This is a genomic window from Sphingobium cupriresistens (genome assembly GCF_004152865.1).
Taxonomy (GTDB): domain Bacteria; phylum Pseudomonadota; class Alphaproteobacteria; order Sphingomonadales; family Sphingomonadaceae; genus Sphingobium; species Sphingobium cupriresistens.
The window spans coordinates 1-56,632 of record NZ_SEOO01000020.1 but is presented as its reverse complement, the minus strand read 5'-3'; the positions used below and the strand labels follow the sequence as shown (position 1 = coordinate 56,632).

52 protein-coding genes and 1 riboswitch (1 of these 53 cut by a window edge) are annotated in these 56,632 nt (G+C 64.9%); of the genes, 29 read left to right on the top strand and 23 right to left on the bottom strand.

All coding sequences use genetic code 11. From position 1 onward, the window contains the following. Positions 1-576, bottom strand: partial view of a p-hydroxycinnamoyl CoA hydratase/lyase gene (locus EWH12_RS13080; protein ID WP_129926866.1) — the 5' portion only. 261 nt of this gene lie to the left of the window's left edge; the window shows 576 of its 837 coding nt (coding positions 1-576); it begins with the start codon at positions 574-576; its stop codon lies beyond the left edge, outside the window. A gap of 170 nt (positions 577-746) precedes the next feature. On the opposite strand from EWH12_RS13080, the gene EWH12_RS13075 reads away from it, so the two are divergent. From EWH12_RS13075 to EWH12_RS13065, 3 genes are read left to right on the top strand one after another with little or no spacing between them, the layout of a single operon-like run. Further along, positions 747-2,291, top strand: a complete 1,545-nt coding sequence (locus tag EWH12_RS13075; protein WP_242496051.1) for an FAD-binding oxidoreductase — start codon at positions 747-749, stop codon at positions 2,289-2,291. After that, entirely contained in the window at positions 2,291-2,686 is a 396-nt protein-coding gene (locus EWH12_RS13070; protein ID WP_242496050.1) for a c-type cytochrome, read from the top strand. The genes EWH12_RS13075 and EWH12_RS13070 overlap by 1 nt, the downstream gene beginning before the upstream one ends. Then, positions 2,683-3,192, top strand: coding sequence for a hypothetical protein (locus EWH12_RS13065; RefSeq protein ID WP_129926863.1), 510 nt, complete (start codon positions 2,683-2,685; stop codon positions 3,190-3,192). Before EWH12_RS13070 ends, EWH12_RS13065 begins: the two co-directional genes overlap by 4 nt. A 130-nt stretch (positions 3,193-3,322) precedes the next feature. On the opposite strand, the gene EWH12_RS13060 is transcribed toward EWH12_RS13065, so the two are convergent. Next, on the bottom strand, positions 3,323-3,820 hold the full coding sequence (locus tag EWH12_RS13060; protein ID WP_066609168.1) for a nuclear transport factor 2 family protein: 498 nt from the start codon (positions 3,818-3,820) through the stop codon (positions 3,323-3,325). Between the two features lie 110 nt (positions 3,821-3,930). Between EWH12_RS13060 and EWH12_RS13055 the strand changes: the two genes are divergently transcribed. The 17 genes from EWH12_RS13055 (at position 3,931) to EWH12_RS12975 (ending at position 24,082) form a co-directional block, all read left to right on the top strand. After that, entirely contained in the window at positions 3,931-4,845 is a 915-nt protein-coding gene (locus EWH12_RS13055) for an NAD(P)H-binding protein (protein WP_129926862.1), read from the top strand. Further along, positions 4,842-7,031 carry an outer membrane protein assembly factor BamB family protein gene (locus tag EWH12_RS13050; protein ID WP_242496049.1) on the top strand — a complete coding sequence of 730 codons (2,190 nt, stop codon included), beginning with the start codon at positions 4,842-4,844 and terminating at the stop codon, positions 7,029-7,031. The genes EWH12_RS13055 and EWH12_RS13050 overlap by 4 nt, the downstream gene beginning before the upstream one ends. 8 nt (positions 7,032-7,039) lie before the next feature. Next, a complete protein-coding gene (locus EWH12_RS13045) occupies positions 7,040-8,647 on the top strand; it encodes a GMC family oxidoreductase (RefSeq protein WP_129926861.1) in 1,608 nt (535 codons plus the stop codon). Positions 8,648-8,752: 105 nt separating this feature from the next. Continuing rightward, the gene (locus EWH12_RS13040) at positions 8,753-10,060 is read left to right on the top strand and encodes a cobyrinic acid a,c-diamide synthase CobB (protein WP_340640834.1); all 1,308 of its coding nucleotides are present in this window, start codon (positions 8,753-8,755) and stop codon (positions 10,058-10,060) included. Between the two features lie 12 nt (positions 10,061-10,072). Further along, a riboswitch (cobalamin riboswitch) is annotated at positions 10,073-10,263 on the top strand. A 148-nt stretch (positions 10,264-10,411) separates the two neighbouring features. Further along, positions 10,412-12,352, top strand: a complete 1,941-nt coding sequence (locus EWH12_RS13035) for a TonB-dependent receptor plug domain-containing protein (protein ID WP_129926859.1) — start codon at positions 10,412-10,414, stop codon at positions 12,350-12,352. Between the two features lie 26 nt (positions 12,353-12,378). Further along, entirely contained in the window at positions 12,379-12,915 is a 537-nt protein-coding gene (locus tag EWH12_RS13030; RefSeq protein WP_129926858.1) for a hypothetical protein, read from the top strand. After that, positions 12,915-13,322, top strand: a complete 408-nt coding sequence (locus tag EWH12_RS13025) for a DUF1636 domain-containing protein (RefSeq protein WP_129926857.1) — start codon at positions 12,915-12,917, stop codon at positions 13,320-13,322. Before EWH12_RS13030 ends, EWH12_RS13025 begins: the two co-directional genes overlap by 1 nt. Further along, positions 13,319-14,335 (top strand): nicotinate-nucleotide--dimethylbenzimidazole phosphoribosyltransferase, encoded by a 1,017-nt coding sequence (gene cobT / locus EWH12_RS13020; protein ID WP_129926856.1) that lies wholly within the window; start codon positions 13,319-13,321, stop codon positions 14,333-14,335. The genes EWH12_RS13025 and cobT overlap by 4 nt, the downstream gene beginning before the upstream one ends. Then, positions 14,332-14,901 carry a histidine phosphatase family protein gene (locus EWH12_RS13015; RefSeq protein WP_129926855.1) on the top strand — a complete coding sequence of 190 codons (570 nt, stop codon included), beginning with the start codon at positions 14,332-14,334 and terminating at the stop codon, positions 14,899-14,901. Before cobT ends, EWH12_RS13015 begins: the two co-directional genes overlap by 4 nt. Then, entirely contained in the window at positions 14,898-15,617 is a 720-nt protein-coding gene (locus EWH12_RS13010) for an adenosylcobinamide-GDP ribazoletransferase (protein ID WP_129926854.1), read from the top strand. The genes EWH12_RS13015 and EWH12_RS13010 overlap by 4 nt, the downstream gene beginning before the upstream one ends. Continuing rightward, positions 15,614-16,603: a threonine-phosphate decarboxylase gene (locus tag EWH12_RS13005; RefSeq protein ID WP_129926853.1), complete on the top strand. Its 990-nt coding sequence runs from the start codon at positions 15,614-15,616 to the stop codon at positions 16,601-16,603. Before EWH12_RS13010 ends, EWH12_RS13005 begins: the two co-directional genes overlap by 4 nt. Further along, positions 16,596-17,537: an adenosylcobinamide-phosphate synthase CbiB gene (cbiB, locus tag EWH12_RS13000; RefSeq protein WP_129926852.1), complete on the top strand. Its 942-nt coding sequence runs from the start codon at positions 16,596-16,598 to the stop codon at positions 17,535-17,537. The genes EWH12_RS13005 and cbiB overlap by 8 nt, the downstream gene beginning before the upstream one ends. Continuing rightward, positions 17,534-18,040, top strand: a complete 507-nt coding sequence (gene cobU / locus EWH12_RS12995; protein ID WP_066609177.1) for a bifunctional adenosylcobinamide kinase/adenosylcobinamide-phosphate guanylyltransferase — start codon at positions 17,534-17,536, stop codon at positions 18,038-18,040. The genes cbiB and cobU overlap by 4 nt, the downstream gene beginning before the upstream one ends. A gap of 79 nt (positions 18,041-18,119) precedes the next feature. Further along, on the top strand, positions 18,120-19,595 hold the full coding sequence (gene nov2, locus EWH12_RS12990; protein WP_129926851.1) for a lignostilbene-alpha,beta-dioxygenase NOV2: 1,476 nt from the start codon (positions 18,120-18,122) through the stop codon (positions 19,593-19,595). Between the two features lie 201 nt (positions 19,596-19,796). Beyond that, positions 19,797-22,184, top strand: coding sequence for a TonB-dependent receptor (locus tag EWH12_RS12985; protein ID WP_129926850.1), 2,388 nt, complete (start codon positions 19,797-19,799; stop codon positions 22,182-22,184). A 15-nt stretch (positions 22,185-22,199) separates the two neighbouring features. Beyond that, positions 22,200-23,669 (top strand): aldehyde dehydrogenase, encoded by a 1,470-nt coding sequence (locus EWH12_RS12980; RefSeq protein WP_129926849.1) that lies wholly within the window; start codon positions 22,200-22,202, stop codon positions 23,667-23,669. A 2-nt stretch (positions 23,670-23,671) separates the two neighbouring features. Continuing rightward, on the top strand, positions 23,672-24,082 hold the full coding sequence (locus EWH12_RS12975; protein ID WP_129926848.1) for a hypothetical protein: 411 nt from the start codon (positions 23,672-23,674) through the stop codon (positions 24,080-24,082). A gap of 9 nt (positions 24,083-24,091) precedes the next feature. Here the strand turns inward: EWH12_RS12975 and EWH12_RS12970 are convergent, their stop codons facing one another. Genes EWH12_RS12970 through EWH12_RS12955 form a run of 4 tightly spaced genes read right to left on the bottom strand, consistent with a single transcriptional unit; the run spans position 24,092 to position 28,027 of the window. Further along, positions 24,092-25,003, bottom strand: coding sequence for a CmcJ/NvfI family oxidoreductase (locus EWH12_RS12970; RefSeq protein WP_129926847.1), 912 nt, complete (start codon positions 25,001-25,003; stop codon positions 24,092-24,094). Beyond that, the gene (locus tag EWH12_RS12965) at positions 25,003-26,439 is read right to left on the bottom strand and encodes an aldehyde dehydrogenase family protein (protein ID WP_066609182.1); all 1,437 of its coding nucleotides are present in this window, start codon (positions 26,437-26,439) and stop codon (positions 25,003-25,005) included. The genes EWH12_RS12970 and EWH12_RS12965 overlap by 1 nt, the downstream gene beginning before the upstream one ends. A 10-nt stretch (positions 26,440-26,449) precedes the next feature. Continuing rightward, positions 26,450-27,271: a glutathione S-transferase family protein gene (locus EWH12_RS12960; protein ID WP_242496048.1), complete on the bottom strand. Its 822-nt coding sequence runs from the start codon at positions 27,269-27,271 to the stop codon at positions 26,450-26,452. Between the two features lie 3 nt (positions 27,272-27,274). Continuing rightward, complete coding sequence (locus EWH12_RS12955; protein ID WP_129926846.1) at positions 27,275-28,027, bottom strand: glutathione S-transferase family protein; 753 nt, start codon at positions 28,025-28,027, stop codon at positions 27,275-27,277. Positions 28,028-28,247: 220 nt separating this feature from the next. On the opposite strand from EWH12_RS12955, the gene EWH12_RS12950 reads away from it, so the two are divergent. The 4 genes from EWH12_RS12950 to EWH12_RS12935 all read left to right on the top strand — a co-directional run bounded on the left by EWH12_RS12950 (position 28,248) and on the right by EWH12_RS12935 (position 30,491). After that, positions 28,248-28,919, top strand: coding sequence for a glutathione S-transferase family protein (locus tag EWH12_RS12950; protein WP_242496047.1), 672 nt, complete (start codon positions 28,248-28,250; stop codon positions 28,917-28,919). After that, positions 28,916-29,335, top strand: a complete 420-nt coding sequence (locus EWH12_RS12945) for an acyl-CoA thioesterase (protein ID WP_129926845.1) — start codon at positions 28,916-28,918, stop codon at positions 29,333-29,335. Before EWH12_RS12950 ends, EWH12_RS12945 begins: the two co-directional genes overlap by 4 nt. Before the next feature lie 148 nt (positions 29,336-29,483). Beyond that, positions 29,484-30,155: a DUF4197 domain-containing protein gene (locus EWH12_RS12940; protein ID WP_129926844.1), complete on the top strand. Its 672-nt coding sequence runs from the start codon at positions 29,484-29,486 to the stop codon at positions 30,153-30,155. A gap of 72 nt (positions 30,156-30,227) precedes the next feature. Beyond that, positions 30,228-30,491 carry a sulfatase-modifying factor protein gene (locus tag EWH12_RS12935; RefSeq protein ID WP_066609186.1) on the top strand — a complete coding sequence of 88 codons (264 nt, stop codon included), beginning with the start codon at positions 30,228-30,230 and terminating at the stop codon, positions 30,489-30,491. 10 nt (positions 30,492-30,501) lie between these two features. Here EWH12_RS12935 and EWH12_RS12930 read toward each other — a convergent pair whose 3' ends face one another. Next, on the bottom strand, positions 30,502-31,335 hold the full coding sequence (locus EWH12_RS12930; RefSeq protein WP_066609187.1) for a helix-turn-helix transcriptional regulator: 834 nt from the start codon (positions 31,333-31,335) through the stop codon (positions 30,502-30,504). 137 nt (positions 31,336-31,472) lie between these two features. Here EWH12_RS12930 and EWH12_RS12925 point away from each other — a divergent pair, with 137 nt between their 5' ends. The 3 genes from EWH12_RS12925 to EWH12_RS12915 are packed head-to-tail and all read left to right on the top strand — an operon-like array spanning position 31,473 to position 34,170. Further along, a complete protein-coding gene (locus EWH12_RS12925; RefSeq protein WP_269076455.1) occupies positions 31,473-32,330 on the top strand; it encodes a beta-keto acid cleavage family enzyme in 858 nt (285 codons plus the stop codon). Between the two features lie 14 nt (positions 32,331-32,344). Then, complete coding sequence (locus EWH12_RS12920; protein ID WP_129926843.1) at positions 32,345-33,280, top strand: SDR family NAD(P)-dependent oxidoreductase; 936 nt, start codon at positions 32,345-32,347, stop codon at positions 33,278-33,280. After that, entirely contained in the window at positions 33,277-34,170 is an 894-nt protein-coding gene (locus EWH12_RS12915; protein WP_066609190.1) for an SDR family oxidoreductase, read from the top strand. Before EWH12_RS12920 ends, EWH12_RS12915 begins: the two co-directional genes overlap by 4 nt. 66 nt (positions 34,171-34,236) lie before the next feature. Here EWH12_RS12915 and EWH12_RS12910 read toward each other — a convergent pair whose 3' ends face one another. From EWH12_RS12910 to EWH12_RS12880, 7 genes are all read right to left on the bottom strand, one after another. Then, positions 34,237-35,109: an amidohydrolase family protein gene (locus EWH12_RS12910; protein ID WP_120252656.1), complete on the bottom strand. Its 873-nt coding sequence runs from the start codon at positions 35,107-35,109 to the stop codon at positions 34,237-34,239. Beyond that, complete coding sequence (locus EWH12_RS12905; RefSeq protein ID WP_129926842.1) at positions 35,099-37,228, bottom strand: PQQ-dependent dehydrogenase, methanol/ethanol family; 2,130 nt, start codon at positions 37,226-37,228, stop codon at positions 35,099-35,101. Before EWH12_RS12905 ends, EWH12_RS12910 begins: the two co-directional genes overlap by 11 nt. A gap of 43 nt (positions 37,229-37,271) precedes the next feature. Then, positions 37,272-38,834: an AMP-binding protein gene (locus tag EWH12_RS12900; protein ID WP_129926841.1), complete on the bottom strand. Its 1,563-nt coding sequence runs from the start codon at positions 38,832-38,834 to the stop codon at positions 37,272-37,274. Between the two features lie 4 nt (positions 38,835-38,838). Continuing rightward, positions 38,839-39,588: a glutathione S-transferase family protein gene (locus tag EWH12_RS12895; protein WP_129926840.1), complete on the bottom strand. Its 750-nt coding sequence runs from the start codon at positions 39,586-39,588 to the stop codon at positions 38,839-38,841. Then, positions 39,585-40,352, bottom strand: coding sequence for a glutathione S-transferase family protein (locus EWH12_RS12890; protein ID WP_129926839.1), 768 nt, complete (start codon positions 40,350-40,352; stop codon positions 39,585-39,587). The genes EWH12_RS12895 and EWH12_RS12890 overlap by 4 nt, the downstream gene beginning before the upstream one ends. A 65-nt stretch (positions 40,353-40,417) precedes the next feature. Further along, positions 40,418-42,922 (bottom strand): TonB-dependent receptor, encoded by a 2,505-nt coding sequence (locus EWH12_RS12885; protein WP_242496045.1) that lies wholly within the window; start codon positions 42,920-42,922, stop codon positions 40,418-40,420. Between the two features lie 273 nt (positions 42,923-43,195). After that, positions 43,196-43,651, bottom strand: coding sequence for a Saro_0803 family transcriptional regulator (locus EWH12_RS12880; RefSeq protein ID WP_242496044.1), 456 nt, complete (start codon positions 43,649-43,651; stop codon positions 43,196-43,198). A gap of 113 nt (positions 43,652-43,764) precedes the next feature. Between EWH12_RS12880 and EWH12_RS12875 the strand changes: the two genes are divergently transcribed. Beyond that, positions 43,765-45,234 carry a lignostilbene-alpha,beta-dioxygenase gene (locus EWH12_RS12875; protein WP_129926838.1) on the top strand — a complete coding sequence of 490 codons (1,470 nt, stop codon included), beginning with the start codon at positions 43,765-43,767 and terminating at the stop codon, positions 45,232-45,234. A gap of 3 nt (positions 45,235-45,237) precedes the next feature. Here the strand turns inward: EWH12_RS12875 and EWH12_RS12870 are convergent, their stop codons facing one another. From EWH12_RS12870 to EWH12_RS12850, 5 genes are read right to left on the bottom strand one after another with little or no spacing between them, the layout of a single operon-like run. Beyond that, the gene (locus EWH12_RS12870; protein ID WP_129926837.1) at positions 45,238-46,842 is read right to left on the bottom strand and encodes an MFS transporter; all 1,605 of its coding nucleotides are present in this window, start codon (positions 46,840-46,842) and stop codon (positions 45,238-45,240) included. Continuing rightward, entirely contained in the window at positions 46,839-47,894 is a 1,056-nt protein-coding gene (locus EWH12_RS12865; protein WP_129926836.1) for an amidohydrolase family protein, read from the bottom strand. The genes EWH12_RS12870 and EWH12_RS12865 overlap by 4 nt, the downstream gene beginning before the upstream one ends. 3 nt (positions 47,895-47,897) lie before the next feature. Then, on the bottom strand, positions 47,898-49,325 hold the full coding sequence (locus EWH12_RS12860; RefSeq protein ID WP_129926835.1) for an NAD-dependent succinate-semialdehyde dehydrogenase: 1,428 nt from the start codon (positions 49,323-49,325) through the stop codon (positions 47,898-47,900). A 4-nt stretch (positions 49,326-49,329) separates the two neighbouring features. Continuing rightward, positions 49,330-50,088, bottom strand: a complete 759-nt coding sequence (locus EWH12_RS12855) for a nuclear transport factor 2 family protein (RefSeq protein ID WP_066609201.1) — start codon at positions 50,086-50,088, stop codon at positions 49,330-49,332. Positions 50,089-50,125: 37 nt separating this feature from the next. Then, positions 50,126-51,550, bottom strand: a complete 1,425-nt coding sequence (locus EWH12_RS12850; protein WP_129926834.1) for an MFS transporter — start codon at positions 51,548-51,550, stop codon at positions 50,126-50,128. 133 nt (positions 51,551-51,683) lie between these two features. Here EWH12_RS12850 and EWH12_RS12845 point away from each other — a divergent pair, with 133 nt between their 5' ends. Next, entirely contained in the window at positions 51,684-52,586 is a 903-nt protein-coding gene (locus EWH12_RS12845) for an SDR family NAD(P)-dependent oxidoreductase (protein ID WP_129926833.1), read from the top strand. Positions 52,587-52,589: 3 nt separating this feature from the next. Here the strand turns inward: EWH12_RS12845 and EWH12_RS12840 are convergent, their stop codons facing one another. The 4 genes from EWH12_RS12840 to EWH12_RS12825 form a co-directional block, all read right to left on the bottom strand. Beyond that, complete coding sequence (locus EWH12_RS12840) at positions 52,590-53,165, bottom strand: hypothetical protein (protein WP_066609204.1); 576 nt, start codon at positions 53,163-53,165, stop codon at positions 52,590-52,592. A gap of 161 nt (positions 53,166-53,326) precedes the next feature. After that, complete coding sequence (locus EWH12_RS12835; protein WP_066609205.1) at positions 53,327-54,694, bottom strand: sensor histidine kinase; 1,368 nt, start codon at positions 54,692-54,694, stop codon at positions 53,327-53,329. A gap of 2 nt (positions 54,695-54,696) precedes the next feature. Continuing rightward, positions 54,697-55,383 carry a response regulator transcription factor gene (locus EWH12_RS12830; RefSeq protein WP_129926832.1) on the bottom strand — a complete coding sequence of 229 codons (687 nt, stop codon included), beginning with the start codon at positions 55,381-55,383 and terminating at the stop codon, positions 54,697-54,699. A 13-nt stretch (positions 55,384-55,396) separates the two neighbouring features. Further along, on the bottom strand, positions 55,397-56,248 hold the full coding sequence (locus EWH12_RS12825; RefSeq protein WP_129926831.1) for an AcvB/VirJ family lysyl-phosphatidylglycerol hydrolase: 852 nt from the start codon (positions 56,246-56,248) through the stop codon (positions 55,397-55,399). Between the last annotated feature and the right edge of the window lie 384 nt (positions 56,249-56,632).

Here is a 56,632-nt window from a genome sequence, read left to right as displayed (position 1 = left end):
GAGCTGCTCCAGCGGGACGCTCTCATTGACCAGCCGCATGGTGGACGCGGCCTTGCCGTCGATCAGGTCGCCGGTCAGCGTCAGCCACATGGCGTCGCGCATCGGCAGCAGGTCGACCACCACCTTGGTCACGCCGCCGCCGGGCAGGATGCCCCAGTTGATCTCCGACAGGCCGAACTGCGCCTCATCCGCGCAGATGGCGAGGTCGCAGGCGAAGAGCGGGCCGAAGCCGCCGCCAAAACACCAGCCATTGACCATGGCGATGGTCGGCTTGTGAAACCAGCGCAGGCGGCGGAACCAGCCATAGCTTTCCGCCTGCGACTTGCGCACGCCACGCAGGCCCTTGGCTTCGGTTTCGCGGAAATATTCCTTCAGGTCCATGCCCGCCGACCAGGCGGCGCCTTCGCCGCCCAGCACCAGCACGCCGACATCGTCGCGATATTCCAGTTCGTCCAGCACCTCCATCATGCGCCGGTTGAGCGTCGGGCTCATCGCGTTGCGCTTGGCCGGCCGCGCGAAATTCACCCAGGCGATCCGGTTTTCGACATGTACGGAAACGACGTCCTGCTCTTCCATCTTCCTGCTCCTGCGCAATATGTATCATAGGCATACAATCTGAGGATCAGGATAGGCAAGCGCTTTTTGCACATGGCTCTGGCAGTCCGCTTGACTCGTCTGGCATATCTTTTAACGATAACGATCGTTATTAATAAGCTGGCATGACTGGCGAGTGAGGTGAGATGGATGTGAAGGGCAAGACAGCGGCGGCGATAGCGCCCGCCATCATCGCCGCCTTTGGGGCGATCGTCGGCAAGGATCATGTCTTTTTCGATGAGGTCGATCAGGCCAGCTATCAGGACAAGTTCGCGATCGACGACGCGCGCCACCACCCCGCCGGTGCGGTCGCTCCGGCCACGGTCGAGGAAATCCAGGCGATCGTTCGCATCGCCGCTGACCGCGGCATCGCGCTCTGGCCGATCAGCCGGGGCAAAAATCTGGGCTATGGCGGTTCCGCGCCGTTGTCGGCGGGATCTGTGGTGCTGGACCTCAGCCGGATGAAAAAGATCGACTATGACGAGGCGAACGGCACGGTGCTGCTGGAGCCGGGCGTTGGCTTCTACGACCTCTACGATTTCCTGAAGTCGAGGGGCATGAAACATTGGCTTTCGGTGCCCGGCAACAGCTGGGGATCGGTGGTCGGCAATGCGCTGGACCGGGGCATGGGCTATACCCCCTATGGCGAACATGCGACGCGCATCTGCGGCGTGGAAGCCGTGATGGCCGATGGCCTGGTCGTGCGCACCGGCATGGGCGCACTGGACGGCGCGCCGACCTGGCAACTCTATCGCTTCGGCTTCGGCCCCGGCTGGGACCAGATGTTCGTCCAGTCCAATTTCGGCATCGTCACCAAAATGGGTCTGTGGCTGATGCCCGCGCCGGAATCGCTGATGGGCATGGATCTGGAATTCGACCGGCCGGAGGATTTGGGGCCGTTGATCGACGCGATCGCGCCGCTGCGCCGCGAAGGACTGTTGCAGCAGTCGCCCACCATCGGCAACTGGTTGCGCGCCGCCGCCGTGGTGACGACCCGCGACCAGTGGACCGACAAGCCCGGCGCGCTGCCCGACGATGTGATCGCGGCGATTCGCAAGAAATTCAACGTCGGCTGGTGGGGGGTGAGCCTGCGGCTTTACGGCCGGGAGTCGGTCAACAAGGCGGCCTATGCGATTCTTGAGCACGAACTGGGCAAGCTCAAACCCATGTCCCTACGCCCGACCGTGTGGAAGACGGGCGAACCGCTGGAGGCGACCGGATGGACCGGCACGCCGCTCACCATGCCGATGCAGAACGCCAACTGGCATGGCGGGCGCGGCGGGCATATCGGCTTCTCGCCGATCCTGCCGCAATCGGGCGCGGCGGCGCAGGCCCAGTTTCAGCGCACCTACGCCCGCTACAAGGAATATGGCATGGATTATCAGGCCAGCTTCGCCTTTGGCGAACGCCACCTCATCAATGTGAACGCGGTGCTCATCAACAAGGATGATGCGGACCTGATGGGCCGGGTCGATCCCTTTCTCAAACATCTGATCTCTGACGCCAAGCGCCAAGGCTATGGCGAATATCGGACCCATCTCGACTATATGGACGCGGTCGCAGGCACCTATGATTTCAACAAGAACGCGCTGGGGCAGCTCAACCGCAAGGTGAAGGATGCGCTCGATCCCAGGGGCGTGATCGCGCCGGGGAAGAGCGGCATCTGGCCCAGCAGCCAGTCGGGAGGACAGGGCTGATGCGCCGGGGGATGATCGCGCTGGTGGGCGCTGCATTGATGTTGGCGGGCGCGGCTTGCGGCCGGGCGAGCGAAACGCCGACGCAGGCGCCCAAGGGGCCGCCGCCTTTGCCCGCGCCCGAAACGCTCTCGTCGCGACCACAAGCCACGCCGGGCGAGCAACTCTATCTGACGAAATGCGCCATGTGCCATGCGCCGGGCGGCATGGGTACGGGCCTGCTGGCGCGACGCACCGACCAGCCCTTGCTGGAAAAGCGTACCGACCTGACCGCCGACTATGTCGTGCAGGCCGCCCGCATGGGGATCGGGAACATGCCCGCCATCCCGCGGGGCGAGGCGAGCGACGCCGAGTTGCGGCAGATCGCCGAGCATCTGTCCAAGGGGGCGAAGCCATGAACGGCGTATCACGAAGGGTCTTTCTCGCAAGCGCGGCCGTGGCGTCGGCGGCGCTGGCTGGCGGACGGGCGGAGGCGGCTACGCTGCCGCTCCTGCTGCACGATGCCCAATTGGCGGCCGGGCGCCGCTTCGCTGCGCGGGCGCGACTGCTGGGCGGAAAGGCGGTGGCGCTGGAGGGCGACCGGGTGCGCCAGATGCGCGATTTGCTGGCGGCCGCCCCGGCGGCGATCTTCGCCGTGACGCGGCGGAGTGACGAACTGCTGGTCGGCGAGATCGCGGCCGAAGCGGGCTATCTCCGCGTGGCGCTGGTGCGGCATGGCAGGGGTGGGCTTATAACTGCGAACTGCGCACCGGACGGCGTCACTATCGGCGCGCTGGCGCAATTCTCCGATGCGGCATGGCCCGAAGCCTTTGCCGAACTGGCGCTGGACAAGATCGGCCAGTGCGCCGTCGCGCCCGCTAGCCCGGCTCTGCCCGCGCTCAGTTGGATGATGACCCGCCGTTGACCTAAGTTCGTTCGGGCTGCGCGAAATCGAAGCCGGTCATTGAGCGCAGCGAAATGTCTTCGCTCCGCTCTGACGAGCCCTCCGCCTTCGCTCAGGGCGAACGGTTCTCATGTGAAGTGTGGTACGTCAATTACCGCCGGATAATCAGCGAATCCGGCCGCTTGCGGGGCGCCCACTTCCCCCGACCGGGGAAATTCTTCAACACTTCGCCATCCCACAATCGCACGGTGCGGCGTAGGAAGCGCCACTGGCCGTCCGCGCCCTTCACCGCATGATCGTCATACCAGCCGGCAAAGCGCAGCAGATAGGGCGGCTCGCCCTCGCATTCGGTGACGAAGGCGAAGCCGCGCATCTTGCAACTGCCGTCCGCCTGAGCCGTATATTGAACCTGCGTCACATGATGCTGGCGACCCGGAAAGCCCGGCGCATTGCGATAATGTTCGGCGATGCCGCGAATTCCCTCATGCCCTTCCCAGATGTCGGGATCGTCGAACACCTCCTCCACCATGCGCGCATCGTGCGTGAAGCAGGCGACCAGCCCGTCGACATCGCCGGTATCGAGCGCCCAGCTATAGGCGGCGATCAGGTCTTGCAGCGCAATCCTGTCCTCGATCGGAAGGGAAGGCATGATAGTCACTCTCCTTGGTTCTTCGGCCTTGGTTCTTCGGCTTGACGTAATGATAACATTCGTTACGATTATCTGCAACAAGACGACAGATCATGCAAGCGAGAGGACGCATGGGGAAGATCATCATTTCAGGCGCTTCGGGCGCCTTCGGCCACGCGGCGGCGCAATGGCTGCTGGAAAAAATCACGCCGCAGGACGCGATATTGCTGACCCGCACACCGGCGAAGCTGGCCGATCTGGCCGCCCGCGGCGCGGACGTGCGCTTCGCCGATTTCGACGATCCCGCGAGCCTGCCCGCCGCGATGGCGGGGGGCGAGAAGATGCTGCTCATCAGCACCGCGCGCGTTGGCACCCGCGTCGGCCAGCACCGCCATGCGGTGGAGGCCGCGGTCGCGGCGGGCGTGCGGCATATCGTCTATACCTCCATCATTGCCGCCGATCAGCCCGGCAATCCCGCGATCGTCAAGAACGACCATCGCGCGACCGAGGAGATCATCGAAGCCTCCGGCGCCGCCTGGACCCATTTGCGCGACAGCCAATATGCCGAGGCGATCGCCGGGCCGATGACCATTCCCGCGCTGATGATGGGCGGCAAGCCCGACAATTGCGGTGACGGCCCGGTGGCCTTCGTCAGCCGCGACGATTGCGTGGCGACCGCGGTCGGCGTGCTGACCCAGCCGGGTCATGAAAATCAGGCCTATGTGCTGACCGGCCCCGACCTCATCACCATTCCGCAGGCGATGGCGATGGCCAGCGAAATCGCCGGCAAGCCGATCGTGGTCGATCCGGTCGATGACGACGCGATGTTCGCCTATTTCGATGCGCTGGGCGCGCCGCGCCATGCCTCCGATATCGCGCCCAACGGGCCGATCCCCTGGTCGAGCGACGACATGGTGACATTCGGCCAGTCGATCCGCGAGGGCTATTTTGCGGAAAAGACCGACTGGGTCGAGAAGATCACCGGCCGCAAGCCCAAAAGCCTGCGCGATGTGATGCTGGCGCACAAGGAAGGCTGGCCGCTGTGAAGAAATCGTTATTGGCGATTGCAGGCCTGCTGGCGCTGGCGAGTTGTGCGGGTAGCGGGCCGGGTGGCGACAGCGGCGCGGGCGACGACTGGCCCTATACCGGCGGCGACGTCTGGGGCAGCCATCATTCGCGCCTGACCGACATCGACAAGGGCAATGCCGGACGGCTGGGCCTCGCCTGGTCCTATGACCTCAATACCAACCGCGTGCAGGAAGCGACGCCCGTGGTGGTCGACGGCGTCATGTATAGCAGCGGCAATCTTGGCCGCGTCTATGCGCTCGACGCCGCGAGCGGCCAGCCGCTCTGGACCTTCGAGCCGGAGGTGGACATGCAGGCGAACCGCTCCACCTGCTGCGACCAGGCCAATCGCGGCGTCGCGCTCGCGAATGGCAAGGTCATGGTCGGCGCGCTTGACGGGATGCTCTACGCGCTCGACGCGAAGACCGGCAAGATCCTCTGGAAGACTGACACGGTCGTCGATCACAGCCGGGGCTATACCAGCACCGGCGCGCCCGAAGTGGCAGGCGATCTGGTCATCATCGGCAATGCCGGCGCGGAATATGACGTGCGCGGCTATGTGACCGCCTATCGTATCGCCGACGGCACGCAGGCCTGGTGCTTCTTCACCGTGCCCCATGATCCGGCCAAGGGGCCGCAGGAGGACAAGGCGCTCGATGTCGCGCTCAAGACCTGGGACGCCAATAGCCGCTGGGATATTGGCGGTGGCGGCACCGTGTGGGACGCGATCAACTATGATCCCAAGTTCGGCACCGTCTATATCGGCGTCGGCAATGGCGGCCCCTATTCGATCGCGACCCGATCGCCCAAGGGCGGCGCGAACCTCTATCTCTCCTCGATCGTCGCGCTGGATGCCAAGAGCGGGGCGGTGAAATGGCATTATCAGGAAACGCCCGGCGACAGCTGGGACTTTACCGCCACCCAGCCGATGGTGCTGACCGACATGGAGGTGGACGGCAAGGTCCGCCCGGTCATCCTCCATTCGCCCAAAAACGGCTATCTGTTCGTGCTGGATCGCGAAACCGGCAAGCCGCTGCGCGTCAATCCGCTGGTGCGCACCAACTGGACCAAGGGATTCGACAAGGATGGCGTGCCGCAGATGACGCCGGACCGCACCGATTTCTGGAACGGTCCGCGCATCATCTTCCCGTCCTCGGCGGGCGCGCGCAACTGGTATCCCGCTGCCTATGATGCGGAGCGCAAAAGCTATTATGCCTCTGTGCTGGACATGGGGAACCTGATGTTCACCGTGCCCCCCGGCACGCCGGCGGAAGCGCGACGGCCCAGGGCGCTCAATGTCCAGACGACGCTCATCTTCACCCCGCAATTGCAGGCCGTGCTGCCGACCCTGCCGCCTGCGATCCGTGAACAGGTGGAAAAGCTGCCCGAAATGCAGTGGGTGAAGAACAAGCCTTATTCGTCGGAATTGCGCGCGATCGACCCGCTGACCGGCAAGGCCCGTTGGGCGGTGCCGACCGAAGGGTGGCAGGACCGGATGGGTATGCTCTCCACCGCGTCCGGCCTCATCGTCCATGGCACGATCGGCGGCAAGTTGATGGTCCGCGACGCCGACAACGGCAAGCTCATCAAGGCCATCGACACCGGCGCTTCGATCATGGCCGCGCCCATGACCTATCGCGTGAAGGGCGTGCAATATATCGCGGTCGCGGCTGGCTTCGGCGGCGGCGGCTGGGGCTATGTACCGCGCTATTCCGCCGCCTATCGCAACGGCAACGCCAACCGCATCCTGGTTTTCAAGCTGGATGGCGGCCCGGTGCCGCAGCCGACGGCGTTGCCGCCACCGGAAGTCGCCTCTGCGCCGCCCGCGCAAAAGGCTGGCGTCACGCCTGCGATGATCGCCAAGGGGCAGGGACTGTTCTTCCAGAATTGCGCCATTTGCCACAGCAACCAGTTGCGCTCCACCGCGCCCGATTTGCGGCGGATGCAGCCTGGCACGCATGACATGTTCAACCAGATCGTCCGCGACGGCCTGCTGCTGCCGGGCGGGATGCCGCGCTGGGACGATTTGCTAAGCGTCGAGGATGCAGACGCCATCCACGCCTGGCTGATCGCCGAGCAGGGGCCGCTGCGGGAGCGGGAACTGAAATTGAAGGCGGCGGGCAAGCCGCTTGACGCGCCCAGCGCCGCCATCATGTCCAATTTCTAGGAACGACCATGGAAGACACCGACATCATCGTTGTGGGCGGCGGTTCGGCCGGGTCCGCGATGACCGGGCGGCTGGCCGAAGCGGGTTTTGCCGTCACCCTGGTCGAAGCGGGCAAGACCGATCGGCATATGCGATCGCGCGTCCCGGCGCTGACCAGCGCGATCGTGCAGAATCCGGCTTATGACTGGTGCCATCAGGTCGAGCCGGACCCGTCGCTGGGTGGCCGGGCCGACATCTGGCCGGCGGGCAAGATGCTGGGCGGCGGCAGCGCGCTCAATGGCATGATGTTCATCCGCGGCCATCGCTGGGACTATGACGAATGGGCACGGCAGGGTGCGGCGGGATGGGATTATGAGTCGGTCCTGCCCTATTTCCGGCGCATGGAGGATAATGAGCGCGGCGCCGACCAGTGGCGCGGCACCGGCGGTCCGATCGCGGTGTCCGAAGGGCGCGCGCGCTATCCGATCACCGACCAGTGGATTGCGGCGGCGCAGGCGGCGGGCATCCCCCGATCAGCGGACCTGAATGGCGAACATGCCGAGGGCGTCGATTATGTGCAGGTATCGCAGCGAGGCGGCACGCGCTGTTCGGCGGCGCGCGGCTATCTGCACGAGCGGCGCGGCGGCAAGGCGCCGACCATAATGTTGGACGCGCAATTGCTGCGCATCCTGATCCAGGCAGGAAGCGCAGTCGGTATCGTCTATTGGCAGGACGGCGTCGAAAAGACGCTGCGCGCCCGTCATGGCGTGGTGCTGAGCGCGGGCGCGATGAACACGCCGCGCCTGCTGATGCTGTCCGGTATCGGCCCGGCCGATCATCTGCGCGCCCATGGGATAGAATTGGTGTGCGATCGCCCCGGCGTTGGTGGCAATCTTCAGGATCATGTCGGCACCCATGTCGTCAACGAAGTCGATGCGCGAACGCTCAACAGCGACGCGCGGGGCTTGCGCGGGGCATGGCAGCTGCTGCGCTATGCGCTGTCGCGGCGTGGCGCGCTGACAACTGCGATCGGCCATGCGCAGGCTTTCGTGAAGAGCCGGCCGGAATTGCCCGCGCCCAATCTCCAGATCAGCTTCGCCGCCTTCGCATTCGATTTCGATGAACAGGGCCGGTTGATGCTGCGCAAGACGCCGTCCGTATCCACCCTGGTCGGGCTGATGCGGCCCAGCCATCGGGGGCGGATCAGTCTCCGCTCCGCCGATCCGTTCGCGTCGCCGAAGATCGAGCATCGGCAACTGGGCAGCGAGGATGATATCGACCAGATCGTCGAGGGCATCGGCATCGCCCGCGGCATCCTGCATGAGACACCGATTGCGACACATATAAGGGGGGAGCTACGCCCCGGCGCGGCACTGACCGATCCCGATCAGTTGCGGGACTATGTGCGGATGGCGTCGATCCCGCTCTATCATCCGGTCGGCACGGCCAGGATGGGCGAGCGCGACGATGCGTTGGCGGTGGTCGATGCCGATCTGGCCGTCATCGGCGTCGAGGGGCTGTGGGTCGCCGACGCCTCGGTCATGCCCAGCCTTCCCGCTGGCAATACCAACGCCACCGCGATCATGATCGGCGACAAGGGTGCGGATCATCTGCTGAGGCGCCTCCGCCGCCATTGAGGCGCTGGCGGCGCGGGGCCTGCTTTGCCACAAGGCGGACATGACACCGAATCGCGCCGCCCTCCTCGTGGATGCCATCGCCCCCTTGCCGGTATGGCGCACGTCGTGACGCCGCGACTGGGCGCGGGATTGGTGATCGGCGCCCCGGCGTCGGGCGCGGGCAAGACGATGGTGACGATCGGCCTGCAACGCGCCTTCACCGATCGCGGCCTGAGCGTGCAGGGCGCCAAATGCGGACCCGACTATATCGACCCGGCCTTTCACGAAGCCGCGACCGGCCGGCCCTCGGTCAATCTGGACGGCTTCGCCATGGCGCCGACCATGCTGCAGGGGCTGGCGGCGCACGTCGCTACAACTGTCCAACTCGTCGTCGCGGAAGGCGCGATGGGACTATATGATGGCGCACGGTCGCCGGGTCGTTCGGGCGCGTCGGCCGATGTGGCGCGGCTGTTGGGCTGGCCGATGCTGCTGGTCGTCGATGCCCGCGCAGCGGCGCAGACGGCGGCGGCGGTGGCGCATGGCTGCGCGACCTTTCCCGGCGCGCCGGCCATCGCCGGGGTGATCGCCAACAAGGTGGCCAGCACGCGCCATCTCCGCATGATAGAGGATGGGTTCGCGCGTATCGGCCTGCCGCTGCTGGGCGCCATCGCAACGGAGGAGGAGCTGGCCATGCCGTCCCGCCATCTGGGGCTGGTGCAGGCTGGCGAGACGGAGGAACTGGAACGGCGAATCGACGCGATCGCAGCGCGGGTGACGGCGCAATGCGATCTGGATGCGATCCAGGCGGCGGCCGGCGCTACGACAGACGTGCCGGCGCAACCGCCCGGCATCCGGCCGCCGGGGCAGCGGATCGCCGTCGCCAGGGACGCCGCCTTCAGCTTTTTCTATCCCCATATCGTACATTGGTGGCGGTCGGCCGGTGCGGAGCTGCGCTTCTTTTCTCCGCTGGCGGACGAGCCGCCGCCCGCCGACTGCGACGCCTGCTGGCTGCCCGGCGGCTATCCCGAACTCCATGCCGCGCGGATCGCGGCCAATGGCCAGTTCCTGAACGGCCTGCGCGCCTTTGCGCGGAGCCGGCCGGTGCATGGCGAATGTGGCGGCTATATGGTGCTGGGTCGCACGCTGGAGGATGACGACGGCGTCGTCCACCCGATGGCGGGCCTGTTGCCGATGGACACCAGCTTCGCGCGCCGGCGCAGGACATTGGGCTATCGCCGCGCGCGGCTGCGGCAGGGCGCCAGCTTCGCCTCTGTCGGCCAGCTATTGCTGGGCCATGAATTCCATTATGCCAGCATCACCGCCAGCGAAGGCGAACCGCTGGCCGACATGGCCGATGCGGAGGGGCAGGCGCTTTCCCCGGCCGGGCACCGCGCGGGTCATGTGACCGGCGGCTTCTTCCACTTGATCGCCTGATCCAACTCGATTAGGGCCGCATCTGCGTCAGGTTCCCCGCAAGGGGATCAAAAGGGAACGGGGTTCAAGACCCCGGCTGCCCCTGCAACTGTGAGCGGCGAGCCATCGAGGCACAGGCCATTGGAATCGATGATTCCGAGAAGGCGCTTCGAATACGGCATTGACCCGCAAGCCAGGAGACCTGCCTGTCGCGGTCGTTCTTCGTCCGGACAGGGTGTGCCGGTCGAACGAGGATATCCTCGCGCAACGACAAGCTGACCGTGCGGGTTCGCACGGTGGCGATGTCGTGCGCGTGCGCCCTGCATCGCCACCGCGTCGCGTCCGCCCGGTCCTGTCAACGACTGGGGGATTATGATGCATTGGATTTCAAAGAGCGGCCTTTTCATTCTAGCGGGCCTGTCCACGCCGGCCTGGGCCGATGATGCGGGCGATGTGATCGTGACCGCGCTGCGCCAGCCGCAGGCGATTGAACAGGTGGCGTCGAGCATCACCATCATCGACAAGCCGGCGATCGACGCGGGCCAGGCGCTGGCGGTGTCCGACCTGCTGATCCGCACGCCGGGCGTCAGCTTCACCCGCAATGGCGGCTATGGCACGGCGACCTCGATCCGCATTCGCGGCGCGGAGGCCGACCAGACCGTGCTGGTCATCGACGGCGTGAAGCTGGCCGATCCGTCCTCGACCGGCGGCGGCTATAATTTCGCGACGCTGATGACCGGCGCCATCGACCGGATCGAGATATTGCGCGGTCCACAGTCGATCCTCTGGGGCAGCCAGGCGATCGGTGGCGTGGTGAACATCGTCACCGCACGGGCCGAACGCCCGATCGAAGGCAGCTTCGATATCGAGGCGGGATCGCGCGATACCGTCAGCGCCCGCGCTGCGCTGGGCGGACGACAGGGCGCGATCGACTGGCAGGTCGCGGGCAGCCGCTTCACGACGGAGGGCATCTCGGCGATCAGCCCGCGCTTTGGCGCCAAGGAGAAGGACGGCTACACCAACGGCACGCTCAACGGGCGTCTGGGCGTCGCGCTGGCGCCGGGCGTGTCGATCGATATGCGCGGCTATTATGCCAAGGGGCGCACGGATATCGACAGCGCCGGCGCCATTCCCGACAGCCCCGAATATTCGGAAGTCGAGGAATGGATCGGCTACGCCGGCCTCAACGCCGGTCTGTTCGGCGGCGCGCTGCGCAATCGCCTGTCCTTCAGCCGCAGCGAGACGCTGCGCGATAACGTCAATCCCGCCCGCAAACTGCGCCAGACCAGTTTCACCGCCAGAGGCGAGACGAAGCGCTACGAATATCAGGGCGTGCTCACCATCGCGCAGGGCTGGACCGCGACCTTCGGCGCGGAGCGCGAGGAGCAGCGGATGCGCACGGCTTCGCCTTCCGATAGTTTGGCTGCCTACGCCACGACCCGCGGGTCTGCCGATATCGACAGCCTCTATGCCCAACTGAGCGTCGAGCCGCTGGCCGGCCTGACCGTCAATGGCGGAGTGCGCTACGATCATCATTCGACCTTTGGCGGCAACACGGTCTTCGGCGCGGGCGCGGCCTGGGCGCTGGTCAAGGACCGCACGATCCTGCGGGCGAGCTATGGCGAGGGCTTCAAGGCGCCGACGCTCTACCAGCTCTACAGCGATTATGGGAACACCGCCCTGGTCCCCGAAAAGGCCCATGGCTGGGACGCCGGCATCGAACAGCATCTGTTCGACCATGCGCTGATCCTGTCGGCGACCTGGTTCGATCGCAGCACCGACAATCTCATCACCTATAATGGCTGTCCGACGACCAACCGGCCGCCGCTCTGCTATGCGCCGGGCACGACGACGCCGCGCTTTGGCTATTATGCCAATGTCCAGCGCAGCGAGGCGCACGGGCTGGAACTGGCCGGCGTCGCCCATGTCGGTCGGCTGACGATCGACGGCAATTATAGCTGGGTGTCCGCGGAGGATCGGTCGCCGGGCCTGAACTATGGCAACCAACTGGCGCGGCGACCGCGCCATGCGGCCAATGCGACAGCGCGGTACGACTGGGCGTTCGGCCTGAGCACCACCGTGGCAATGCGCTGGTCGGGCAAGGCGCTCGACACCGCGCGCACCAGCGCCACGGTCGCGCCACTGGTCAACGCGGCCTACACGCTGGTGGATTTGCGTGCCGAAATGCCGGTCATGGGCAAGCTGACGCTATTCGGCCGGGTCGAAAATCTGTTCGACGAATATTATGAAACCGCGCGGCGCTACGGTCAATTGGGCCGCAGCATTCATGCTGGCCTGCGGGCGCGGTTCTGATCCCCCCTGACAAGGAGCGTATGACCATGGACAGCCTGCCCCCTGCCGCCGCCCGCCATCTCTGGATCGGATTGATGACGCTGGCCAGCACCATAACCACTCTGGCGCTGGCCTGCGCCACGCCTTTCCCCGCCCTGGCCGCCCTGGCCGCGTTGCATGTCCGCCGGCAGGACGGCATCATCCTGATGCTCGCGGCCTGGGCGGTGTCGCAGGGGGTGGGCTATTGCCTGCTGGGCTATGAAACGACTGTGGAGAATGGCGTCTGGGCCGGGACCATGGCGCTGGCGGCGATCGCGTCGCTGCTCGGCGCGGATGGTGCGGCGCGCCTGTTGCCGCACGCGCATCCGGCGGTGCGGCTGGTCGTGGCCTATGGGGCAGCGTTCGCTACGTTCAAGATGGCCGTCCTGGCGGGCGCGTGGGCGCTCGATTCCGGCTGGGCGGCCTTCGCGCCGGATGTAATGGCGCGGCAGTTCGGGCGCTACGCCATGATCCTGGCCGGCCTGCTGGCCTTGCAGCATCTGGCCGACCGCAGCGGCCGGCTGCGCCGTGCGGCGACCGCCTGATGTTGCGCGCGGTCGAGGATGGTCCGGCGGTGGTGGTGTGCAGCAGTTGCCGCCACTCGCCGGGGCAGCGGGAAGATGCCGATGGCGTGCGCGGCGGTGCGCGGCTGGCGGAGGCGCTGCGCCGGGTGAAGGCCGGGTCGGACCGCTATGACGGGGTGGCGGTGCAGGACATGCCCTGCCTCTTCGCCTGTTCCGACCATTGCGCCGTCCATCTGCGGGCGCCGGGGAAGATCGGTTATGTGCTGGGGCGCTTTACGCCTGACGAGGATACCGCGCGCGCGATCCTCGACTATGCGGCGCATCATGCCGCGAGCGCCCATGGCCAGGTGCCTTATGCCGACTGGCCGCAAGGGGTGAAGGGCCACTTCATCGTGCGTCTGCCGCCTGCCGGGTTCGTCGCCACATGAGCCTGTTTCCCACCGAGGCGGCGTTCGACGACGCGCTGGCGTCCCTGCCGCGGGCCGACCTGGCCTGCCGCGCCGCTGCCGCAGCGCGTCAGGGGCAATTGACAAAACCGGCCGGATCTTTGGGTCGGCTGGAGGAGATCGCCATCTTCCTGGCCGGCTGGCAACGGCGCGCGCGCCCGCATATCGATCGCGGCCGGGCAGCGGTCTTTGCGGGCAATCATGGCGTGACGCGGCATGGCGTCAGCGCCTTTCCGCCCATAGTGACGGCGCAGATGGTCGCGAATTTCGCCGCAGGGGGGGCCGCCATCAACGCGCTGGCGGGCGCAGCCGGGCTGGATCTGCATGTCGTGCCGATCGACCTCGACCGCCCGACCGAGGATTTCACCGTCGCTGCGGCGATGAGCCAGGCGGATTGTCTGGCGGCGCTCAATTGCGGCGCGGACATGGTCGATCCGGGCCTGGACCTGCTGCTGCTGGGCGAGATGGGCATCGGCAACAGCACCGCCGCTGCGGCTTTGTGCCAGCGCAGCTTTGGCGGCAGCGCGAGGGAATGGGTCGGCGCGGGGACCGGTGTCGATGCGCATGGCCTGGCGATGAAGCGACAGGTGGTCGAACTCGCCATGGCCTATCACGCAGACGCCCCGATGACGCCGTTCGAGACGTTGCGCCGGGTTGGCGGGCGGGAGATCGTCGCCATTGCCGGTGCCATGTTGGCGGCGCGGCATCGTCATGTGCCGGTGGTGCTCGACGGGTTCATCTGTGCGGCGGCGCTGGCGCCGCTGGCGGTGGCCATGCCTACGATCACCGATCATATTATTGCCGGACATCGATCCGCCGAGGCGGGTCACGGGCGGCTGCTCGACCGGCTGGGGCTGAGGCCATTGCTCGACCTCGACATGCGGTTGGGCGAGGGTAGCGGCGGCGCAGTGGCGGTGGCGGTGATCCGCACCGCGCTGGCGGCGCATGACCAGATGGCGACCTTCGCCGATGCGGGCGTGTCGGCGGGCGGATGAGCGGCACGCTGCTCCATCTGATGCGACATGGGGCGCCCGAATTGACCGGGCGATTGCTGGGACATGCCGACTGGCCCGCCACCGATGCAGGCATCGCTGCCTGCGTGGCGCGCGCCCATAGGCTGGAGGTGGAAGTCATATCATCGTCCGACCTGACGCGCGCGCGCCAGGCGGCGACCGCCATCGCTGCGCAGCGCGGCATCGCGCCGCGGACCGACCCGCGCTGGCGGGAACTGGACTTCGGCGCCTGGGACGGCGCCGATCCGGCGACGCTGGATCAGTCGTCGCTTGCGTGTTTCCACGCTGACCCCGACGCCTGTCCGCCCCCCGGAGGCGAGCGCTGGTCTGCGCTGGTAGCGCGGGTCGGTGAGGCGATCGCCGCTCTTCCGCGCCGACCGACGCTGGTCGTGACCCATGGCGGCGCGATGCGCGCGGCGCTGGCGGCATTGTGCGGCTTCGACCAGCGTCAGGTCTGGACAGTCGATCTGCCCTATGCCGCCTGCCTCACGCTGCGCCTCTGGCCGGGCGACCGGCCCTGGGCGCAGCTTGTGGGGTTGGTGACATGAAGGGCTTGATCCTTGCGCTGCAATTTCTGACGCGATTGCCCCTGCCGAGGGTGGAGGCGGACGGGACGGCGTTCGCCGCCGCGATGCGCTGGTTCCCGGCGGCGGGCCTGATGATCGGCGGGCTGGTGGCCGGCGCGGCATGGGCCGGCGCCCGGATCGACGCGTGGACCGGCGCGCTGCTCGCGCTGCTGGCGTGGGTCTGGGTGACCGGTGCGCTGCATCTGGATGGACTGGCCGACCTCGCCGACGCAAAGGGCGCCGCCCACCGGGATCGCGAACGCTTGCTGGCCGTGCTGGCCGATCCGCATGTCGGGGCCATGGGCGCAACGGCGGTGGCGCTGCAACTGATCGCAAAGCTGGTGCTGCTCCATGGCCTTGTGCAGGCCGCGGCATTTGGCCCGCTGTTGCTGATCCCGTTCGCCGCGCGGATCGGTCCGCTGATCTGGAGTCGCTGGCTGCCTCCCCTGCATGACGGCCTTGGCGCGCGGTTTGCCGTGATCATCCGCCCTGTCGATCTGGCGCTATGGGGTATCATGCTGCTCGCCGTCGCTTTCTGGGCGCCGGCGCTGCTGGCTATGGCGCCGCTGGCCGGATTATGGGGCTGGTGGATACTCACGCGCATCGGCGGCATTTCCGGCGACAGCCATGGCGCGGGTATCGAATTGCTGGAAAGCGGCCTTCTGCTCGCAGTTATCGTGTGGGCGCGAGCGTCATGACGCGCTGGACCCATCATGGCGGGAAGCTGGACGACGCGCGGCGGTGGTTCGGCGAGGGGCAGGCATCTTGGATCGACCTGTCGACCGGGATCAATCCCAATGGCTGGCCGGTCGAACAGGCGCCCGCGATCGACTGGCGCGCCTTGCCCGGTGACGCACAACTGGCCGCGCTGGAGCAGAACGCGGCGCGGCATTTCGGCGTCGATCCCGCTTATCTGTGCGCGCTGCCGGGAAGCGAGGCGGGCTTGCGCTCACTGAGCGGCATCATATCCGGCGCTATCGTGCACGGCGCAGCCTGTTACCGCACCCATCGCGACATCCATCCGGACAGTATCGCCTTCACCCCCGGCGTCGATGATTCCGCCTTGCCGGACGGCAAGATACTGCTGCTCGCCAATCCCAACAATCCCGACGGGCGCCTGCTGGACAGGGCGGCGCTAGACGGGCTGCTGGAGCGGCAGGGGGCAAGTGACGGCTGGCTGGTGCTGGACGAAGCCTTTGCCGACAGCCTGCCGGCTATCAGCATGGCGGATCGTGTCGCGGACGACCGGCGGCTCATCATCTTTCGTTCTTTCGGCAAATTTTTCGGCTTGGCGGGCGTGCGACTGGGCTTTGTAATCGGGCCGCGCGCGATCATCGCACGGTTTCGCGAACGGCTGGGCAGTTGGCCCCTATCAACCGCAGCGCTGGTCATCGGCGCGAGTGCCTATGCGGATCGCGACTGGATCACCACCACGCGGGCGCAGCTGATCGAACAGGGGGCGGCGCTGGACCAGCTCTTGCGCGCGCGCGGCCTGAGTCCGCAAGGCGCTTGTCCGCTGTTTCGCCTGATCGTTGCCGAGGATGCCGCGGCATTGTTCGATCATTTGGCCCGGTGCGCGATCCTGACCCGGCCGTTCGACGAAAATCCGCGCTGGCTGAGGATCGGGCTGCCCCGCGACGCCGCTGCGCTGGCGCGGCTGGATCGGGCGCTGACCGATGGCTGAACCTGTGGCTTTGCTGGCGTTGGCGATTGAGGGGGCGATCGGCTGGCCCGATGCGCTGAATCGGCGCATCGGCCATCCGGTGGGCATTTTCGCGGCGATCATCGTCTGGTGCGATCGGCGCTGGAACCGGCCGGAATTGGCCGATTGGACGCGATATGTGGCGGGTATCGGCTGCGTGCTTCTGTTGCTTGTCGTCGCGACCGTGGCGGGGCTTTTGCTGCAATGGGGCCTGCATCGCATTGCGGGACGCTGGGCCTGGATTTTCATCATGCTATGCGCCGTGCCGGGCATGGCGGCGGGCAGTCTCTACCGGCATGTCCGCGCGGTGGCGGCGCCCTTGCAGGCGGGCGATCTTGGTGCGGCGCGTATGGCCGTCGCCATGATCGTGGGCCGCGATACCGATCGGCTCGATAGCGCGGGCATCGCGCGCGCCGCGATCGAGAGCCTGGCCGAAAGCTTCTGCGATGGCGTGATGGCGCCGCTCTTCTGGCTGGCCATGGGTGGCTTGCCCGGCCTGTGGGCCTATAAGGCGATCAATACCGCCGACAGCTTGATCGGCCATCGCGAGGAACGATGGCGCGCCTTCGGTTGGGCGGCGGCGCGGCTCGACGATTTGCTCAATCTGATCCCCGCGCGTCTGTCCGGCTCGTTGCTGTGCCTGAGTGCCGGACGGGGCTTGCGCATCATGTTGCGCGACGCGCATCGCCACGCATCCCCCAATGCGGGTTGGCCGGAGGCGGCGATGGCGGGTGCGCTTGACGTTCGGCTGGCGGGGCCGATAGCCTATGATGGCGTGTCGCAGGACAAGCCGTGGATCGGATCGGGCCGATTACATCTCGCCGCCGCCGATCTCCATGCGGCCTTGCGCATCTATCTGCGCGCCTGTCTGCTCCTTGGGCTGGCGGCCGCCCCCTTCGCATGGTGTGACTTATGACGATTTTGTTGGTGCTAGGTGGCGCACGATCAGGCAAAAGCCGCTATGCGCTCGCCCGCGCCGAAGCCATGTCGGGCGATTGCCTGTTCGTCGCGACCGCTCAGGCGCTGGACAGCGAAATGGACAGCCGTATCACGCGCCACAGGGCGGAGCGCGGCGACCGCTGGCGCACGATCGAGGAACCGATCGCGCTTGCGGCGATCGTGCAGAGGGAATCACGCCCGGAGCGCATATTGCTGATCGACTGTCTCACCCTTTGGGCATCCAACCTGATGATGGCGGAGCGGGACATCGATGAAGCGGTGGCTGCTTTCGTTGCGGCGCTTCGACAGGCGCGGGGGCAGGTGATCCTGGTCGCGAACGAGGTGGGGTTGGGTATAGTGCCGGACAATGTGCTCGCGCGACGGTTCCGGGATGTCGCGGGCACCATCAACCAGGCGGTGGCGGCCTGTTCCGACGAAGCGATGTTCCTGGCCGCCGGCTTGCCGATGCGGCTGCGCTGACGGCGTCTTATACTCTCCGCTTGGCAACAACAGTAACGATTGTTACTATGAGTCGAGATATGAGAGGAACATCGAGGCCATGCCAGCCTATCCCCAGACCATTCATTTTGTCGGATTGAACACACCCGTCGGCATCGAATGGGCCGCCCGCAATCTGGACGTCATCGGCGCAATCCCCGCAGAGATAGACGGCGCCTTTTTCCGCGCTGTCCCGGACCCCGCCCATGCCCCGATGTTCGATGACGATATAGTGCTGTCGGGCGACGGCATGGTCGCGAAATTCACCATCCAGGGGGGCAAGGTGGATTATGCCATCCGCTATGTCGAAACCGAGCGCCACGCGCTGGAAAAGGACGCCCGGCGCGCTCTGTTCGGTCGCTATCGCAACCCCTTCACCGACGATCCCGCCGTGGCCGGCCGCGACCGCACCGTCGCGAACACCACGCCGGTCTGGCATGGCGGGCGACTGTTGATGACCAAGGAGGATGGCCTTGGCTATGAGGTCGATCCCGACACGCTGGAGACGATCGGCCGGTGGAATTATCATGGCGCCTTCACGTCGCAGACCTTCACCGCGCATCCGCGCGTCGACCCGCACACCGGGGAGATGTTCTTCTTCGGCTATGAAGCGGACGGGCTGTGTTCGACCAAGGTGGCCTATGGTGTGGCCGACCGGGACGGCAATCTGGTGTCGGAACACTGGTTTGATCAGCCCTATTGCTCGACCATCCATGATTTCGCAATCACGCAGCAATATGCCATCTTCCCGATTTTTCCGACCACGGCCGATCTCGACCGGTTGAAGTCGGGCGGCGCGCATTGGGCGCATCAGCAAGATCTGGACAGTTGGGTCGGCATCATGCCACGCGACGGCAAGGTGGCGGAGATGCGCTGGTTCCGCGGGCGGCCGGGCGTGTCTGCCTTTCACATTGTCAACGCCTTTGACGATGGCGATCTCGTTCATCTCGACCTCTGCCTGTCGGACACCAATGCGTTCGGTTTCATGCGCGAAGCGGGCGGCATCCAGCGCGACCAGCGCGAGATAAGCGGCGGCCTGACCCGCTGGACCTTTGATCTGTCGAAGGCGGGAGACGGGTTCGAGGAGCGGCTGATCGGCCCGCCGGGCGACATGCCGCGGCTGCGCGATGCGGACCAGGGGCGGCCCTATCGATCGGCCTGGTATCTGTCGATGAACCCGCAGGGCGGTCCGCCGCTGCCGGGCGGCCCGGTCGGTTTCGCCTTCAACGCGCTGTTGCAGATCGAACCGGGCAATGGCCGCATCGACATGATGGAGCTGGAATTCGGCATGGCGATCAGTGAGCCGGTCCATGTTCCATCGGCACAGGCGGGGCATGACGGCTGGCTGCTGATGGTGGTCGATCGCCAGGCGGGGGAGGCGGATTTTAAGTCCGAACTCTGGGTGGTGGACGCAAACGCCATCGCCGCCGGGCCGGTCGCGCGCGTGCCGATGCCCCTGCCGATGCGCGCGCAGGTCCATGGCGCCTGGGTGTCGGCGGCGCAATTGGCGAGCGCGAAGGCGCACCAAGCCGCTTGACAAAATACTAACGATCGTTACTTAACAACGGCGAGGCAAAGACCTCTCCGTCCTGAACGGAACAGACGCAAGGCCCTGGCCGGGCAAAGAGGATGGCAAGGCAGGCAGGCGCACAGCGCCGCCCCCACCGGAACCGGTAATGGCTGGTCCGGCGCTTCCTCCCCTGCGCCTGGCGGCCATCATATGAGGGAGGAAAAGATAATGGCGACAATCTGGAAGAGCCGGTTTCACGGGCGTGTAGCGGGTTTGGCGTTGGCGGCGGCGATGATCGCCGCGCCCGCACTGGCGCAGGAGGCGGCGACGCCCGACCAGCCCGCCGATCAGGCCGGCGCAGCCGACATCATCGTCACCGCCCAGTTCCGCGCGCAGAATTTGCAGGATACGCCGATCGCGATCACCGCGGTGTCGGCCGATACGCTGGCGGCGCGCAGCCAGACCAGCGTCACCGATCTGGGCCAGTTCGCGCCGAACGTCGCTCTGGCCCCCGCGACTAGCATCCAGGGCAATGCCGTGGCCGCCTTTATCCGCGGCGTGGGGCAGCTTGACGCCAGTTTCGCGCTGGAGCCGGGCGTCGGCATATATATCGACGATATCTATTATGGCACGACCTTCGGCGCGGTCATGGACCTGACCGACCTGGAGCGGGTCGAGGTGCTGCGCGGGCCGCAGGGCACGCTGGCCGGCAAGAACAGCGTCGGCGGCGCGGTGAAATTGTTCAGCAAGAAGCCGGATTCCACGGCCGGCGGTTTTGGCGAGGCGACCTATGGCCGGTTCGACCGGCTGGAACTGCGCGGCAGCGCGAATATTCCGCTGACCGACGACCTGTTCCTGCGCGTGTCGGGCGTGTCGAAGAATGTCGATGGCTATATGAAGCTGCTCGATTATGGCTGCGTCAACCCGACGTCGGGCATCCCGGCCAGCAGCGGCAACAAGAACTGCCAGATCGGCACCGAAGGCGGGATCGACGTGATGGCCTTGCGTGCCGCGCTGCGCTACGCGCCGGCCGGATCGCCGCTGGAAATCAACATCGTCGCCGACGTGTCGAAGGACAAGAGCGAGACGGTGGCGACCAAATTGCTCTACGCTGACAATCCGTCGGTGCGCAGCTATGTCGCGGGTGATCCGACCGCAGGCATCCCGTTCGACAGCCGTTTCATGACCGGGGCGAAGAGCTATAGTTCCTACGCGACCTATGCGACCGGCGGCAATTATACGACCGTATTCGGCATCCCGACCCAGATCGCGCCGGGCGGCTTCACCGCCAGCCCGACCAGCACGGTCAAGGCATGGGGCCTGTCGGGCACGATCGACTATGACCTGTCGGACAGTCTGAAGATGAAATCGATCACCGGCTATCGCAGCGCCGACGGCACCAGCGCGATCGACGTCGATGGATCGCCGCTCGCGATCCTGTTGCAGCAATTCACCTACGGTCATGAGCAGTTCACGCAGGAACTGCGCCTGAGCGCCAATTTCAACGATCTGGTCGACCTGACCGTCGGCGGCTTCTATTATAACGCCACCGACACGATTCAGGGCCGCAGCCAGATCCCGACCTTGTTGTTCGATTTCCTGTCGGACGACGTGATCAAGAATCGCAGCATATCGGCCTTCGCCCATGGCGAGTTTCATGTGACCGACGCTTTCAATATCATCGGCGGTCTGCGTTATACCGACGACAAGAAGACCTATCGCTATTCGCGCCGCAATGTGGACGGCAGCTTGCCGAGCGGTGCCTTCTTCACGCCCAATTTCCTGCTCGTCGGGCTGGATGGGCTGACCGGCACGTTCAAGGGCAACCGGGTCGATTACCGCATCGGCGTCAATTATCGCTGGTCGGACGAAATGATGACCTACGCCCAGCTATCGACCGGCTTCAAGGGCGGCGGCATCAATCCGCGTCCGTCCGCGCCCGACCAGGTCCAGACATTCGGCCCGGAAAAGCTGACCACCTATGAAGCTGGGTTCAAGGCCGATCTGCTTGGCCGCATGCTGCGCCTGAACGGCGCGGTGTTCCTCAACAAATATAACGACATGCAGCTCGTCCGCTACCAGTGCCCGGAAAGCATAGTCCTGTCCTGTTCGGTGCCGTCCAATGCGGGCGACGCCGAAGTGTTCGGATGGGAGCTGGAAGCGCAACTGCGCCCGGCGGACGGTCTGTCGTTCGATGCGTCGGTCGGCTATCTGGATTTCGACTATAAGACGATCACCAACCCGGCGACGCTGGTGACGAAGGACATGATCGCGCCGTTCATCAGCAAATGGCAGTTGTCGGCGGGCGTGCAATATGAAGCGGACCTGGGCGGCAACGGCACGCTGACGCCGCGGATCGACTGGTCCTGGCGCTCCGATTTCTATTATAATTCGGTCAACAACCCCTATAATCTGATCGACGCGCCCAGCCTGGTCAATGCGCGACTGACCTATCAGGCGGCGGACAAGGACTGGTCGCTCAGCGTGGGCGTGACCAATGTCTTCGACACATTCTACTATAATGGCGTGGCGGAAAATGTCGGCACCTTCGGCGTCGTCACCGGCACGGTTGGCCGTCCGCGCGAATGGACCGCGACGGTCAAGAAGAGCTTTTGAGAGGAAATGGACAGCATGACCCCCGACGCCATCCGCATCGCCCATCCCGATAAATTGTTCATCGGCGGCGAATGGATCGATTCCACCGGTGACGGCGTGATTGAGATCGTGTCGCCCAATAGCGAGGAAGTGGTCGCCCGCGTCGCCGACGGCACGGAAGCGGACATGGACCGCGCCGTCGCCGCCGCACGCAAGGCGTTCGATGAAGGGCCGTGGCCGACCATGGACCCGGCCGAGCGTGGGGCTTGTCTGCGGCGGATGGGCGTCGAACTGGAAAAGCGCGCGCCCGAACTGGCGGCCGCCTGGACCGCGCAGGTCGGCGGCCTCGCCAGTTTCGCGCCGGTCATGACCGGCGGCGCGACCGCGACACTGATGGCGATCGCCGGCTATGCCGACAGCTATCCCTTTGTGGAGCGGCGGCCGTCGCACATGGTCAACACCGCCATCGTGGTGCAGGAACCCGCAGGCGTGGTCGCGGCGATCGCGCCGTGGAACGCGCCCTATGGCATCATGTCGGCGAAGGTCGCCTATGCGCTGGTCGCGGGCTGCACCGTCATCATGAAACCCTCGCCCGAAACCCCGCTGGAGGCCTATATCATGGCCGAAGCGGCGGCGGCGGCGGGCGTGCCGGCGGGCGTCGTCAATCTGGTTGCGGCCGGGCGCGATGCATCCGACCATCTGGTGCGCAACCCCGGCATCGACAAGGTAACCTTCACCGGATCGACGCTGGCGGGCAAGCGGATCGGCGAAGTATGCGCCGGGCGCGTGGCGCGCTGCACATTGGAACTGGGCGGCAAGTCGGCGGCGATCGTGCGCGACGACTTCCCGATCGAGGCCGCCGCCGCGATCCTGGGCAACACCATCACCATCATGAGCGGCCAGGTGTGCGCCATGCTGAGCCGCGCGATCGTGCCCAAACATCGCCATGACGCACTGGCCGCCGCCATCGCCAAGGTGATGCAGGGCGTCCGCATCGGCCATAGCGACGCGCCCGACACCCAGCTTGGCCCGGTGGCGATGAAGCGCCAGCTTGATCGGGTGGAGGACTATATCGCCTTGGGTCGGACAAGCGCCGATCTGGTGACCGGCGGCAACCGTCCGGCGCATCTGAACAAAGGCTATTTCATCGAACCGACCCTGTTCGCCAATGTCGATAACGCCAGCCGCATCGCGCAGGAGGAGATTTTCGGCCCGGTCCTCTGCCTGATCCCTGCCGAGGATGAGGAGGATGCGATCCGCATCGCCAATGACAGCAGCTTCGGGTTGAACGGATCGGTGCTGACCAATGATGCCGACGCGGCCTATCGCATCGGCCGGCGCATCCGTGCGGGCGGCTTCGGGCAGAATGGCATGAAGCTGGAATTCGGCCTGCCCTTCGGCGGGTTCAAACAGTCCGGCATCGGCCGCGAAGGCGGGGTGGAAGGGCTACACCCCTATCTGGAAAGCAAGACGATCCTGCTCGACGGCGCGCCCGCGGGCTTCTGACGATGATCGCCCTTAATGCGCAGGGGCGCGGCACCGGCGGTGCCTTCACCGCCGCCCGGATCATCTTTGGCGGCTGGTTCCTGTTTTCGGGGGTGGAATATTTCACCCCCTTCGACCTCCAGCCGCTGGGCAATACGCCGTTGGCGCAGGAATTCACGCTGGCGCTGATCCATAGCGGCCTGTTCGCCTGGATCAAGCTGATGGAGGTGGTCGCCGCGCTGCTGATCCTGGCGAACCGGGCGGTGCTGCCCGCCGCGCTGGCCTGCGTGCCGCTCAATATCGTGATCGGCTATTGGAATTTCGTGCTCGATCCGGGCGTGGTCGAATATGCGTTCGGGATCGTGACGCTGATGCTGAACGCGATATTGCTATGGCCCTGGCGGCAGGAACTGATCGGGTTGCTGCGCTGGTAGCACGCTAACCTATTCGAAGAACGCCACCGCCCGGACTTCTATACTGGAGCGCGTTTTCGTGTCCGGCAGGCTGCTGTCGTGGAACGCGGTGTGGGGGCAGCGCCAGGTGACATCATGATCGCTGTCCTGAAATTTGAACAGCAACACATCGTCCGCCATCATGTTCGAAAAATACCACCAGCGATGCCGGTCCCGATGGCGGAAGATGGAGGCGGCGATCATCTGGTCCTCGCCCGCGACCGGGGCGGTCAGCGCGTCGCCGCCGGGAAATGCATCGACCACGAACAGGGTGTTGGACGTCGCCTCCTCGTCCGACACGGTGCGGCCGTCGCACACCGCCAGCGGCCAGTCCTGCGGGCCGGGCGTGAAGGTGCGCCAGAAACTGACGCAGACATAGCGTTTATAACCCGGACCATCGGGGAAGGCGGCGGCATAGGCGCGCTCGGCGGCGCGGCGGCCGGTGATTTCGTTATAATCGACATGGGCCTCGCCCGCAGGTGGCTGGATGCCGCCTTCATGGCGGTAATGCTCGACCTTTTCCTGGGCGCGGGCGGTGAGATCGGCGGAGGTGCGGATCATCCAGCCGCCCGCTGACACGCAGGTTGCGCCGGTCAGCGCGCGGATCGCCTCTTCACATTCGCGCAGATAGAGGCGATCGACCTCTGCCTTGTCGAAGAAATCGGCGATGCCGCTATGATGTTTGCCCAGCATGAAGCCATGGGTGTCGAACCGGAAATGGTCGCGGATCGGCATCCCGTCGCGCACCATCATGCGATGATCGCCATAGGTGCCGGTGTTGATCTCCACGCCACGCGACACATAGCGCCGCGTGACGAAGTCGCCTTCATCGAGATAGCGGATCAGCGCGGGCGCCTGCCGCGCGCTATCCTCGACATCGGCGGCGATCGGCAGGCTGGCCATCAGTCGACGTCCTCTGGCAGCGCGCCGATCACCGATTTCACCTCCAGAAATTCCTCCAGCCCGAACTTGCCGAATTCGCGGCCATTGCCCGATTGCTTGTAGCCGCCGAACGGCATGTCGAAGGCCAGGCCACCGGCATTGACGAACACGGCCCCCGCCCGGATGCGGCTGACGAACTTGCGCGCATGGGCGGGATCGCCCGCGACATAGGCGCCCAGCCCATAGGGCGTGTCGTTGGCGATGCGGATCGCGTCCTCATCATCCTCATAGGGCATGAGGACCAGGACGGGGCCGAAAATCTCCTCCTTGGCGATCGTCATGTCCGGCGTGACGTTGGCGAAGACGGTGGGACGAACATAGCTGCCCTGGCTCAACCCTTCGGGCCGACCGGTGCCGCCGGTGACAAGGGTCGCGCCTTCGTCGATGCCGGTCTGGATCAGGCCCTGGATGCGGTCCCACTGGCGCTGGCTGACGACCGGGCCGATATGATCGCCCTCGACCTGTGGATCGCCGACCTTCTTGGCGGCGAACAGCGCGCCGACCTTTTCCGCCGCTTCGTCATGCTGGGACTTGTGGACCAGCATCCGGGTGGGCGCGACGCAGCTCTGGCCGCTGTTGAGCAGCACACCGCCCACGCCGCCGGGCAGCGCCTTGTCGAGCGGCGTGCCTCGCAGAATGATGTTGGGCGACTTGCCGCCCAGTTCCTGTGCGACGCGCTTGACCGTATCGGCGGCATTCTTGGCCACCATGATCCCTGCGCGGGTGGAACCAGTGAAGCTCACCATGTCGATGTCGGGATGTTGGGCGAGCGCGGTGCCCACGCCCTCGCCATCGCCCTGCACCAGGTTGAAGACGCCCGGCGGCACGCCCGCGGCATCCAGAATTTCCGCGAAGATGGCGGCGCAGCTAGGGGCTTCTTCCGACGGTTTCAGGATCATCGTGCAGCCAGCCGCCAACGCCGGGCCGACCTTGGCGAGGATCTGGTTCATCGGCCAGTTCCAGGGCGTGATGAGCGCAACCACGCCGATCGGTTCGCGCACGACCCGATTGTCGCCGATCTTCTCGGAAAATTCGTAATTTTTGAGCGCGTTGAGCGCCTGCCCCAGATGGCCCAGGCCCGATCCCGCCTGCGCTGTTTGCGCCATGGAGATAGGGCAGCCCATTTCCGTGGCGATGGCGCGGGCGATGTCGGGGACACGCTTTTGATATTCGCCGACGATCCGTTCGAGCAGCGCGACGCGCTCCTCGCGGCTGGTCTGGGAATATGTCTCGAACGCCCGGCGAGCCGCGACCACGGCCGCGTCGACATCGGCGGCGGTGCCGAGGATCAGGTCGGCGGCGTTCTGGTCGGTGGCGGGGTTGATGACAGCGACGGTGCGGCCGCCCTGACTGTCGACCCATAGGCCATCGATATAATGTTGCAGCGTATTGGGCATGGGAAAATCCTTATGCGGGAAGAAGGCCGAGATCGGCGTCGGTGGCGCGCGCCCCCCATTTGTCGCGCGGCGGCAGCGGGCGGTTGTTCCAGGGCGGTTCGAGCGCGAAGCTGGAGACGGTGCGGCCTTCGGGCAAGCGACCATTGCCGCCACCCTGACTGTAGTCATAATAGAGCGTCATCAGTTCGCGATGGCCATGATGGCGCTGCGCTACCGGATGCGACAGGCACGCCTCGCGCCAGCGCAGCAGCCGGGTCAGGTGCTGCGGGATTTGATAGGCTTCATAATAGTCGAGGAACCAGAGCCGCTTGAACATCGGGGTGAAGGCGACCTCCGCCCAGCCGAACCGGTCGAACAGGAAATCGCCATCCGGCGCGTAATGGCGCAGATAGTCGTCCAGCCGCGCATATTGCGCGTCCACCTCCGCCTTATGCTCGTCCCGCTTCGCCGGGTCGCGATTGAGGATCATGCGATATCCCGCGCCGGTGAACTGGCCGTCGGTCGCACACAGCATCGCTTCGACCGCATGTTCGTAGGGGTCTTGCCGCGCCACCGGCGGATCGGGATAGCGATCCTCGACATAGCGCATGATGACCATGCTCTCCTTCAGGGTCGCGCCATTTTCCAGCTCCAGCGCGGGCAGCGCCGTGGTCCCGCGCGTCTTGGCGAGCAGCCAGTCGGGGCGGGGCTGCGCTATGTCGATCTGATGATCGGCCATGATGCCCTGCAATCCCTTCAGATCGAGCAGCAGCTCGATCCGTTCGGAAAAGGGGCAGCCGGGAATATGGTACATGCGCAGTCCTCCCGCGGCCGGTTCATCCTGCCAGCCCATGGATCAGGCCGCCGTCGCGGTGGGACGGGGCGGCATTTCGCTCTTGGATTTGGCGAACATGGCCTGCGCGGCGGGACGGGCATTGATGCGCTCGATCCAGGCGACCAGATGCGGCGTCGCCTCCCCGTTGACGATGTCGGCATAGCCAAACTGCATCCCGTTCGCGATCGCGAAGTTGCAGACATCGGCCAGCGTATAGTCGTCGCCCGCCAGCCAGTGGCTTTGCGACAGGCGCTGTTCCAGCCGGTCTATCGATACGCGGATCTTGCGCATTTCCTCGTCCAGCACCGCCTGGGGGAAGCCGGCGCGGGCGCTGCGCCACTTGGCTCGCTGTTCGGGGATGGGGATATGTTTCAGCTTCTCCTCGAACTCGGCGTCGGACAGCTTGCGCGCCATCGGGCCGATCATCCGTTCCCAGCCGATGGTGGACACGCACCAGCAGAAATATTCATCCACCCATTTGGTCCATACGCGCATCTCCGCGATCTGCACCGGATCGGTCGGGCGCAAGCGCGTAGCATTCGGAAAGGCATCCTCCAGATATTCGCAGATCACGGTCGATTCGGTGATGATATGGCCGTCATGGTCCAGCGCCGGCACCTGACCGCGCGGATTGATCGCCTTGAACCAATCCTCATGATGTTCGAACCGGGTCGGGTCTACGAAGCGGGGCGTGAAATCCAGCCCCTTTTCATACAGGGCCAGCAGGGGCTTCAGGCTGTTGGCAGCCGGACCGAAGCTGTAGAGCGTCAACATGCGCTGTTCATCCTCACCTTATGGTTATGGCGTCTGGTGCGCCTTCAGGCATGAAACTGGCCGTCGATCGGGCAGGCCGCAAGTCGTCTGTCGATACTATCAGCGCGACTACCCGGTAATCCGGGCCGTCCAACCTGTCAGTGGCAATGATAGCGCCGCCACTCGTCTTGCGGCGGGGCCAGGGCTTTGCTTTGGATGGTGACAAGAAAAGCCGGAGAGAATGATGCTGGAACTGCTGACGTCGGAGACGCCCAACGGGTGGAAAGTCTCGATCCTGCTGGAGGAACTGGGCGAGCCCTATAAGGTCACGCCGATTGCGCTGACCGATCGCGTCCAGAAACAGGACTGGTATGTCGCGCTCAACCCCAATGGCCGCATCCCGACGCTGGTCGATCATGACGCGGGGGATTTCGCCATCTTCGAATCCGGTGCGATTCTGCTGTATCTGGCGGAGAAATACGGCCGCTTCCTCCCCACCGACGCGCGGGACCGCAGCCGCGTCATCCAGTGGGTGATGTGGCAGATGTCCGGCCTCGGCCCGATGATGGGGCAGGCGACGGTCTTCAACCGTTATTTCGACGAGAAACTGCCATCGGTGATCGATCGTTATGTGCGTGAAAGCCAGCGCCTGTTCGGCGTGATGGACACGCACCTCGCGACCCGCGATTATCTGGTGGGCGACTATTCGATCGCCGACATCGCCTGCTTCCCCTGGGTGCGCGGCCATGAGTGGGCCGGGGTCGATATGGGCGGCTTCCCCCACCTTGAGCGCTGGTTCGACAGGATTTCAGCGCGGCCCGCGGTGCAGCGCGGACTGCTCATTCCCACGCCGCCGACTGACGCGGAAATGGCGGAAAAAACGACCAGGCAGGGAAAGACCATTCTCGCGTGAACGCTTTTTTCCAGCGGATCGTCCGCATCGAATGGGGCCATTGCGACCCCGCCGGTATCGTCCATGCGCCGCGTTATTTCGACATTTTCGGCGAAAGCACGATGTTGCTGTTCGAACAGGCTGGCCTGCCCAAGAAGCGGGACATGCTGGCGACCATGCCCTTCGCCGGATTCCCGATGGTCGATGTATCGGCGCGTTTCTTCGTGCCGACCGCTTATGGCGACGATGTGCTGGTGGAGGCGGACGCGCCCCTGTTCGGCAACAGCAGCTTCACCGTGACGCATCGATTGTCGCTAAACGGGCGGCTGTGCGTGGACTGTGTCGAAAAGCGGGTATGGACTGCGCCCGACGCCAGCCGACCGGGCGGATTGCGGGCGGAACGGGTGCCGGATTCTGTGCGGGCGCTCTTTACATAGTGTTGCCTGTTCCCGCGCAGGCGGGAACCCAGTCCTGCCGCCTGAACTGGACTCTCGCCTTCGCGGGAGCATGGCGTTCTTTATCCACGTTCAGCGCCCCGCAAGCCTGACCGGGCCATAGCGTCCGCCACGAAAAGGGAGATGCGGCATGGAGCAAATATTCGGACTTTCCGACAGGCGCAGCCTGATCGCGGCCTTGGCGCTGCTGCCACTGGCGGCCTGCGCCACGCCGATGGGGCGCTACACCGTCGAGGATGCGGTGCGGCGGCTGCTTCAACTGTCGAGCGAGCGCGCCTTTGCCCGGCTGACCGAACCGGGTGGCTTTTATGACGACCAGTTGACCCGGATCGTGCCGCCGGACCTGAGCGGCGGGAAGGGCGGCGCGGTGCTGTCCGCCTTGCTGCGCACGAACGCTGTGCGCAATCAGGTGGCCCGGTCGCTCAACGATGTCGCGGTCGATCTGGCCGACAATGCCACGCCGATCGTGATGGAAGCGGTGCAGCGCATGACGTTGGCCGATGCCGTGTCGGTGCTGCGTGGCGGCCCGACGGCGGCGACCGACCTGCTGGCGCGCGAAGCGCGCGGATCGGTGGTAGAGGCGGTGCTGCCCGGTGCGTCGCGCGCGCTGCGGTCCGACATGTTCGAAATGCTGTCCGCCGCGCTCTCCGTCAGCGGGGGGAGGGATTATGCGGCGCTGGCCGACAATGTGTCCGGCCAGATCGGCGATGCGATCTTTCGCGCGATCGGGCGGGAGGAGGCGGAAATTCGCCGCGATCCGGGCGCGACGCGCGACCCGATTCTGATGACGCTGCTGCACTGATTTTGGCCGTACGATGCCCAGGTCTATCGCTTATGTCTTGATTTCGGTGCCGGGGCGTGGTGTCCCGGCGCCATGGAACAGAAATATCCCGGCGTCGCCGCCATCCCCTGGGATCAGCCCGCGACCATGATCGACCTGGACGGCAAACCGCCGCTGATCGGCACGATACGCGACTGCGCCGTCCATTATGGACTCTATAAGCCCGAAGCCAAGGCGCAGGCGCGCGTGCTGCTGACCCAGCCCGTGCATCGCGAAGGGCGCAAGACACGTACCTGGCTGCTGGAGCCGGACGAGATCGCGGCGCTGGCCGAGCGGCTGAAGCGCGAGACGAACTAAGCGTCGCCGGTCAGGCGGCGACGCTCTCCGTCTCCGCCACCAGCTTAGCCAGCCGCGCGGCGCTGACATCGTCCAGCGGGGCGAACAGCAGCAGGCGTTGGCCCGGCGCTTCCTCGATCGCATAGCTGGTGTGGCGGAACATGATTTCGCCCACGCCGGGCATGTCGGCGATGTTCGTGTCCTCGAAATGGGCCATGATCTCCGATTCCTGCCAATAGCGCTGAAAGAAGTCGGACTGCTCCATCATGTCGGCGATGATCCCTTCGAACACCTCCGGCTGGGCCGTGCGGCTATAGTCCCATTTGAAGCGCGCGATCAGGCGGCGGCACATGTCCTGGAACTTGTCTGGATCGGCGCGGTAGCGTGGGTTCAGCATCAGGATGCGGAAGAGGTTGCGTTGCTCCCGCGGCAATGGGCTGTAATCGCGAAAGGCCCGGCCGACCAGCCGGTTCCAGCCGATCACGGTCCAGTCCTCCACGATCACCAGCGCGGGAATCGACAGCGCATCCATCAGATGCTGGGTGCCGACATGAATCGTTTCATCGGGGCGACCCGCCAGCGGCGGCGGCCGATGCTGGGCCAGGGCGAAGAGAAATTCCCGCTCATTGGGGCTGAGGCGCAGCGTCCGGCTCAATCGCTCCAGCATCGGCGCGGATAGCTGGACCTCCCGCCCCTGCTCGAACCAGGTGTACCAGGTGACGCTCATCCCCGCGAGCGTCGCCACCTCTTCGCGCCGAAGCCCGCGCGTGCGGCGGCGTTCGCCCGGCGGCAGGCCGACGTCCGACGGGGCCAGCTTCGCCCGCGCAGCTTTCAGGAACCGCGACAATTCTTCCCTCTGTGCCATGCCTTATCCAGTTACTCGCAATAATGGGACATCCACCGGCCTTCTTGCGGGCCGTCTCCTCTGCAAGACCCTGTGGTCTGCGATCGGCAGCATAGCCGAGACTGGACAGGAGAGTAAGATTGGCTGGCAAGCTATTTGTGACCTGCGCGGTGACCGGAAGTTCACCGATGCCGGCACATCCCAATTTCCCCTTTCGCCCCGATCATGTCGCGGCCGAAGCGCTGGCGGCGGCGGCGGCGGGCGCGGCGATCATCCATCTGCATGTGCGCGACCGCGAAACCGGCGATCCCTCGCAGGCGCTGGACGATTATCGCGAGGTCGTCGGCCTGATCCGCGCCAGGAACAACGACGTGATCCTGAACGTCACCACCGGGCCGGGCTGCACCTGGATGCAGGGGGATGAAGATCCGGCCGTCTGCGGCCCCGGCACCTTGATGTTCACCGCCGAACGGCGGCTGGAGCATATTCTCGATCTCAAGCCCGACATGTGCACACTCGACATCTGCACGATGCAGCTATGGGGCGGGGTGGCGATCAACCTTGATCCCATGATCACCAAGATGGGTCATATGATTCAGGACGCAGGCGTGCTGCCGGAAATCGAATGTTTCGAAGCGGGCGACTTCGTCTTCGCCGACGATCTGATGGCCAAGGGCGCGATTCCGAAAAATGCGCCCTTCACCTTCGTTCTGGGCACCAAATATGGCCTGCCCGCGACGACCGAGGCGATGCTCTATTCCAGGAACCAGATTCCGCGCGGGGCGCAGTTCACCGGCTTTGGCGTCAGCCGCCACAGCTTCCCCATGGCGGCGCAGTCCGCGCTGCTGGGCGGCAATGTGCGGGTCGGGTTCGAGGATACGATCTACCTGCGCAAGGGCAGGATGGCGCAGGACAATGCCGACCTGGTGCGTTGGGGCGTCGAAATCATCGAACGCATCGGCGCGGATGTCGCCAGTGCCGGCGAAGCGCGAGCGATGCTGGGCCTGAAACAATAAGAGAGAGGATCGATATGACACAGACAGCAGCAACGCCCATGGGCGACGTCAGCGGCCGCACGGCCTTCATCACCGGCGGCGCGAACGGCATTGGCCTTGGCATCGCCCGCGCGCTGGTGCGGGCGGGCGCCAATGTGGTGATCGCCGATATTCGCGAGGACGCCCTGGCGCAGGCGAAGGCCGATCTGGCCGCCGATGGACAGGTGGAAACGGTGCAACTGGACGTCACCGACCGTGCCGGCTTCGCCCGCGCCGCCGACGCGGCGGAGGCGCGCTTCGGCAAGATTCATATTCTGGTCGGCAATGCCGGGGTGGGCGTGATGGGACCGGTGCTGGACGCGCGTTTCGATGATTGGGACTGGGGCATGGGCGTCAATCTGGGCGGGGTCATCAATGGTCTGGTCACGATCCTGCCGCGCATCAAGGCGCATGGGGAGGGCGGGCAGATCGTCACCACATCGTCCCAATCGGCGCTGATCCCGATCGGCTATTCGGCCATCTACACCGCGGCCAAAGCGGCCGTGCTGGGCATTTCCGAGGCCATTCGCGGCGAACTGGCGGCGGAGAATATCGGCGTCTCCGCCTTCATGCCCGGCCCGGTGCAGAGCAATATCGCGCATAGCGGCGAACTGCGTCCCGCCGAATATCGCGAGGATAGCGGCTATCGCCAGCGCGAGGAGGAACTGGAAAAGCGGCCTGTGTCGCCGCTTTGGATGAGCGCGGACGAGGTTGGCGAACGGGTGCTGGCCGGCATCCGCGCCAACGACCTCTACATCCTGACCCACCCCGAATTCGCCGCCGGGATGCGGACGCGCTTCGACGCGATCCTGGCCTCCTTCCCCGATGAGACGATCAATCAGGATCGGGCGAAGGAAATCGGCTTCCTGCTCGGCAATCCGGTGTTCGACGACCAACTGGCGCGGCGCAAGGCGAAGGAACTGGCGGCATGACGCAGGTTGCCGGCCGCACCGCCTTCATCACCGGGGGCGGATCGGGCGTGGGGCTGGGGCAGGCGAAGGTCTTCGCGCAGGCCGGGTGCAAGGTCGCGATCGCCGACATAAGGCAGGACCATCTGGACGAGGCGATGGCCTGGTTCGACGGGCGCGGCCATGATGTGATGGCGGTAAAGCTGGATATCACCGACCGCGCCGCCTATGCCCGCGCCGCGGACGACGTCGAGGCGAAGCTGGGGCCGGTGGAACTGCTCTTCAACACGGCGGGCGTGTCGATCTTCGGCCCGCTCCAGAACGCCACCTATGATGACTGGGACTGGCAGTTGGACGTCAATTTGAAGGGGGTCATCAACGGCATCCAGACCTTCGTGCCGCGCATGATCGAACGGGGCAAGGGCGGGCATATCGTCAACACCGCGTCGATGTCCGCCTTCGTCGCGCTCAAGGGGACGGGCATTTACTGCACGTCGAAAATGGCGATCCGGGGCCTCAGCGAATGTCTGGCGCTGGATCTGGCCGATCATGGCATCGGCGTATCGATGTTGTGTCCCGGTGCGGTCAACAGCAATATCCACGAAGCGGTGCTGACCCGGCCGGTGCATCAGCGGAATAGCGGATATTATGGCGCGGACCCCGATGTCATGGCGCATCTGAAGCAGGTGATAGCGGTCGGCATGGAGCCGGAAGTGCTGGCGCGCTATGTGCTCAAGGGCGTGGAGGCGGACCAGCTCTATATCCTGCCCTATCCTGAATTTCGCGGCACGCTGGAGGATATCCATGAGCGGGTGATGGCGGCGGTCGCCCGGCCGCAGGACGATCCCGATTATGCCAAGCGCGTCGCCCATGGCGTGCCGGGCGGCGAGAAGCGGGAAAAGGTCGAGAGTTAGAAATGACTCTGGCCGGGCGGATAAAGGGGCCGCCCGGCCAGCTTTTTATATCGACGAAAGCCTGGCTCAGCCCAGTCCCAGCAGCTTGACCGCATTATCCTTCATGATGAGCGGCAGCACCTCTTCGCGGAAGCCTGCCTCCCGCGCGGCGTCGATCCATTTTTCCGGGCGGATCAGCGGCCAGTCGGACCCGAAGAGCATTTTATGCTTCAACTGCGTGTTGGCGTACTGAATCACCTGTTTGGGGAAATATTTGGGCGACCAGCCGGACAGGTCCATGAAGACATTATCCTTGTGCAGCGCCATCGACAGGCTTTCGTCGGTCCAGGGCCAGCTCGGATGGGCCAGGATGATCTTCATGTCGGGAAAATCGACCGCGACATCGTCCACCAATATGGGCTGACCATATTTCAGCCGCACGCCGCCGCCACCGCGCATCCCCGTGCCCATGCCGGAATGGCCGGTGTGGAAGATGGCGGGCAGCTTATATTCGGCGATCACTTCGTAAATGGGATAGGCGACCCGGTCGGCCGGGTGGCAATCCTGCATGATGCCGTGGAATTTGAAGCCTTTGACTCCGTAATTCTCCACCAGATCGCGGGCTTCGCGCGCGCCGAACTTGCCCTTGCGCGGGTCGATCGAGGCGAAAGGGATGACGATGTCGCTGTCGTTGGCGGCCAGTTCCGCCACTTCGTAATTGCTGATCCGCTTGGCCCCGATGCCGCTCTCGCAATCGACGGTGAACAGGCAGAAGGCGATATTCTGCGCCCGATAATAAGCGATGGTTTCAGGAATGGTCGGCCGCTTGCGGTCCGCCTTGAAATAGGCCGACGCCGCGTCGAAATATTTGGCCATCACCGGGTCTTCGGGATCGTGGCACGACACTTCGGCATGGACATGGACGTCGATGGCGAGAACCTTGGTCGGATCAACGGGCATTGGGCTTGCTTTCCAGTGTCTTGTCCTCATTGGCGCGATGGATGACGTAAGCGCGGATATCCTCGATCTCCTTGGCTGAGAAGATCGACGCGAAGCTGACCATGCCATTATCCTTGAGCGCGCCGTCATGCACGATCATCCGCCAGGTCGCCTTGTCGTTCAGCGCCGCGCTGCGGCGCAGGTCTGGGACGATGCTGCCGCCGACCGCGGAATCGCCATGGCAGGTGCTGCAATAGCGGCCGAAACGCGCGCCGCCGGCGGCTATGTCCGCTGCGCTGGCGATGGAGGGCGGCGGATCGAGCGGCATGGCGGTGAGCGGCGGCGCTGGGGGCAAGGCGGCCTTGCCGCCCAGCTTGAACACCACCAGGCGGCTGATATTGCGGCTCGGCCCGCTCTTGTCGGACAGGATACCGGGGGCCAACGCCCATACACCGCCCCAACCAGCCATCACCGCGACATATTGCGCGCCGTCCAGTTCGTAGCTGATGGGCGCGGCGACGATGCCGCTCTGGGCGGGAAAGGACCATAGTTTGCGGCCGTCCGCGCTCGCATAAGCGTTGAAATCGCCGGTCGCGGTCCCCTGAAACACCAGGTCGCCGCCGGTCGCGAGCACGCCGCCATTCCATGGTCCTTTGTACGAGACGCGCCATTTCTCCTTCTGCGCCACCGGGTCCCAGGCGATCAGCGCGCCGGTGGTCGCCTTCATCGCCGCATCGCGCACCGCCTTGTCGGCGGGCATGGCGGCAGCGGCGATATCGACGCCGACATTGAAGCCCAGCTTGTTCGCCTTCCACCCCTTTTCCGGGATATAGGGGAAGGCGGCGAGATTGGCGGGGATGAAGACGGTCTGGCTCTTGGGGTCGGACGCCATCGGGTGCCAGCTATGCGCGCCGGTCGCGCCGGGGGAGCCGATGAAGGGCTTGCCGGTCTTGTAATAGCGCGCTTCCGGATTTTCGATCGGTCGCCCGGTCTTCATGTCGATGCCGCTGGCCCAGTTGACCGGCACGAAATTCTTGGCCGACAGCAGCTTCCCGTTGGTGCGATCCAGCACATAGAAGAAGCCGTTCTTGGGCGCCTGCATCAGCACTTTGCGCTTTTGTCCGCCCATCTCCATGTCGGCCAGCATGATATGCTGGGTGGCGGTGAAGTCCCAGCTATCGCCGGGCGTCGTCTGGTAATGCCAGGCATATTCGCCCGTCTTCGCATGAACCGCGACGATCGAGGACAGATAAAGATTGTCGCCCTTGCCATCCGACCGATAGGCCTGGTTCCAGGGGGAGCCATTGCCGACGCCGATATAGAGCAGATCGAGTTCCGGGTCATAGGCCATGGCGTCCCACACGGTGCCGCCGCCGCCCTGTTTCCACCATTCGCCATACCAGGTGGCGGCGGCTTTCTTCAGATAGTCGGGCTCCTTCTCCGTGCCGGGCTGGGCCGGGACGGTGTAGAATTTCCACTTCTCCGCGCCGGTGTCGGCATCATAGGCGGCGACATAGCCGCGGGCTCCGAATTCCGCTCCCCCATTGCCGATGACGACCAACCCGTTCACGACGCGCGGCGCGCCGGTGATGGTGTAGTTCTTGGTCTGGTCCAGCGTCACGACGCTCCAGACGGACTTGCCGCTCTTGCGGTCGATCGCGATCAACCGGCCGTCGAGCGTGCCGACGAAGATCTTGTCGCCCCATGCCGCCACCCCGCGATTGACCGCGTCGCAGCAGGCCTTGACCAGCGTCTCGCGCGGCACCGCCGGGTCGTAGGACCAGAGCAGTTTGCCGCTGCGCGCGTCATAGGCCTTCACCATGCTCCATGCGGTGGAGACATAGAGGGTGCCGTCGATGAAGAGCGGCGTCGCTTCCTGCCCGCGATTGGTGTCCATGTCCGCCGACCAGGCGAGACCCAGCTTGCCGACCGTATCCTGATTGATCGCGGACAGCGGGCTGAAGCGTTGCTCGTCATAGGTGCGGCCGGTCGACAGCCATTCGGCGGGCTTGGCGGCGATAATCCGCGCGGCGTCCACCTCGCCTGTGGAGGCAGGGGCAGTAACGTCCTGGCTCGTGCCCTTGCCACAGGCCGACAGGGCCAGACTCGTTCCCAACAGCAGCACAACCGCGACCCGCATCCTCTTCCTCTCCTTATGCGGTGCAGATGTTTGCATCTGTCACCTAATTGACCATCCGCGCGCCGGTCCAATAGGCGGCGCGCAGGGCTTTCTTGTCCATCTTTCCGGCGGCGGTCCGGGGAATGGCGGGGACGAAGGCGACGCTCTTGGGCGCCTTCACCCCACCCAGCCGGGCCTTGGCGTGGGAGATGATCTCTGTTTCACCGATATTGTCGGCGACGACAATGGCATGGACGGCCTCGCCCCATTTTTCATGGGGGATGCCGATCACCGCACATTCGCGCACGGCGGGCAATTCGGTAACGGCAGCCTCCACCTCGGCGGTGAAGACGTTGAAGCCACCGGACACGACCATGTCCTTCTTGCGATCGACGATATAGAGATAGCCGTCCTTGTCGCGCCGGGCGACGTCACCCGTATGGTGCCAGCCATGGGTGCGGACTTCGGCCGTGGCATCGGGCATGTCATAATATTCGCGGGACACCAATACGCCGCGCACCACCAGTTCGCCCGCCTCGCCCTCAGGTAGCAGCGCGCCGTCCTCACCCATGATCGCGACCCGGACGGAGCGGCTGGGCCGGCCGCAACTGGCTAGCCGTTCGGGCCGGTCGCCCGACGCCGCCGCTGCGACATCCTCCGGCGAGAGCCATGTGACGATCATCGGCGATTCCACTTGGCCATAGGCCTGGCAGAGGCAGGGGCCGAATATCTCCACCGCCTGCCGTAATTTCTCCGGCGAGACGGGCGATCCGACCAGCAGGAATATCTTGAGCGAAGACGTGTCGCTGCCCACCCGTTCCGGCGCGTCGAGCAAGTTGTAGAGCGCGGTCGGCGGCATATAAACATGGGTGACGCGATGGCGCGCGATCGTGTCCAGCACGGCGGCCGCCTCGAAGCCGGGCAGGATCACTTGCGTCGCCCCCAGCGACAATGTCGCCAGCGCCACCGGACCCGCCGCATGGGTGATCGGTGCGACAACGAGGGAGACAGGTGATGCGGTTCTGCCGTCTACGGCATGCGCCAGCGTCTCGATCATCGTGCCCCAGCCCAGATTGGTGACCACCACCCCCTTGGACGGGCCGGTGGTGCCCCCGGTGGGGAAGAGGCCGACCACATCGTCGGGCTTGCCGAACGGATCGGAAAAGTCCGGCAAGCTGTCCAACTCGCTGTTCGCAATGAACTGGTCGAGCGAGGGATCGCCATCATAGGCACGATCTAGGCAGACGAAATGGGTCAGGCTGGGGACTCGCGCTTTGAGCGCCGCCACATCCTCCGCCTGGCTGCTGTGATAGAAGAGCCAGCCGCAGCGAACATAATCGAGATAGGCGGCATTGGCGTCGATGGCGTTGCGGGTGTTGACCGGCACCCACTGGCCATTGGCGCGCCAGATGGCGAGCAGGGCGACCATCATCGTCGCGCTATTGGGGCCATAGAGCGCGATCGGTTGCTGATTGCGGAAGCCCGCCGCATGGAGCGCGGCGGCGACCTTGATCGTCTGCGCCCTGACCGCCGCGAAGCTCAGCGTTTCGCCGTGCTCCGCATCGATCAGGCAGGGGCGTTCGGGGTCAAGATCATGGCCCCGGTCGAAATAGTCGATCGCGCGCATCCCATCAGCCCCAGCGGTTGATCTCCGGGCCGATGGCCCAGATGGCTTCAGGTTCGGGAACGGTGGCGAGGCCCAATGCTTGTGCGACGGCGGGGCGGGCGCGCAACCGCGCTTCCCACGCGTCGGTCAGCGGCGCGGCGGCGAAAGCGTCTGGCACGATGGCGCGCATTCCGGCCAGCCAGGCATGGGTTTCGAGGTCCGCGATCGAGAAGTCGCCCATCAGCCAGTCGCGCCCGTCGGCCAGTTGCGCCTCGATCTTCTCGACCGCCTGGAAGATCTTGCTGCGGCTGTCGGCCAGTTGGGCTTCGTCCACCTTGGCTTCCACCGCCTGCGCCCAGCGGGCGTCCAGGTCCGCACTGGCGATGCCGGCGGGGACGGCGGGCGGCGGCGTGGCGGCATTGCCCAGCGCGGCGGCGGCTGGGGCCACGCGCTCGATCACATAACGGCACCATGCCATCATCTGCCAACGGGCATAGGGATCGGCCGGGCGGATCGCGGGGCCGCTGCCCACCTCATCCAGATAGCAGGCGAGGAAGACGCTGTCGGTCATCGCCACGCCATCTACGACCAGCACGGGCCCTTCGCCCTCGATTGACTGGTCGACTTCGATCGGGTGGGGCAGGGCGGTCGAGTGGCGCTCGCCCGCGACCAGATCGATCGCGCGCAAGTCCAGATCGACGCCTTTCTCGAAAGCGGCGGCGAGGACGGTGAAGGACGGGCCATTGGGCTGGCCGTGATAGAGGATGCCGGTCATGCGGGTTCGCTTTCGAGCAGGGAGATGCGGCGGGCGAGGTCGGTGCGGCCTAACGCCCAGCAGGCGCGGGTCGCGGGGCGCGCATAAATGGCGCGCAGCCAGCGCATGATGTGGGGGGTCAGTTCGTCATTGCAGAGCTGCGGTTGTGACAAGGGCATGGCGTAGGCGAGGTTGAAGCCGTTGATGTCGGCCAGGCCATATTCGTCCGACGCCAGCCATTGCCGCTCACCCAGCGCCTGTTCCAGATAGCCGATGCCGAGGGCTACGCGCCGTTGCGATTCCGTCATTTCCTCTGGCGAAAAGGCGCCATTGATCGCCTTGCGCCAGGCGACGCGCCGTTCGGGCATGGGAATGCGGTCGATCGCCGCTTCCAACTCCGCCGGGTCTTTCTGCCGCACCGAAGGGCCGACGAAGACGCTCCAGCCGATCATCGAGAAACTGGGGGCGAGCCACTGGTCCATGAACTTCATCCACCAGCGCGTGCGCCACTGGTCGATCGGGTCGGCGGGCATCAGACGCGGGCCGTCGAACGCCTCGTCCACATATTCCATGATCGCGGTGGATTCGGTCAGCACCAGCTTGCCATGGGTCATGGCCGGGATGGTGCCGAGCGGGTTGACCGCCAGATAATCGGGCTTGTGCTGGTCGAAATTCAGCAGGTCGAGATAATGGCTGTCGAACGCGACGCCCTTTTCGAACAATGCCAGCATGGGCTTTCCCGAATTGGCGTTGGGTTCCCAATGATAGAGTGTGACGTCGGTCATGCCGGATGGGTCTCCGAAAAGAAGTCGGCCGGGCCGTGCGCAGCCCGACCGACCGAGGGGGAGGCTTAGAATTTCTTCTTCACCGTGATCGCCCATTCGCGCGGATTGCCGGGGCGCGCCTTGCGCACGCCAGCACCCGCGCCGCGCAGGTCGAAGACGGAGAGATAATAATATTTGTCGAAGAGGTTGGTGACTTCGAACGACACGTCGAGATCCTCGTCCGCATTCTGCCAGGTCAGCCGCGCATTGGCGAGCGTGTAGGCAGGCACGAAATTGAGGATGCGGGTGCCGTTGATCACCGCGCCGCCGCCGAACTTCTTGTCTTCATAGGTGACGTCGAAACGCGGGGTCAGGCTGCCGGCCTTGTCCAGATCGATCTTATATTGCGCGCCGACGCTGAACTTCCAGGGCGGCGATGCCGGCGGATCATTGGCCGACACGCCGCCCGGATTGGTCGGGAAGGAGGCGGCGGGATCAAGGCTGCTGGCGATATATTTGAAGTCGAGATAGCTGATCGACGCATCAATCGCGAGGCCGTCGATGGGATAGGCGGACAGTTCCGCCTCGAACCCCTTCACTCGCGCATCGCCGGCATTGAGCCGCGCGGCGCAAGGCGCGCCGGGGCAGGTCAGAACCGGGATCTGGATATCGATATAGTCGTTGATGAAGGCGGCGGCGTTCAACCGCACCCGGCGATTGAAGAAGTCGCTCTTGAAGCCGATTTCATAGGCGGTCAGCTTTTCCGGGCGGAAGGCGATCACCTGCTGCGTGTTGAACGGGCGCGGGTTGGAACCGCCGCCCTTGAAGCCGGTCGACACCGATCCATAGACCATCAAATTGTCGGTCAGGCGATAGTCGGCCGCGACGCGATAGTCCCAGCGCTTGGCGCTATAATGGGCGGTGAGGCCCGACAGCGCCGTCACGGTTTCGGTGGTGTTGCCATTGCCATTATAATCGAGCGTGTCCGCGCCCGAATAGCCGATGCCATAGGCCGCGCCGACCGGATCGAGGAAGGCATTGACCGTCCCGTCGAAGTTCAGCCGATAATAGGTCTGGTCCTTGCTTTCCGTCGTGTAGCGCAGGCCACCACTCAAGGTCAGCCGGTCGATCGGCTTCCAGGACAGATGGGCGAACGCCGCCTTGGCCTCCGCCTTGGTCGGGTCGGGCTGGCGGAATTGCAGCGGATAGACCGGGACGTAGCGAATGTCCTGCAGCGAGTCATAGGTCGATTTCTGCTTGAAATAATAGCCGCCGACCGTGGCGTTGAGATTGTCGCCCAGCTCCGCGTTCAGCCGGACTTCCTGGCTGAAGCTCCAGTTTTCCAGATAGTTGCGGCCAAAACCGATATTGGCGGGCGAGATATCGTCATCGGAATCGAACTGAGTGTTGAAGGTGCGATATCCGGTGATGGAGCTAAGCTTGAAGGCGTCGGTCAGCGCATAATTGACCTGGCCCGACACGCCCCAGCCCTTGTAGAGGCTGCGGTCGGTGCCCTGGGTCGCCGCAAGAGGCGTGCCGGCCGCACCGAAGGGATCGACCGGGATCGGTGGCACCCACACGCCGGCGGGTTGGCCGGTGCCGATATAGTTGCAATAGCGGCCGCAGATGAAGCGATCGTCATAGACGACGCCGGGCGCCGGATTGGTGTTGGGCGAATTGACGGGGTTCGTCGCGATCAGCACTTCGCCCGCGATGGTATGTTCGTCGCGGGTGTAGTCGCCGATCAGGGTGACATCCAGCTTGTCGCTCGGTTCCCAGAACAGGATGCCGCGGATCGCCTGATAGCCCACGCCGCCCAGCTTGCTGATGGTGCAGTCACCGGCGGGCTGGGTCGACGGTATGCCGCTGCCCGGATTGGCGCAGCCATAGTCGATGCGGTCGACAAAGCCTTCCTGCTGCTTGGCGACGCCGGAGATGCGCGCCGACAGGGTGCTGGTGATGCCGAAATCGGCCGCGGCGCGGATGCCGATGCGGTTGCGGATGCCGTAATTGACCTCGACAAAGCCGCCGCCATCGCCCGACGGACGCTTGGAATAGAGTTTGATCGCGCCGCCCTCGGCATTGCGGCCGGCCAGCGTGCCTTGCGGTCCGCGCAGGATTTCGACCCGGTCGAGATCGAGCAGCTCGAACACCGCGCCGGTCAGCTGGGGGTAATAGACATCGTCGATGTAGATGCCGACGCCCGGTTCATAGGCGGGGTTGAAGTCGTTCTGGCCAACGCCGCGGATCGATGCGGTGATCGACGGGCCAAAGGACGCGCCCTGGGGCTTTAACGACACGTTGGGTGCGGCATCGGCCATTTGCGCCAGGTTGGTCTGGCTCTTGGCCTCCAGTTCGGCGGCGCCGACGGCGGTGATGGAGATGGGCGTGTCCTGCAACCGCTGGGCGCGGAACTGCGCGGTGACGACGATGTCCGCCACCGAACTTTGCGACATGGCTTCCTGCTCGGCGGCCTGCGGGGCGGCCGCGGGCGGTGCCGCTGATTGCGCCGACGCTGGTGTAGTGATTGCGAGGATGGAGGCTGACGCCAACAGGGCGCGCGACATCATTGCACGAAGATCGTGTTGCATGGGTAATCCCCTCTCCTAATCCGGCTTGAGATCCGTCCTGCCCGAACGTGATCCGCCTCATGACGTTGCTGTGCGTCGATTGTTAGTAAGACATACAATTTTATCCGATGCAAGAGCCTGACCGGCTTCGCAACGAACATTGACGCTATATTTGCCTCTATTGCGATAGGGCAAATAATGCTGTTGTTTCTATTGGTGGTATCAGGGGTAACAGATGGGATCTGGCGGAAGATCCAACCGCGCGTAAATAGGCGTTTTCATCCCATCGCGACGTCAGACATACACCCGGCGCAGCAGCTCGACCAGCATCGCGGCTTCGGCCGGGCTGAACCGCGCCTTGAGCCAATTTTCATGCTCGGCGATGCAACGGCGCGCCTGCGCCAGCGAGTCGCGGCCGCCTTCCGTCAGGCTCAATGTCTGGCGGCGGCGATCCTGCGCGGACGCGCCGCGGGTCAGGAAACCGCGGTCCTGCATCCGATTGACGATCGCCATCACGCTCGCCCGGTCCATTTTCAGTCGGCGGCCGATGTCCGCCTGGGCGATGCCGGGCTGGTCCTCAATCAGCCAGAGGACGGCGACCTGCTTTTGCGTCAGGCCCAGGTCGCTGAAGGTTTCGGTGAAATGTTGATAGACGGCCGCGCTGGCCAGCCGGATGTGAAAACCGACCAGTCCGTCGATGCCGCTGAGGCGAGGATCGGGGAAGAGGTCGAGCGGTTCAATGTCGTTCATGGTATTCATAGTAACAGTGTGCGTAGTAAGTGCTGATCCGTCAATCCGGGCACTTGAAAAAATGTCAGTGCCACATACAATATCTTCAACCAGAAAAAGGGAGAGGATCAGCCATGGCGCATTTTCCGGACACGCCGTCCTTCACGGGTTTCAACACGCCCACGCGGATCGAGGCGGACATCGCCGACCTGGACATGACCGGGGCGGTGCCGCCCGAACTGGACGGCGCCTTCTATCGGGTACAGCCCGACCCGCAATTCCCGCCCCGGCTGGGCGACGACATCGCCTTCAATGGCGACGGCATGATCACCATGTTCCGCTTTCATGACGGCCAGGTCGATTTCCGCCAGCGCTGGGCGAAGACCGACAAGTGGAAGCTGGAACAGGAAGCGGGTAAAGCGTTGTTCGGCGCTTATCGCAATCCGCTGACCGATGACGAGGCGGTGCAGGGCAAGATACGCGGCACCGCCAACACCACCGCCTTCATCCATGGCGGGAAACTCTATGCGCTGAAAGAAGATAGCCCGGCGCTGGTGATGGACCCGGCGACGCTGGAGACGGACGGCTATACATGGTTCGACGGCGCGATGACCGGCCAGACGTTCACCGCCCATCCCAAGATCGATCCGGCGACCGGCGACATGATCGCCTTTGGCTATGCGGCCAAGGGGGTGCTGACGCGCGACATGACCTATTATGTCGTGTCGCCCGATGGCGTGCTGAAGCAGGAGTTGTGGTTCGAAGTCCCCTATTACGCCATGATGCACGACTTTGCGATCACGCCCGATTATGCGCTGTTCCATGTGGTGCCCAGCACGTCCAACTGGGAACGGCTGGCGCAGGGGCTGCCGCATTTCGGCTTCGACACCACGCTGCCGGTCTATCTGGGCGTGCTGCCGCGCCGGGCCGATGCGACCGCGGCGGACATACGTTGGTTCAAGCGCGACAATTGCTTCGCTAGCCATGTCATGAACGCCTTTCAGGAGGGCACGAAAATTCATTTCGACACGCCCGAAGCGAAGAACAACATGTTCCCCTTCTTCCCCGACATCCATGGCGCGCCGTTCAACGGGCCGGAATCGGCCAGCTTCCTGACGCGCTGGACCGTCGACATGGCGTCCAATGGCGAGGATTTCGCCAGCGTGCAGCGGTTGACCAGCATGATGGGCGAATTTCCGCGGATCGACGATCGTCAGACCGGCCTGCCCTATCGCTATGGCTGGTTGCTGGTGATCGACCCGACCAGGCCGGTGGAGCTGAAGGGCGGCAGTCCGTCAGGCATGTTGATGAACACGCTGGGCCTGATCGACCATCAGACGGGCGCAGAACAGAAATGGTGGTGCGGGCCGCTGTCGTCGTTGCAGGAGCCCTGCTTCATCCCGCGTAGCCCCGATGCCGCGGAAGGCGACGGCTGGATCGTCCAGGTCTGCAACCGGCTGGAGGAGCATCGCAGCGACCTGCTGCTGTTCGACGCGCTGGACATCGCCAAGGGACCGATCGCGGAAATCCGCGTCCCCATAAGATTGCGCTTCGGCCTGCACGGCAATTGGGCGACGGCCGACCAGATCGGGCTGGCGGCCTAGCGGTTATACTTGCTCTCCCGCCGCGCGGGCGCGGGGGAGCAGGCTGGCATGGTCCTGTTCCACTCGCCACACCAGCAACAGCAATATCAGCACCAGCGGCGGGGCGACCCAGTTGATCGACAGGATCGCCCCGCCCAGGTCGCCGCCGCGCGCGTCGCTGATCATCCCCACCGCATAGGGACCGATGCCCAGACCGAAGATGGTCGACACGACGATATAGAGGCTGACGGTTAGCCCGCGCATCCGCGGCAGAACCTGTTCGAACAACACGGCGTAGAGCGGCGGCATCCACATGGTCAGGATCAGGCTGTAGAGGGTGAAGCGCAGGTAGAAATCGCCGGCGTCCGGCGCATGATAGACCCATAACGCCAGGCACGGCGAAACGCTCATCGCGAACAGCGCCACCCACACCCGGCGCGACAGGCGGTTCGCCCCGATCCGGTCGGACAATGGCCCGGCCAGCAGCGGCCCGACCACGCCCAGCGCGGCCGACAGCAGGCCGAATTGCAGCCCGGTGTCGGCCGGCGACAGGCCATAGTTTTTCATGAGGAACGACGGCGTAAAGCCCATCACACCATAGTTGATGACGCTTTGCAGCGCCCCGGCGGCGATGCAAAGCAGCAGCGATGGATTACGGGTGATGAGCGCGAAGGCGACCGGATCGCGCCCTTTCAGATTCTGAAGCAGGTTGGCGATGACGAAGGCGCCGAAGCCGATCACGCTCCACTGCACCACATGCGGACTGATCGCGATGCCGGCCAGCAGCAGCGGCGGTCGCGGCGAGAACGCTTCCGCCCAGCCGATCGCCAGCAGCATGGCGACGACGATCAGCGCCAGCAGCCCGATATTGAGCGTCCAGTCGCGCGTCGTCGCCCGCGTGCGCGCCAGACTGAGCCAATGAAAGCCCGGCGTCACCGCGCCCAGCACGTTCAGGCTGGCGCGGAAGGGATGGGGATCATGGGCGGTCGGGATGCCGTCCATGACGCCGCGCCGCGGTTCGGGCAGGCGGCTCATCAGGAAAGCGATGAGGAAGCCGGGCGTCGCTGCTACGGCAAAGGCGAATTGCCAGCCCTTGAGGCCCAGCGGCGCGGCGCCCGCCGCATAGCGCGCGTCCCACCATTGCGCGGCCATGCCGCCGATGATGAGCGATCCGCCAAGGCCGACGGCGATCGCCGCGGCCATCACCGCCATCACCATCCCGCGCTTTTCCCGCGGGAAATAATCATAGGTCAGGCTGGTGCCCGCCGGCTGCGACGCCGCTTCGCCAATGCCGACGCACAGGCGCGAGAGCATCAGCGTGAAGAAGCCGGTAGCCAGCGCCGCGCCGCCGGTGGCGAGCGACCAGAAGCCGATCGTGATCGCCAGCAGCTTCGTCCTGATCCACCCGTCCGCCAGTCGCCCCAGCGGCAGCGAGAATAGCGCGTAGAAGAGCGCAAAGACGGTGCCGTAGAGCAGCCCCATCTCCGCGTCGCCGATCTTCAGGTCCGCCTTGATCGCGGGGGCGAGGATGGCGAGGATATTGCGGTCGAGCAGGCTGACGAGATTGGTCCCGGCCACCAGCGCCAGCGCATAATAAGCGGTCGCGCGCGAAGGAGTCGCTATGGTCACAGGTTGAACACACGCTCGGCATTGGTCTGCATCAGTTTGCGCTTCGCTCCGTCCGTAATGTCCAGCAGGTCATGCGCCCGCACCTCGTCCGCCACATATTGATAGGGATAGTCCATCGCATACATGACCCGATCCTCGCCCAGCACCTTTTGCGCGAATGTGATCGCCGGCTCCCAGGCCATGCCGCTGGTGGTAACGCAGACGTTCGACCGCATATAGTCGTGGATCGATTTGTTGAGCGGCTTCATCCGCTCATAGCGCTGCGATCGCACGCCCGCCTGATGCATATAATCGAGACGGTACAGCCAATAGGGCAAAGCCTCTCCCATATGGCCGACCACGATCTGCAAATCGGGATAGCGGTCGAAAATGCCGATGGTGATGAGCCGCAACAGGTGCATCCCCGTCTCCACGCCAAAGCCGAAGATCGCGCCGTCCAGCCCGGCGTCCAGCATCGGGCCGATCATCGCGTCGGGCGGGGTAGAAGGATGGATGTAGAGCGGCTGGCCGGTATCGGCGAGCGCGCGGAAGATCGGGTCGAACTTGGGATCGTCCAGATACTCGCCCTGGGTATGGCTGTTGACCATCACCCCCTTGAAGCCCAGATCAGCCGCCCCCCGCCGGATTTCGGCGGCGGACCAGTCCGGGTCTTGCGGCGCGATCGACGTCATGCCTACGAAGCGGGTGGGATGGGCGGCGCAGCGATCGGCTAGATGATCGTTGGCGCGGGTCACCATCGCCTTGGCCTCATCCGTGTCGAGCAGCGGCTGCACCCCCGGCGAGGTCAGCGACAGGATCGCCACGTCGATGCCGGTCGCGTCCATGTCGGCCAGTCGCTGCTCGCCCAGATCGAGGAGGCGGTCAATGATCTGGGTCGCGCGCTGCGATGGCGATTGGCCGTAAAAGCCCCAGAGCGACACCATCCCCCGATCCGCCGTCCCGTCGCGCACCATGCGCAGATAGGCGTCGATTTGTTCGCGCGTGGCAAAGGCCTCTTCGGTGGCGATGCGCAGATAGCCGCGGTCACCGCCCGTTTTCAGTGCGTGGCTCATCGCTTATCCTTCGTGGATGGCTTTAGTGACAAGGCAGGCGTCGATCCCTTCCGGGCCGTCCTCCGCGCCATGGCCCGACCATTTGACCCCGCCAAAGGGGGAATCCGACCCGCCGATCATCGCTGTATTGATGCCGACCATCCCGGCCTCGACCGCGCGTGCGACACGCCGCTGGCGCGCGGCGTCGCTGGTCCAGGCATAGGCGGCCAGGCCATAGGGCAGGCGATTGGCCTCTGCGATCATCGCGGCTTCATCGGCATAGGCGTTGATGAGGGCGACGGGGCCAAACGGCTCCTCATTCATGATGGCGGCGTCCAAGGGGGTGGCCGACAGCACGGTCGGCGCGAAATAATAGCCGGCATTGCCGATCCGTTCGCCGCCGGTTTCTAGGCGGGCGCCCTTGGCCACCGCGTCGCCGATCAATCGGTCCATCGCGTCGAGACGCCGGGCGTTGGCCATCGGTCCCATGACGCTGCCGGCCGCCGCGCCGTCGCCAACCGTCACCTTTTGCGCGCGCTCGACAAAGCCGGCAAGGAAGCGATCATGGACGCCGGCCTCCACGATGAAGCGCGTCGGCGATACGCACACCTGCCCGGCATTGCGATATTTGCCCGCCACCACCGTATCGAGCGCCTTGTCGATATCGGCATCGGCGAAGATCAGCACCGGGCCATGGCCGCCCAGCTCCATCGTCGTGCGCTTGCAATCCTCCGCCGCCAATTTCGCCAGATGCTTGCCGACGACGGTGGAGCCGGTGAAGCTCATCTTGCGGATGATGGGGGAGCCGAGCAAATGGCGCGACACTTCGTCGGGCACCCCGAACACCGCCTGCGCCACATCGCCGGGCAGCCCTGCGTCGAGCAGGCATTGCAGCACCCCCAGCGCGGACGCAGGCGTTTCCTCCGCCGCCTTCAGGATGACCGAACATCCCGCCGCGATCGGCGCACCGAGCTTGCGGCCGGGATTGCCGAGCGGGAAATTCCATGGCGCGAAGGCGGCGACCGGACCGACCGGCTCCTTGGTAACGGTCGATCGCTGCCCGGCCGGACGCACCAGCGCCCGGCCGTAGAGACGAAAGACTTCGCCGGCGTAAAAGTTGAACAGGCCGACATTCATCATCACTTCGATGCGTGCTTCGGCCAGCGTCTTGCCCTGCTCCAGCGTGGCGATGCGGGCCAGTTCTTCCTGCCGCTCGACCATCAGCCGGGCCGCGCCTTGCAGCACGGCCGCCCGCTCATGGGGCGTGCTATCGCGCCAACGATGGAAGCCGCGCTGCGCCGCCGCCAGCGCCGCGTCCATGTCCGCCGCATCGGCCAGCGGCAGGTCCGCGATCGCCTCGCCGGTGGCGGGGTTGACGACGCTGTGGGTCCGTCGCCCGCCGCCCGACAGCCGCTGGCCATCGATCATCAGATAAAGGTCCGGATAGGTCATGGGGTCAGGCGCTCACGGCTTCGCGCGCGGCCCGTTCGCGGTCGATATCGCCCTGCCAGCGTTCGGCGACGATTTCCTTGCCCGTTACCGGATGGACCATGTGAAACGGCACCATCTTGTGCGTCGGCCACAACCAATGGTCCTCGATCAGCGCGTCGGGGCCGGTCGGATCTTCGGGATAGGTGATCTTGGGGAAAGGCACATATTCGGCCGGGGTATTGGCCCAGCCCTGGTCGAAATCGGCATGCCATTGCGGCATGTAATTCAGGGTCTGGATGCGCCAGATGCCGTCCACCTTCTTGTAGGTATTCTCATAGATACCGCCCTCCCACCATTGGCGCGTGCCGAGCATGGGATTGGACGGGTCGGTATAATCCTTGTGCCGCCCCGCCTGCATCATCGACCGTGCGCGGGCATAAGCGGTGACGCCATCGGCGTCGATGTCGACGATATCCTGCAATTGCGGATGGTCGAGCAGGAAGCCGTCGATCGGCCCGTTGGTGCCATGGGTGAAGCGCGCCTGGAAGCGTTCGACATAGAGGCGGCGAATGCCCGCCTGGCCGCGCCAGACGCCGCCGAAGAATCGTACTTCGCCATCCTCGGTGAACAGGTCGGCGGTTTCGTTATAGAGGCATTTGTCGATCAGATAGCCGTAGAGATGCTGCAATTTTCGCACGTCCAGTTCATCCTCGCGCCGTTGCAGGCGGGTGCCAAGGTCGGCGACGCTCTGTTCCAGGCGGGCGATACGGTCGGTGTCGGACATGATTTGCTCTCCTATCATTGTATGTAATACTTACAGATTAAACGGCTTCCGCAGCCAGTCGCTCCACTTCCTCGCGATAGGGACGGATGGCGCGGATCATGCAGAATGTCGCGATCGGCAGCAGCACGCCGGCGGTCATCACGAGCGACTTCCAGAGCTGGCTGGGATCGCCGACGATATAGTCCTGCACCAGCCCGACCAGGAAGCTGCCCATCGCCCCGAAGAAGGTGAACATGAACAGATAGATCGCCGTCACCTGGCCCCGCATCGCATTGGGTGCGACGCGCTGGATCGCGGCGTTCTGCGGTACTGCGCCAGCGATGCCGAACATCGCGCCAATGCTGGCGACGCCCAGCGAGGCGTAGCCGTTGGGCATCAGCGGGGCGAGGATGGCGCACACCGTCACGCAGCCGAAGAAGATCGCCGCGGCGCGGACATTGGCGTCGGCGTGGCGCTTGGCCAGCCATTCGACGAAGATGCCGCCCAGCAGCAGGCCGGTGAGCGACGCGACCAGGGTCATCGATCCCATCACCGCGCCGATCTGCGCCTCGTTCCAGCCATAGGTGCGGATCATGAAGGGGACACGCCAGAATTGCAGGCCGAACACCTCGATCGCGCTCAGCGCCAGTCCGGCGAACAGCGGATAATAGACGCGGCGCTTGGCACGGATCGCCCTGGCGGCGTCCAAGCCGGTGAAGGTCAGGATGCGGCGGCCCAGCGAGGCTTGAACGGGCGGCGTGATGGAGTCGGCGGCGGGCGCCTGGCGCGGCGGTTCCTTGACTGTCAGGAACAGGAGGGCGACGAACAGGGCTGGCAGGCCCAGCCAGATCATCAGCCATTGCCAGCCCAATATGGTAAGGCCGCCATGCTGGGTTGGCGGCCAGCCCACCGCATGGGAGATCAACATGCCTCCGATTACCGGGCCGAGTGTGGTGCCGCCGATGAAGCCGAATTGCAGCAGGGCGAAGGCGCGGGTCAGGATGCGCGGCGGGAAGGCGTCGGCCAGCAGCGAATAGGAGGACGGCGCATGGGCCGATCCGCCTGCAGCCAGAAAGACGCGGGTGCCGACGAACTGGCTGAAACTCTGCGCGATGCCGCCTAATGAAGTGATGATGCCTAGCGCCGCGCATCCTCCTGCCAGCACGAACTTGCGCGGGAAGATGTCGGCCAGGCGCGCCAGCGGGATGCCGACGAACAGATAGCAGATGATGCTGGCGGGACCGGCGAGGAAGCCGAGTTGCGAATCGGACAGGCCGAAATCCGCCTTGATCCGCTCCGCTAGCATGGCGAACACCACCTGTTCGAAGAAGGTGACGAAGGTCGCCAGGATGATGACGAACAACGCCCAATAGGCGGCGCCCATGGTGTAGTGCGGGACCGTGGAGCGGCCCGCATTGGCAGAGACGTTGCCATCTGCCTCCCACAGACTGTCGGTCGCAATCGGCGCAGATGCCAGGGCCATGAGCCTTCTCCTCTCCACTTCTCCCTTTATTCACAGGGATGAAATTTCGGCTTGGCGAATTTGTAAGTGAACTATACGAATATGGCGAGAGAAAAATGCACGTCCTTTAGAAAGTCGGCGAAGGGAGATCGGGATGCTGGATTATGAAGGACGAACCGCCTTTGTGACAGGTGGGGCCAATGGCATCGGCCTGGGCCTGGTCCGCGCCTTGCTGGCGCAGGGATGCAAGGTGGCGATCGCCGACATTCGCGAGGATGCGCTGGCCGCCGCGATCAAGACGCTCGACAATCAAAGCGTTATAGCTGTCCAACTCGATGTCGCATCACGCGCCGGTTTCGCGCGATCTGCGGACAGGGCGGAGGCGGCGCTTGGGCCGGTCAGCCTGGTCTTCAACAATGCCGGCATCAACCTGTTCCAGACCATCGACGAGTCCAGCTATGACGACTGGGACTGGGTGATGGGGGTCAATCTGCACGGCGTCATCAACGGCGTGATGACCTTCGCCCCGCGGATGAAGGCGCTGGGGCAGGGCGGCCATATCGTCAATACGGCGTCGATGGCGAGTTTCCTGTGCGGCGGCGCGCCAGGCATTTACAACACCACCAAATTCGCGGTGCGCGGCATGAGCGAATCCCTGCGCTACAGTCTGGCGCCGCATGGCATCGGCGTGTCCGTGCTCTGTCCCGGCCTGGTGAAGAGCCATATCTATGCCAGCGATGAAGTCCGCCCGTCCGCGCTCAGCGGTGGTGCGAAGCCAGTGGACAGCGCGGCCGTCGGGCGGCTGGAACAGTTGCACCAGTTCGGCATGGAGCCGGACGTCATCGCCGCGCGCACGTTGGAAGCAGTACGAGAGAATCGTTTCCACATCTTCCCCCATCCCGAATTTCGCGACGAACTGGCGACGGTGTTTGAAGAGATACTGGGCGATTTCCGCGACTATCCGCAGGATGCCGGCTTCGAGCAGCGCATCGGTTTCGAAAAGATGCGACGCGACAATTATGCCAAAGCCCGACGCACGGCGCGCGAACGCGCCTGACATTCAGTGCGCGAACAGGTCGCCCTGCCGGGGCGGGGCGGCCGGTCGTCTTGGCGCGGCCCGCGTGCCGATCAGTACGCGGGCGCGGCCGGTGAGCGTATAGACCGCCTGTCGCTGCGCCCCGCGATTGAGATGATCGACGCGATAGCCCTGATAATGGCGCTTGAGCAGTCCGGCCTTGACCAGTTCCGACGCGGCCCGGCTGAGATTGGTCTTGCCCGACGCGCGCACCCGATTGCGCACCTCCTCCTGCACCAGCACATCGTCGGCCGTCGTATCGCCCGATAACCTGGCATCCTTGCGCAGTTCATCGCGCACCCGCTCCACCAGCGCCATGCGGCGCGGATCGCGATGGCCCATCGGCGTTAGCGCATCGCATAGCCAGTCGCGCAGCGCGACCCGCCCGTCGCCCACCCGCACTTCCGGCCCGGCGCTGCCATCCGGTCGTGCCACGTCCGCGATCAGCGTCAGCAGCATGAAGGCGTATCGCGGCCGCGAGCAGCAATGGGACAATTGGTCGAGCAGCAGCGAAAGATCGCTGCCGCCGGGAATGCGGGACAAAGCGGGCGCATGAAACATATCGTGAATCAAGCACAGAGCGAGTCGCTTGGGAATCCGCTTTTTTCCGCGAGTCGCATTTTGTCGCCCGTGACACTTTGCCCTGCGGTAAAGTGTCACGGCGGAAACTTTGCCGTAGCGCGCCGGAGGCCCCGGCTGGCATTACTCCGATTGCTTGGCTTTCAGGATGGCTCATGGTCGGCAGGCAGGGTCAGGGTCACGCGCAGCCCCGGTCCCGCATCGCTCAAGGTCAACGTGCCACCATGGAGATGGGCGACCGCCGACGCCAGCGACAGGCCCAGACCAGCGCCGCTGATATGGCGCGACGCATCCAGCCGGGCGAAACGACGTAGCGCTTCGATCCGCTGTTCCTGCGCGATGCCGGGGCCGTTATCGGTCACGGCGACGCAGATCGATGCGCCATCCCGCCACGCGGATAGCAGGATGCGATCGCCGCCATATTTGAGCGCATTGTCGATCAGGTTCGACAAAACCTGACCCAATATCTCCCGATGCGACCGGATATGCAGGCCGGGCGGCGCATCGACGTTGATGGTGACGCCCTTATCCTCGGCCAGCGCGTCATACATGTCCTGAAAATCGTCCAGCAGCGCGGCGACATTGACGGCGGAAAAATTGTCGCGGCCGATGCCCGCTTCGGCCCGGCTGATCAGCAAAGCGGCATCCAGCATCCGCAACAACGTGTCGCCTTCGTCCAGCGCCTTTTCCAGCGCGGCGATCGATTCCTCGTCCCGGCTCTGGCGCAGGGCGCTGTCCAGCACGGCGCGCAAACGGGTCAGGGGCGATCGCAGATCATGGGCCAGACCGTCGGTCACCAGCCGCATCTCATCCACCAGCCCGGTAATGCGGTCCAGCATCGCATTGATCTCGTCCCCCAGGGCGTCGAACATGTCGCCGCTGCCGCTCAGCGGGATGCGGCGTTTGATGTCGCCGGTGCCGACCGCGGCGGCGGTATCGATGACCGATCGCAGCCGGCCCCGGATGATCGCCGCCGAGAAAAAGGCGGCGCCGGCCGCCAGCGGCATGGCGAGCAATATCGCGCCGATCAGCGCCGCTTCCAGATAACTGCCGAAGCGCAGGTCGTTTTCCACGACATGGCCGGTCAGCAGCCGCGTGCCATCAGGAAATTGCGTGCTGACGACGCCGATGCTCTGGGGATAGCGGGTGCGTTGATCAATACGGCGCAGGTCGATCCGGCGCCAGTTTTCCGACGGCCCGACGTTGGTCGGCCAACCAGGAATGTTGCCGGCGATGCGCCGGCCGTTCGGTGCAATCAGCAGCATGATCGAACTGCCGTCCGGGTCGGCCGTCATGCGGCTACGCACCGTGGCGCCGGCCGCTTGCAGGCCGGCCGCGGCATAGGTGGCGGCGATATCGTCGCGCAGGTTCACCGCGACCGCGCGGCTGGCTTCGTCCACCGACCGGCTGGTGAATTGATGGACGGCCCAGAGCGCGACGAGCACGCAGACGATTTGCATGAGGAAGACGAGCGCGGCGAACCGCCAGATGACGCTCTGGCGCCAACGCATCGTCACCCTTGTTCGCTCAAGCGATAACCCGCGCCACGGATGGTGTGGATCAGCGGCGGTTCGCCTTCTTCGTCGATCTTACGGCGCAGCCGACTAATATGCACGTCGATGACGTTGGTGCCGGGATCGAAATGATAATCCCATACGCCCTCCAGCAACATGGTGCGGGTGACGACCTCATCCTGATGGCGCAGCAGATAATCGAGCAGGCGAAATTCGCGCGGTTGCAGGTCGACGACGCGCGCGCCGCGCTTCACCTTGCGGGAGAGGAGATCGACGTCCAGGTCGCCGCAGGACAGGCGCGTTTCGGGCGCCTGTCCCCCGCCGCCGCGCCGCAGGATGATGCGCAGCCGCGCCAGCAGCTCGGCAAAGGCGAAGGGCTTGGTCAGATAATCGTCCGACCCGCCGGTCAGCCCTTTGATCCGTTCATCGGCGGTCGCCAGCGCCGACAGGATGATGACCGGGGTATCGATGCTCGCCGCGCGCAGGGCGGCGAGCATCGCCATGCCGTCCATGCCCGGCAGCATCCGGTCCAGGATGATGGCGTCATGCCCGGCCTCGGTCGCCAGGAACAGGCCGTCGCGGCCATTGTCCGCCCGGTCGACAGTAAAGCCTTCCTCGATCAGCCCCTTGGCGATGTAATCGGCGGTGGTGGCGTCGTCTTCGACCAGCAGCACTTTATAGCTCATGACCGTCCTCATTTCACCGCCCGGATCGACGCGCATCTCGCCTTATAGGCGCGCCATCGCTCAAAGCCATAGAAGGCGTCGGAGCACGGATCGAAGGCATCATATTGTCGCGCCCGCCGACCAATTGCGCGATCGCTTGCAGCAGCGCGGCGCTGACGGCATCGGCGTCGTGATCGAGCGCATGGCCGCGGGGCAGTCGCAGCCGGGTGACGTTGGGCTGGCGCAGCGTCGGACAGAGGCTGGCCGCGTCCTTCGCGCGATGGATGCACAGCAAGGGCGCCCAGCTAAGCCGCCGGGCGGCGGTGGTTGCGTCTTCCTTCGGTTCGTTGAAAGAGAGGATGTCGGATGGAGAGGCGCGCCACTGGCGGGTGGCGCCGGGCGCGATCAGGCCGATAAAAACGATCTGCCGACGCAGCGTGGTCGGCACATAAGGCAGCGACGGGGCGATGATGTCGGCGCCGAAGGACTGGCCCAGCAACAGCAGGCGCGCGCCGGGATCGACGGCGATGGCGCGACGCAGGCCCTGCGCGATCATGGCGCCGGCCTCCTCAGGCGTGCGGTGCGTTCGAAAGAAGCGCAGGCTGTTTTCGGTGACGACGGGGATGCCCCGGCGGGTCAGCCGATCAGCGATCCGCGGTCCCAGCCCTGCATGGAACCCCATGTCACCTGACAAGTAGAGCGCCACCATCCGCGGCTGGCGCGGGCTGGAAGCGGCTTTTGCAGGGAGCAGGTCGAACAGCGCGCCGTCGCCGATATAGCCGATATGCCATAGGGCCAGCAGCAGTGCGCCGATCAGACCGGTCACGGCGGCGGTCGATCGGTTTATGCCGTTTTGCACTTTGGTTCGCTGGCGTGGGATTTGCATCGTCCGTCCGTGCTTTAGCGCGCCACGACAGCAGTTTGCCGGCTCTGGGTTCGCGATCGTGCTGTTAACCGCAGGCTTTAATAGGAAAGGCCGACAGTCGATAGGATGAGCGTCTCATTACGGTTTCTTCATGACGCGCAATCCGTTGTGCTTTCGCTAAGGCTGTCGCCTTCCGGGCCGCTGGATGCCTGATATCGTAGATGACATCTTTTTGAAAAAAGTCATTGACCGACTCAGAGGTGGGGCCTAGAGGGCCTCTCACCGGACGGGACGGTGCCTTTGCGGCGCTGCGCCAGACGGTCGCCAACATGGACGGGACGCCCTCCCTCGGAACCAGTTTCGAGGAAGAATGGCTGTCCCTCTTTAGTTGTCGGTTCTTTGACA

What these genes read in the sequence shown, in the direction of transcription:
- EWH12_RS13035 (WP_129926859.1), top strand. Translation starts at nt 10,412, where the DNA reads ATGATGCATTGGATTTCAAAGAGCGGCCTTTTCATTCTAGCGGGCCTG.
- EWH12_RS12880 (WP_242496044.1), bottom strand. Translation starts at nt 43,651, where the DNA reads ATGAACGACATTGAACCGCTCGACCTCTTCCCCGATCCTCGCCTCAGC.
- EWH12_RS12935 (WP_066609186.1), top strand. Translation starts at nt 30,228, where the DNA reads ATGGAACAGAAATATCCCGGCGTCGCCGCCATCCCCTGGGATCAGCCC.
- EWH12_RS12825 (WP_129926831.1), bottom strand. Translation starts at nt 56,248, where the DNA reads ATGCAAATCCCACGCCAGCGAACCAAAGTGCAAAACGGCATAAACCGA.
- EWH12_RS12955 (WP_129926846.1), bottom strand. Translation starts at nt 28,027, where the DNA reads ATGTTGACGCTCTACAGCTTCGGTCCGGCTGCCAACAGCCTGAAGCCC.
- EWH12_RS12890 (WP_129926839.1), bottom strand. Translation starts at nt 40,352, where the DNA reads ATGACCGACGTCACACTCTATCATTGGGAACCCAACGCCAATTCGGGA.
- cobU (WP_066609177.1), top strand. Translation starts at nt 17,534, where the DNA reads ATGACGATTTTGTTGGTGCTAGGTGGCGCACGATCAGGCAAAAGCCGC.
- EWH12_RS12930 (WP_066609187.1), bottom strand. Translation starts at nt 31,335, where the DNA reads ATGGCACAGAGGGAAGAATTGTCGCGGTTCCTGAAAGCTGCGCGGGCG.
- EWH12_RS12975 (WP_129926848.1), top strand. Translation starts at nt 23,672, where the DNA reads ATGATCGCCCTTAATGCGCAGGGGCGCGGCACCGGCGGTGCCTTCACC.
- EWH12_RS13065 (WP_129926863.1), top strand. Translation starts at nt 2,683, where the DNA reads ATGAACGGCGTATCACGAAGGGTCTTTCTCGCAAGCGCGGCCGTGGCG.
- EWH12_RS12835 (WP_066609205.1), bottom strand. Translation starts at nt 54,694, where the DNA reads ATGCGTTGGCGCCAGAGCGTCATCTGGCGGTTCGCCGCGCTCGTCTTC.
- EWH12_RS12850 (WP_129926834.1), bottom strand. Translation starts at nt 51,550, where the DNA reads ATGGCCCTGGCATCTGCGCCGATTGCGACCGACAGTCTGTGGGAGGCA.
- EWH12_RS12855 (WP_066609201.1), bottom strand. Translation starts at nt 50,088, where the DNA reads ATGTCCGACACCGACCGTATCGCCCGCCTGGAACAGAGCGTCGCCGAC.
- EWH12_RS12865 (WP_129926836.1), bottom strand. Translation starts at nt 47,894, where the DNA reads ATGAGCCACGCACTGAAAACGGGCGGTGACCGCGGCTATCTGCGCATC.
- EWH12_RS12840 (WP_066609204.1), bottom strand. Translation starts at nt 53,165, where the DNA reads ATGTTTCATGCGCCCGCTTTGTCCCGCATTCCCGGCGGCAGCGATCTT.
- EWH12_RS12940 (WP_129926844.1), top strand. Translation starts at nt 29,484, where the DNA reads ATGGAGCAAATATTCGGACTTTCCGACAGGCGCAGCCTGATCGCGGCC.
- EWH12_RS13015 (WP_129926855.1), top strand. Translation starts at nt 14,332, where the DNA reads ATGAGCGGCACGCTGCTCCATCTGATGCGACATGGGGCGCCCGAATTG.
- EWH12_RS12895 (WP_129926840.1), bottom strand. Translation starts at nt 39,588, where the DNA reads ATGACCGGCATCCTCTATCACGGCCAGCCCAATGGCCCGTCCTTCACC.
- EWH12_RS12980 (WP_129926849.1), top strand. Translation starts at nt 22,200, where the DNA reads ATGACCCCCGACGCCATCCGCATCGCCCATCCCGATAAATTGTTCATC.
- EWH12_RS13010 (WP_129926854.1), top strand. Translation starts at nt 14,898, where the DNA reads ATGAAGGGCTTGATCCTTGCGCTGCAATTTCTGACGCGATTGCCCCTG.
- EWH12_RS13070 (WP_242496050.1), top strand. Translation starts at nt 2,291, where the DNA reads ATGCGCCGGGGGATGATCGCGCTGGTGGGCGCTGCATTGATGTTGGCG.
- EWH12_RS12860 (WP_129926835.1), bottom strand. Translation starts at nt 49,325, where the DNA reads ATGACCTATCCGGACCTTTATCTGATGATCGATGGCCAGCGGCTGTCG.
- EWH12_RS12965 (WP_066609182.1), bottom strand. Translation starts at nt 26,439, where the DNA reads ATGCCCAATACGCTGCAACATTATATCGATGGCCTATGGGTCGACAGT.
- EWH12_RS13005 (WP_129926853.1), top strand. Translation starts at nt 15,614, where the DNA reads ATGACGCGCTGGACCCATCATGGCGGGAAGCTGGACGACGCGCGGCGG.
- EWH12_RS12950 (WP_242496047.1), top strand. Translation starts at nt 28,248, where the DNA reads ATGATGCTGGAACTGCTGACGTCGGAGACGCCCAACGGGTGGAAAGTC.
- EWH12_RS13045 (WP_129926861.1), top strand. Translation starts at nt 7,040, where the DNA reads ATGGAAGACACCGACATCATCGTTGTGGGCGGCGGTTCGGCCGGGTCC.
- EWH12_RS13030 (WP_129926858.1), top strand. Translation starts at nt 12,379, where the DNA reads ATGGACAGCCTGCCCCCTGCCGCCGCCCGCCATCTCTGGATCGGATTG.
- EWH12_RS12985 (WP_129926850.1), top strand. Translation starts at nt 19,797, where the DNA reads ATGGCGACAATCTGGAAGAGCCGGTTTCACGGGCGTGTAGCGGGTTTG.
- EWH12_RS12830 (WP_129926832.1), bottom strand. Translation starts at nt 55,383, where the DNA reads ATGAGCTATAAAGTGCTGCTGGTCGAAGACGACGCCACCACCGCCGAT.
- EWH12_RS12905 (WP_129926842.1), bottom strand. Translation starts at nt 37,228, where the DNA reads ATGCGGGTCGCGGTTGTGCTGCTGTTGGGAACGAGTCTGGCCCTGTCG.
- nov2 (WP_129926851.1), top strand. Translation starts at nt 18,120, where the DNA reads ATGCCAGCCTATCCCCAGACCATTCATTTTGTCGGATTGAACACACCC.
- EWH12_RS12915 (WP_066609190.1), top strand. Translation starts at nt 33,277, where the DNA reads ATGACGCAGGTTGCCGGCCGCACCGCCTTCATCACCGGGGGCGGATCG.
- EWH12_RS12845 (WP_129926833.1), top strand. Translation starts at nt 51,684, where the DNA reads ATGCTGGATTATGAAGGACGAACCGCCTTTGTGACAGGTGGGGCCAAT.
- EWH12_RS12920 (WP_129926843.1), top strand. Translation starts at nt 32,345, where the DNA reads ATGACACAGACAGCAGCAACGCCCATGGGCGACGTCAGCGGCCGCACG.
- EWH12_RS13060 (WP_066609168.1), bottom strand. Translation starts at nt 3,820, where the DNA reads ATGCCTTCCCTTCCGATCGAGGACAGGATTGCGCTGCAAGACCTGATC.
- cobT (WP_129926856.1), top strand. Translation starts at nt 13,319, where the DNA reads ATGAGCCTGTTTCCCACCGAGGCGGCGTTCGACGACGCGCTGGCGTCC.
- EWH12_RS12910 (WP_120252656.1), bottom strand. Translation starts at nt 35,109, where the DNA reads ATGCCCGTTGATCCGACCAAGGTTCTCGCCATCGACGTCCATGTCCAT.
- EWH12_RS12875 (WP_129926838.1), top strand. Translation starts at nt 43,765, where the DNA reads ATGGCGCATTTTCCGGACACGCCGTCCTTCACGGGTTTCAACACGCCC.
- EWH12_RS12900 (WP_129926841.1), bottom strand. Translation starts at nt 38,834, where the DNA reads ATGCGCGCGATCGACTATTTCGACCGGGGCCATGATCTTGACCCCGAA.
- EWH12_RS12960 (WP_242496048.1), bottom strand. Translation starts at nt 27,271, where the DNA reads ATGGGCTGGCAGGATGAACCGGCCGCGGGAGGACTGCGCATGTACCAT.
- EWH12_RS13025 (WP_129926857.1), top strand. Translation starts at nt 12,915, where the DNA reads ATGTTGCGCGCGGTCGAGGATGGTCCGGCGGTGGTGGTGTGCAGCAGT.
- EWH12_RS12885 (WP_242496045.1), bottom strand. Translation starts at nt 42,922, where the DNA reads ATGCAACACGATCTTCGTGCAATGATGTCGCGCGCCCTGTTGGCGTCA.
- EWH12_RS12970 (WP_129926847.1), bottom strand. Translation starts at nt 25,003, where the DNA reads ATGGCCAGCCTGCCGATCGCCGCCGATGTCGAGGATAGCGCGCGGCAG.
- EWH12_RS13055 (WP_129926862.1), top strand. Translation starts at nt 3,931, where the DNA reads ATGGGGAAGATCATCATTTCAGGCGCTTCGGGCGCCTTCGGCCACGCG.
- cbiB (WP_129926852.1), top strand. Translation starts at nt 16,596, where the DNA reads ATGGCTGAACCTGTGGCTTTGCTGGCGTTGGCGATTGAGGGGGCGATC.